Raw genomic sequence first — 56,741 nt, forward strand, 5'->3', positions numbered from 1 at the left:
CAGACCAGCGACTCCACGCTGCCCACGACCTAGGCGCACGAAAAAAGTCAACCCCAAGAACCTCAACAGGGTCGATCCATGGATCGAGGCTAAGACAGCGACCGGGTCGAAGCGCTCAGAAGCCTCGGACCGAGGCCTCGTTGATGAAGAAGCCGTGGCCGCTGGCGTCGTTGGAGATACGCGTGCGGAAACCCTGGGGCTCAACGGTCCAACCGTTGACCCGGTACGTGGCCCCCTCGACGGATACGGGCGCGGTGGCCGGTTCAGCGATGAGGCCTCGATCCCAGAAGAACTCACCGGTCCCCCGCACCACCGCGAGGTTCAGCCGCTGGTTCCATTTGGACGTCTCGAACGGCGCCCCGCCCCACGGCTGTCCGTTGGTCAACTCGCACACGGTCATCGGCCCGCCGCCGAACGTCGCGTCGTCCGCGCTGATCAGGCACCTCACCGCGCCGGACTGCAGAAGCACCTGCTGCCCTGTGTCGGCAGCAGCCGGCGGCGACAACACCACCGCACCCAGGATGGAGGCACCCAGAGCCGTCATTGCCCGCCGAATCATGCCCGTCTCCAACGTCGCGCTACGCCATCACCTTCAGCCGGGAATCGTCTCACGGGGCTGATCATGACAGGCCGGTTTCGTGCGAAGTCGGCCGGTCGGTGCCAGTTTGACGGTCCCAGTTCTCGTCTTCGGCCAACCGTCCTGCTCGACCACGCAGCTCGACCAGAGAAAAAGTCGAGCTCCGTGAGCCGTCCCCTCCGCGGCTCACGGAGCAAGGTCGACGCTATGTGCTGGCGGTTGCAGGGAATATAGGGATTTCCCTGGCCTTGACGGCGACGGGCCCGGGCGCGACGCCGTTGGTTCTACAGTTCGCGTCCCGCGGCGAGGCGGGCGTCGACGGCGCTGATCCGGTCGGCCGGCAGACCGGCTTGCTGGCAGGTGTGCGCGACGGTTTCGGCGGTATCGGATGTGAAGAGTCCGTAGAGAATCTCATCGCCGGCCGCGGCCACCGTGATGATCAGTTCTACTGGCTCGCCATCGGCGGACATCCCTCGCGCGGTGCGCTCGAGCGCGCTGGTGAGATCCTCGAGGTCCGAGGTTTTCAGCCGCGGTTGGTACCACTCGGTGAGGAAGCAATGTTGCCGGTCGAGACAAGTGGTCACCACCGGAGGATATTGATCGCCCGACGATTTAGGTACCGGGGTTTTCCCTGGCATCGGGACCCGGAAGGTGAGAGTGCAGTTGAGAGCGGGAGCGAATACCGAGTTTGCGGTAGACGTTGCTCAAATTCATCTCGACTGTCTTGGGCGATATGAAGAGCTCTGCGGCGATTTCGCGGTTGGACAGCCCGTCGGCCGCACGGCGCGCGACGCGTTCTTCGGCCGGGGTGAGGCCCAGCCCAGGAGTTGCACTGCGGTTCAGGTGGTTCAGCTCCGCGCGGGCGCGACGCACCCACAACGGTGCGCCGAGCTGTTCGAAGGCGTGATGGGCGGCCACGAGATTTTCCTCGGCCGGCTTTCGGTGGCGTCGTCGCCGCTGCACCTGACCCAGCACCAGTTGGGTGCGGGCGGTCTCGAAGGGCATCGGTAGTTCGCGGTGGTGTTCGAGCGCGGTGAGGGCGGCAGCCTCGGCGGCCGCCAGATCGCCGTGCGCGGCAAGCCATAGGCAGCGTCCACGCGCGCCGGTGGCCAGCATCCACGGCCGCTGTAGCCGGTTCCCGTTCGTTTCGAGGGCATCGATCAGTGGCTGAGCCTCGTCGAGTCTGCCGAGGGAGGTCAGGGCTTCGATCGCGTCGGGCAGGTATCCGCCGCTGATGATTTCTGTGTCGTGGGCGGGGTCGAACGTCGACAGCAGGGGCTCGTAGGCATCGATCGCCGCGGTGTAGTTCCCGATCGAGATCTCGAGCAACCCGAGGCTGGTGATGGGCGATCGGGTCAAATAGCTTCCGCCGGTTGCGTGCGCAATGTCGATCGCCAGGTGGGCCGCATCGCGGGCCTCTTGTTCACGTCCGGTGTAGGCCGCGACCGCGGCGCGGCAACTCGCCGCGAACAACCGGGGGTGGTGGCCGTCGATCTCTTCGGCTCGCCGGGTCGCCTCTTCGGCGATCGTGGCGGCGGAGTCGTACCGGCCTGACCAGATGTTGATCATCGTCGCGTGAGTGTCGACCCAGATCGCGTCGATTTCGTTGCCTCGGTCGACGGCGTGGCCCCTCAGGGCCTGCATCACCTGCCGGGCCTGCTGCAGGTCGCCGGTACCGGCATCGATCACGGCTTTGACCGCATCGGCTCGATGGTGGACGTGTCCAAACGGTGTGCTGCCTTGAAGGCGGATGGCCTCGGTGAGGGTGTGTTCCTCGATGCCACGTCCGTACTGGAAGTGCAGCATCGCCGCCAATGCGCGCGCTTGGCTCTGGAAAGCCGTGTCGGGGATCTGGTCGGCGACGTCGACGGCCTGCCGTGCATAGGCGAGCGCCTGATCGAAGTCACCCGTGATACCGGTGGCCGGCGCGAGGGTCATCAGCGCCTGCAGCCGAAGGTGCGGGCTCTCGGCGGCATCCTCCAATCCCCGGGTCAGGCCCTTCACAGCGGCGGTGAACGAGCCGTCGTAGCCGTCGATCGCGCCCTGCAGAATCACCACCGCACCGCGGATCGCGCCCGGCGGGAGTTCGTCTGCGAGTCCTTTGAGGTGTTGGCGCGCAGCGGCAATGGCACCTGCATCGAAGTGGTATCGCGCGGCGAGGATCCGCCGTACGGGCTCGTCACCACCGAGCGCGATCGCGAGTTCGACGAGTTCGGCTGCGGCGGTCGGTGCTCCTTGTTCGCGGGTCGCGAATGCGGCGGCGTCGAGGGCCGCCAGGGTTGCGGGGTCGGCGCTGGTGGCCGCGAGCGCGAGATGGCGGGCCTTGAGTTCCGGCGCTTCGACGAGATCGGCCAGCCGGCGGTGCATCGCTCGGCGGTCGGCAGGTTGGGCCGCGTCGTAAACGCCGGCCGACAGCAGGGCATGGGAGAACTCGATGGCCGTTCCGACGACAGAGACGACGCGTGCGGCCTCCCCGCGTTCCAACAGTTCCACGACGCGTTGTTCGTCGACTCCCGTCGCTTGGGAGACAATCGCAACGGTCGGTTTCGTCGCACAGGCCGCGGCGAGCAGGAGCGGGGCTGCCTCCTGTTCCACTCCCTCCAGTCGGGCCGCCACGATCGCGGCCAACGTCTCCGGAAGCGTCCCGTCGATGCCGCGGCCGTCCTCCACGGCCCGGACCAGTTCCAGCGCGTAGAACGGGTTGCCGCCCGAGATCTCGTGGATCCGCCGCATCTGTGGGCGAGGCAGGACTCGCCCGTGACGCTTGGCGATCAGCGCGTGAAGACCGCCCATGGTCAGTGGCGTCATATGGACGCGGCGGAGCGCATCCGGGTGAGCCATTTGCAGACGTAGCTGCGCTTCGAGGGATCCGGGGTCTCCGGTGCGGGTGGTGACGAGGATGCCGACCGGCCCCTGCACTCGTCGCGCCACGTAGCGGATGGCCGTGGCGCTCGGTGTGTCGAGCCATTGGCCGTCGTCAATCGCGATCAGCACCGGTGCGCGCGCCGACAACCACTGCACCACCGACTGAAACGCCGCCGCCGCCCCGCGTTCGTCGGTGGTTGCGGGGGCGTGATCCTGAAGCAGAAGACTGTTCACCGCCGCTTGCTGTATCGGCGACAGACACTCGAATGCTTCGTGATCGACGCCGCCGAGAAGATCCGAGAGGGCGGCGAAGGAAAATGTCACCTCCCCCGGATCACCTTGGGCCGTGAGAACTTTGAACCCGCGGGCCGAAGCGGCTTTGACGGCGTCTCGGTACAGTGTGGTTTTGCCGATCCCCGGTTCGCCGTCGATGATCAGCCCCGTCGCCGTGGCGGCAGCACGGTCGAGAAACGCTGTCACAGCGGACTGCTCGGCCAGTCGTGTTACCGAATGCGACCCGCTGAACTCCACGTCAGACTGGCTCGGACCGCCCACCAACATCGGCGCCCTTCCCCCGTCCCCATGACCATCGGTTGTGCTCAAACCATAGGTCAGATTCTGGGCGAGGTTGGCCTATCTCGATAGATCGCGCTCAGCAACAATGAGCCTCAGAACATCCCGAGGTGTACCGACCGCGGGTGCTTAATCGGTTGCGGTGCCGCAGTCCTCGCAATATCGCGATGGCCACCGCACTCAAGCTTGCTGATTCAATGATTACGGCGCCGGCGGCGGTGGTGGTGGCATCCCCGGCACGGGTGGATTGAATGTGGGCTGCCCCACCATCTGGGGTGGAGCTGGATAGTCCCAGCACGTCCCCGGCCCCCTACCGTCCGTACCGATCGATGTGCACACGTGATAGCTGCCGTCGGGCTCGAAACACGTCGTGCGCACTCCAATGGGCACGTTGTACATGGTGTTCCAAGAGGTCGTGCAGTTTTGACCGGGTTCAGCCGCAGCGACCGGCGCGGCGACCACCCCTACTGCTGCAAAGGCGGCGAGCGAAATCGAACCGCACGCAGCCGTAAAGGTCCGTGTGGGAACCAGAGAATGAACGCGCATGAGACCCTCCCGAGGTAACGCTGAAAATATGAGGGCCATGGCCCGGATGTTGTCGCGGGACAGCCCCCACCTGAGCCCCGCCTTCTTAGCCGACGGTATGGCCACAACAGCCGGGAGCCAATAGGGGATTTCCCTATAGATTGTTTGCTGGCCTGCGCATCACATGTGTACTCAGCCGTGTCGCAGTCCGTGGCCGACGACAGGTCTCTTAACAGTCTCAGTCACGACTCGATGCCGTAGTTGGAGTCCTGACACGACGCGTGCCGCTGCAAGCCGGGACTCAATCAGCGTCGGTGCCACGGTAGAAGATGCGTCGTGCGATCGCGCAGCTGGCACTCCCGCCGACGCGCGATAATCGCACCGACCGCGCGCTAGCGTGACAGCTATGACCCCGACGGTGCCGGGCTTCGATGAGTGGCTGGATGCCGCTCTGACCGAGGAGGCAGACAGGGTCGGCGAGTCCATCGAGACATACGTCGGCCGCGCCGTCGCTGCCCGGATGATCATCGAACGCGCCCGCAGGGGTGAGGGCGATGTGCGCGAACTCATGGCGCACGTCAGATCGTTGAATCTCGACACGCACGACCCGGTCACAGCCCTCGCCGAGGGCGCCGTCATCTCGGACCCTGATCGACTGCGAGCGCTCTACGACAGTGGTTTGCTCACCGCCGAACGGGCCCGCAGTCTCGACCGGATCGTCGGCATGGTGGTGTCCGCGGTCGGCGTGCCGTCAGCCGCGGTGACACTGATCGATCGCGATACCCAATACATGTGCAGCGCGATCGGACTCACCGGCGAGATGGCGGTCAAACGTCAAGGGCCGCTGAAGGGCTCCCTCGGCCGCGAGGTTCTCGTCACCGGCAAGCCGCTGGTCGTCGCGGATGCCCGAAAGGAGCCGTTACTACGCGACCATTGGGCAGTGAAACAGGGCATCGTCGTGGCCTACGCGGGCTTCCCGCTCACAGACGCCCAGGGACACACCATCGGCACGCTCATCGCCTGGGACACCAAACCCCGCCGGTGGATGCCCGGCCATGTCCAGGTGATGGAGGATTTCGTGATGGTGCTCCGCGCGCGCCTGTTCGGCGTCAACCCAGCCTGACCGCCGCGACGAGCCCTCGCCGGCGGCTCTAGAAGTCCCAGTCCTCGTCTTCGGTGACGACGGCCTTGCCGATGACGTAACTGGACCCCGAGCCCGAGAAGAAGTCGTGATTCTCGTCGGCATTCGGCGACAGCGCCGACAGAATCGCCGGGTTGACGTCGGTCTCGTCACGCGGGAACAACGCCTCGTAGCCGAGATTCATCAGGGCCTTGTTGGCGTTGTAGCGCAGGAACTTCTTGACGTCCTCGGTCAGCCCCACACCGTCGTAGAGGTCCTGGGTGTACTCGACCTCATTGTCGTAGAGCTCGAAAAGCAGCTCGTAGGTGTAGTCCTTCAGTTCGGCCTGCTTGGCGGCGTCCTCAAGGGCCAGACCACGCTGGAACTTGTAGCCGATGTAATAGCCGTGCACGGCCTCGTCGCGGATGATCAACCGGATCATGTCGGCGGTGTTGGTCAGCTTGGCCCGGCTGCTCCAGTACATCGGCAGGTAGAACCCGGAGTAGAACAGGAAGCTCTCCAGCAGCGTCGAGGCCACCTTGCGCTTCAGCGGCTCGTCACCCTTGTAGTACTGCATGACGATCTCGGCCTTGCGCTGCAGGTTGGGGTTCTCCTCCGACCAGCGGAAGGCATCGTCGATCTCGGCGGTCGAGCACAGCGTGGAGAAGATGTTGCTGTAGCTACGCGCGTGCACCGATTCCATGAACGCGATGTTGGTGTAGACGGCTTCCTCATGCGGGGTCAGCGCGTCGGGGATCAGGCTGACCGCCCCCACCGTGCCCTGGATGGTGTCGAGCAGCGTCAGCCCGGTGAACACTCGCATCGTCAACTGCTTCTCATGGTCGTTGAGCGTGTTCCACGACGGAATGTCATTGGATACCGGCACCTTCTCTGGCAACCAGAAGTTGCCCGTCAGCCGATCCCAGACCTCGGCATCCTTCTCGTCTTGGAGACGGTTCCAGTTGATCGCCGAGACACGGTCAATCAGCTTCACTCCATCACTCACGAGAACCCCATTTCACCTGGTCTTTGGTCCGCCTGAAGCGGTTCTTTCGCCCGTCATCGACACTACCCCTGGGGGACGACATCCACGGGCAACACAACATCGTGTGTTTGGCGTGTCGCTCCCGCCGACGAGTCGCCGCTGCGGCCAGTGTGCATTCTGATCGAGTTTTCGCGCCGTTTCGGGCGGAATCGCGATCTCAGCGCACACTAGGCAGCGAGCTCGGCGCGCCGCCCGCCGAAGAACCGATACTCGGACTTGTCGAACTTGCGGGTCGCCAACCAGTACTGCCATGTCATCCCGCTCCACAGCGTCCGGTTGACGCCGTGCTCGTCGAGATACCAGCTCTGACAACCCCCGGTGCTCCACACGGTTCCGGCCAGTTCGTCCTGCAGCTGTTCGTTGTACCGGTCCTGAGCCTCGCGCGTCGGCGCCAACGCCTGCGCGCCGGCCCGGTCGACGGCCGCGATGGCCTGGGCGGCGTAGCGGATCTGCGACTCGATCATGAACACCACCGAGTTGTGCCCCAGCGCGGTGTTGGGCCCGAGCAGGAAGAACAGGTTGGGCATGTCGGCGACCGTGATGCCGCGCAGCGCCGCGATACCTTCCCGGTTCCACCGGTCCACCAGGTCCTCGCCGCGAGGACCCTTGATGTGCACGTAGGTGTACGAGTCCGTCACGTGAAACCCGGTGCCGAAAACAACGACGTCGGTTTCCCTTTCGGTCCCGTCGGCGGTGACGATGCCCCGCGGGGTGAACCGCGCGATACCGTCGGTGATCACCTCGGTCTTCGGGTTGGCGATGCCGCGGTAGTAGGTGTCGGAGTTCAGGATCCGCTTGCAGCCGGCCCGGTAGCTCGGTGTCAGCTTACGGCGCAACTCGGGGTCCTTGATCGATCGATTGATATTCCACTTACCCAGCAGCTCACCGATTTTCAGCAACCGCGGCTCGCGCGTCATCGCGAAGCCGACGGCTTCGTGGCCCCAGTAGATGGCAGCACGCAGCAGCCGTCGGGTGCCCGGAACCGTGGTGAACACCCGCTGCATCCATTCCGGAATGGGGTTGTTCGGGCGCGGCATCACCCATGCCGGGGTGCGCTGGTACAGATGCAGCGCGCCGACGTCCTTGACGATCTCGGGCACGATCTGGATCGCGCTGGCACCGGTGCCGATCACCGCGACCCGTTTGCCGGTGAGGTCCACGCTGTGGTCCCACTCGGCGGAATGGAAAGTGGCACCGGTGAATTCGTCAAGCCCGGGAAACTCCGGAACGAACGGGATGTGCAGACCGCCCGCACCGGACACCACGAACTGCGCGACGAACTCGCGGCCGTCCTTGGTGAACACATGCCAGCGCATCTCGTCGTCGTCCCAGTGCGCGCGGTCGACGTGCGAGTTGAACCGGATATATCGACGCAGCCCGTACTTGTCGGCCACCCCTTTGAGGTAGTCGAAGATCTCCGGCTGGAACGACCACATGTGCTTCCAGTCGGGCTTGGGTTCAAACGAGAACGAGTACATGTGCGACGGGATGTCACACGCGCATCCCGGGTAGGTGTTGTCGCGCCAGGTGCCCCCGATTTCGTCCGCCTTCTCCAGGATCAGGAATTCGACACCGCGCTTCTGCAGCTCGATGCCCATCCCGAGACCGGAGAAGCCGGTACCGATGATCAGCGTGCGGGTGTGCACGGGCTGGGCAGCCGTGTGGGCCGCCTGTTCGGCCACCGTCATCATCGGGCCTCTTTCCTGGGAACGCCGGTACCGGGTACTTACCTCAAGTTTCCGGGCGACGGGCGTGGGTGTCAATGACGACGTCCGCTCCCCACCGTGCTCTCGAGTGTGGCCTCATGACACGGCCCCACGCCTGCAAGCGTGTCAAACCCCCACACTCGGCGGGTGATCAGCCCGGGCGTCAGGCGACCGGCTGCTGCTTGCGAACCGCGGTATGAACTGGCTGATCAGGATCGATCTGGATGCCGAGCAGATCGGCGGTGCCGTTGATCGCGCCGACCATGATCGTGGTCATGTGTGCGACGAACTGATCGGCCGGCATGCGGCGGGTGCCGTCGTCATCGTCGCCCAGCCACCAGTCGGTCGCCGACGCGGCGGTACCGAAGATCGCGTACGCCGCCAGCTCGAAGGCGGCCGGATCCGGTGCCAGATCCTTGAGTTCCTCGCTGATCATGTCGGCGACGGCCAGGGTGATCTCGCTGCCCCGGTTGACGGTCGTCATCGCGGCCGCCGACTTGTCGGCGAACCGGCCCTGCAGCAGGAACCGCACCACGTTGGGATGCTGCTCGACCAGGTCGACGTAGTGGGCAACGCCACGCCCGACGATCTGGCGCGCCGAGTCGTGCTCCACATCGATCGACGGGATGATGGCCGCCCACAACATGTCTCGCATACGCTGGCCGATCTCGCTGAACATGTCGGACTTGTCGGTGAAGTGGCGGTAGATCTTGGGTTTGGCGGTGCCGGCCTCTTCGGCGATCTCGCGCACACTGACATTGGGGCCCAGCCGGTCGATGGCGCGAAAGGCGGCGTCGACGATCTCGGCGCGCACCTTCTTGCGGTGCTCACGCCAGCGCTCGCTGCGGGCGTCCACCTTGACACCCGGCTCGCCACTCGACCGTGGCCTGCCCGCTCGTCGCACCCGGTCACTCTACCGCTCAAGCACCGCTGACCAGCTCAGACCAGGTCACTTACGTTTCCGGACGCCATCTCTGGGCAACTCCGTCCGACAAGAGAGGCCGACGCAGCACGGGTAATATCGCTGCGACAGCCGATCGACGGAACGAGTTTCATGACGCAGCAATACGACCTGGTCATCGCAGGTGGCGGGCCCTCCGGCTCGGCGGCCGCGTGGCAGGCCGCTCAGACCGGCGCGAAGGTCGTGGTCCTGGACAAGGCCGAATTCCCGCGGGCCAAGCCGTGCGGTGACGGGCTCACCGCCCGCGCGGTGAGTTATCTGCAGAAGATGGGACTGGCCGACGAGGTGGCCACGTATCACCGCGTCAACCGCGTGACGGTCTTCAGCCCGAGTGAGTGGGAACTGTCGTTTCCGAAGCGACCCGGCATGCCCGACCACGGTCATACCGTCAGCCGCGAGCGTCTCGACACCACACTTCTCAAGCACGCCGAGTCCGCGGGCGCCGAAGTGCGCCAGGGCGCGGAGGTTTCCGGGCCGATTCTCGAGAACGGACGCGTTGTCGGAGTGACGCTCAAGAGCGGCGAAAAGGTGTACGGCGACGCGGTGATCGCCGCCGACGGCGCCTACTCCCCCATCAAACGGGCCCTGAAGATCGACTCCGAATACAACGGCTACTCGGCGATCGCGATCCGCTCGGAGATGCACGCCAACCGGCCGGACTCCGACAGCCTCGACATCTATCTCAAGCTCGTCTTCGAAGGCGACCAGTTGCCCGGCTACGGCTGGGTGTTCCCGATGGGCAACGGCATCTTCAACATCGGGCTGGGTTACGTCAACAGCTACAAGAACTGGCAGTCGATCAACGCCACGCAATTCCTCGGCGAGTTCCTTCGCACCTTGCCTGCGGAGTGGGACCTCCCCCCGATCGAGGAACTCAAGAAGAACAAGAGCGTGCGGGCCTGGCGACTGCCGATGGGATTTACCGCATGGCCACCGTGGCGCCCTGGCGTCCTGTTCACCGGCGATTCGCTGGGCGCAGGCAAGCCGGCCTCAGGCGCGGGGATCTCCAAGGCGCTCGAATCCGGTTTGGCCGCAGGCGAATGCGCGATCGCGGCGCTGCAGAACGGCGGACCCGACGACTTCACCAACTATGCACAGCGCATGGAGGCCGCTTGGGGTCGCGAATACCGCCGCGGCCGCTACTTCCACAAGCTGCTCGGGTATCCGAAGGTCGCCAACGCCGGAATCAAGCTGATCGACAACGCGATGTTCCGCGACCGGATGCTCAAGGCGCTCTACAAGAAGGCCCAAGGCCCCCAGCACACCGTCAAGTGAGACCGCAGGCTTAGCTCACTTCTTGGCGACGACCGTCAACAGCACCGCCGAATCCTCAAGGGCGGCAAGGCTGTGGCGTTCGTCCGGTATGGCGAGGTAGTCTCCTGCACCGCCCTCCACCGAGGCGCTCACCGCGCGGAGTTGCACGCGCCCGCGCAGCACCAACAGCGTTGCCTCGCCGGGACTTTCGTGATCGTCGAGGCCATGGCCGGCGGTCAGCGCCAGTAGGGTCTGACGGAGCGTACGGCCGCTCCCGCCGTACACGGTCTGCGCGGAACGTCCGGACGAAGCGGCCTTCGCGGCGGCGAGCTGTTCGTCGGCGAGCTGTTGTAACGACAGCGCGGTTGTCGCGGTCATGAGTCTTCCCTTCTAGCCCCGGCTTTCACCGTTCGGGGCGCAATACCAAACTGACTTCACACGAACCGCCGTGCGGGTCCGGCGTCACCGACGCCTGGTACCGGGCGCCGACGGCATCAGCGTTCAGGTTGATCACCTCTTGGATGAGGCCCTGCTGGATGCCGCGCACGACTTCCGGCGCCGACGCGGCCACCTCGGCCAGCGGGCACGTGCAGATCTGCACCGTCACTTCGCCGAACGACGTCAGCAATGAACGAACCTGGAAACCGAGCTCGTTGAGGGTGGCGACCACCATATCGGCGATCGTGGCCTCGGGCCGTCGGCGGGCCAAGCGGACCCGATGGGCCAGGTCCGCCCCGATCTGCAGAGCACGTTGTTCGCGCTCCTGCACGGTTCCGCCCAGGTGCGCGGCGAACAGCGAAACGATGTCGGCGTAGTCGAATCGGGGCGCCAATTCGTAGGTGAGTCGCGGTCGCCCCGCTCGACCGGCCTTGGCCGCGTTGCCCCGCCGGATGAAGCCTTGCTCCTCCAGCGTGGTCAGGTGGAAGCGGGCCGTGGTGACGTGAATCTGCAGCGCGTCGGCCACTTGTTGGGCGTCGACGGGGTCCGCGGCGTTCTTCAGCAGGCTCAACACCTTCTGGCGCTGCTGCCCTGCAGCCCGTTCCGGCTGCGCATCGAGATCGTGGCGCGACACTGGCATGGTCCGAGTCTGTCACGACGTCGGCACAACACCGACCACCGCGACCGCGGTCAGCGCGCGCCGATAGCGGTGGAACGTCTTGCGCATACCGATGACCCGCTTGCGCGCCGCCGGCCTGACGAGCAGGTTGCCGACGATCCGCAACGCACCGGTGAACCCCTCGTCGGCCAGGACCCGGGCGGGATTGAGCAGCGCCATCTTCGCGTGGTCGACGGTCACGACCTCGAACCCGGCCTCGGTCAGCAGCGCCACCCATTCCGACGTCGTCAGCGGCCGCGCGTTGACCTTGATCGCGCGCGCCATGTCCCGACGGATCACGTCCTTGGTGTCCTGCGGAAGGTCGTCGGGCTGCAGCCCCAGTTCGTGGATCGCGTAGCGGCCGCCCGGTCGCAGCACCCGGAATGCCTCGGCGACGATCGCGCGCTTGTCGCGGTCACCCTGCATCGTCAGCATCGCCTCGCCGATGACCACATCGGCGCTGCCGGAGGGCAATCCGGTATCGGCGGCGTTTGCCACCACCACCTTGCCGTCGACGGGTGCGACGACCGCGCGCACCGTCTCACTGGTGGCCTCCGTGTCGTCGACACCGACGTAGGACCGCGGCCGTTGGGCGACGATATCGGTGGCGGTGCGCCCCAGACCCGGGCCGAGCTCGACGACGTCAGCGCCGCCGATCTTGGCGGCCGCGAGCAGCCGGCTGGTCAACTCGAGCCCGCCCGGGCGCAGTACCCGTTTGCCGAGCCGGACCAGCAGCCAGTGGCCCGGCAAGTCTGCGTCGGACCGCTGCGCGAGCGGAAGTGATTCTCTACCAGTCATTTTCGAATTGTCCTTCCCACGACGGCGATCACGAAGATCGCCGTGAATACTGAGCATGCGTAGAGCAGTGCGCCGTCCTGGCCCCACGGCGGCGTCAGGACGGTGTCCTGGCCGGTCGCGTACACCGCGTTCAGCAGCGGCATGAAGCGCTGCAGCGTCGCCCCATTCGGCAGATACCCCGCCGCTGTTTCGACGACGAACGCCCACAGCAGGATTCCGCCTACCGCGGCGAGCGGCGAGCGGGTGAGGGCCCCGACTCCCACACCCGCCCCCGCCGCGAACAGTGCCAGCACCGGCACCGTCCACAAGAGTCGCTGACCGATGTCGTCGGTCAGCGACACCGGTCCATAAACCAGGGGCGCGACGGCCGGCAGCCCCACGAGCACCACGACAAGAGTCGCGACGGCCACCAGCGCGCCCAGAGCACCGTAGAACATCCACCGGCCCAGCAGCACCGGCCAAGCCTGCGGTATGGCCAGGCGCACGTGTTCGCCCGCGTCATAACGGCTTTCGGCGGCCTGGCCGTTGGCTCCGGCAACGGCGACCAGCGCGACGGTGATCGTGATGACCCAATAGGCGGCGTTCGACGTCGTCACCTGCAGTACCGAGATCTGGCCGGGGATACGCGCGAACGACTCCGCGACCAGCGCGATGCCGAACGTGATCACCACCGGGACAATCACCGCCGCGGGCGCCACCACCGTCCACAGCCGACTGCGCCCGCCGGTGCGGATGATCTCGGCGCGCGCGCTGCGCACCACCGCGGCGGTACTCACGCGCACTCCAACAGCGTCGCCTCGAGCCACTCCCGGGTGTCGGCGCCGGTGGGTGTCAACTGCGCCAGCGCGCCGGCGGCCTGCATCCGTCCGTGGCTGAGCACCGCGACGTGATCGGAGGTCAGCGCCACTTCGCCGAGCAGATGGGTGGCGACGACGACTGTGCGGCCCTGATCGGCGAGCCGACGAAGCAGAGACCGGAACCAGACGATGCCGGGAACGTCGAGTCCGTTGAGGGGTTCGTCGAACAGCAGCGTCTGCGGGTCGGCCAGCAGTGTGGCTGCGATCGCCACGCGCTGGCGCAGGCCGAGGGACAGCCGGTCGATGCGCGTCGACCGGTAGGCTCGCAGGTCGGCCTCGCCGAGAACCTCGTCAAGGCGGGCGCCGTCGATTCCCGAAAGCGCTGCGAGCCAGGACAAATGGCGTTGCACGGTGTGACGGGGGTCCATGGCGGTCGGACCCAGATGAAATCCCAGCACGCGTGGGTCGTGGCCGGGGCGCCGCCCGCAGACCGAGATCGTTCCGCTGTCGGGACGGGTCAGCCCGGTCAGCACGCGCAGCAGAGTGGTCTTGCCCGCGCCGTTGAGCCCGAGGAGCGCGGTGACCGAGCCGGCGGGAAAGGTGACGGTGACGTCGTCGATGGCGCGGTGAGGGCCGAACGACTTGGTCAATCCAACGACTTCGATCACGCGGACATCATTCGAAATTGCACGGGATGGGCAGACCGAGGGTCTTGATGCCGTTGCACAGCGACTTGCTGGCCAGCTTCCAGCGACCGTCGATTCGGCGCCATTCGGCTTCCACGCGCACGGTCGGCGCCCCCTGCCTGCTGGCGTTGATGATCGCGGTGTGACGGTCACCGTCGTGGGTTTCAGGACCGGTCACCTGGCTCGATCCGCGAGGCGGGCGGAAGAAGCCGATCCGGTAGACCATCTTCGGCACCACTACCGCCCGGCTGCCGCCCTCGAGTTGAGCGGCTTTCACCGCGTCCGGCGCCGGAGTGCCGACCAGCAGCCGGATCTGGGCATCGAGTTCCTCGAGCGTCGGCACCTCCGAGGTGATGGCGAACTCGTGGTCGGGCGCGGGCAGTTCTTGGTCCGGGGCAGGCTGCGCGTGGGCCGCCGGAGCGAACAAAGCGGCGGCGGCCAACGTCGCCGCGAGAACGCACAGGCACCTGAGCATCAACCGGACTCCTATTTAGAGGAACTCTTTGCGGTTAATGTAAACGCCAGATTGAGCTGAGGCAAGCCTTACCTCGCCCCCACATCCCCTACCGCCTCGTGGCGCCATCCCCCGATCGGGACCTGGCGGGTTGCGGCACGCACCCCGTTCCCCGACGGACCCCGGCGCAGCAGGCTCATCCGCATGACCATCACACGACTTCTGAGCACGCTCGCGGCGACAGTCGCCGTAGCCGTCGGACTGGCCGCGACGGCCGGCGCGGCTCCCGTCAGCGACGACTTCTGGGAATGCGCGGCCGAGCACCAGGACACCGACGGACTCGGCGTGTGCTGCGTGTTCTACGGCGGCGACTACGACGAGAGCACCGGCGAATGCTGGATAGACCACGAAGCGAAGCCAGAGGAGGCCCAGACCGGCCCCGGCGTTCCGCCGAAGCACCCGGTGCTGACGCGGGTGGACCGCCTGCCCATTTACGCCATGGGTCAGTGACGTTCGCCGAGTGTCGGATCAGTGCACGGTCGATCCGCACACAGCGTGTCTCAACCCGACACTCGGCGGGGCGGTCCTACAACATGCAGCTGACGCAGCCCTCGACTTCGGTTCCCTCCAAAGCCATCTGGCGCAGCCGGATGTAGTACAGCGTCTTGATGCCCTTGCGCCAGGCGTAGATCTGCGCCTTGTTCACATCGCGCGTGGTGGCGGTGTCCTTGAAGAACAGCGTCAGGCTCAAGCCCTGGTCCACATGCTGGGTGGCCGCGGCGTAGGTGTCGATGACCTTCTCGTACCCGATCTCGTATGCGTCCTGGAAGTACTCCAGGTTCTCGTTGGTCATGTAGGGCGCCGGGTAGTAGACGCGGCCGATCTTGCCTTCCTTACGGATCTCGACCTTGGACGCGATCGGGTGGATCGAGGAAGTCGAGTGGTTGATGTAGCTGATCGACCCCGTCGGCGGCACCGCCTGCAGGTTCTGGTTGTAGATGCCGTGCTGTTGCACCGACTCCTTGAGCCGCTTCCAGTCCTCCTGATCGGGGATTCGGATGCCGGCATCGACGAACAGCTGACGGACCTTGTCGGTCTTGGGCTCCCACACCTGCTCGGTGTACTTGTCGAAGAACTCCCCCGACGCGTACTTGGACTTCTCGAAGCCCTTGAACGCCGTACCGCGTTCGATCGCAATGCGATTCGACGCCCGCAGCGCGTGATAGAGCACGGTGTAGAAGTAGATGTTGGTGAAGTCCACACCCTCTTCGGAGCCGTAGAAGATCCGCTCCCGCGCCAGGTACCCGTGCAGGTTCATCTGCCCGAGACCGATCGCGTGAGAGTCGTTGTTGCCCTGCTCGATCGAGGGCACCGAGGTGATGTGCGTCTGATCGCTCACCGCGGTCAGCGCGCGGATGGCCACCTCGATCGTCTGCGCGAAGTCCGGCGAGTCCATCGCCTTGGCGATGTTCAACGAGCCCAGGTTGCACGAGATGTCCTTGCCGATCTTCTTGTAGGACAAGTCCTCGTTGAACTCCGACGGCGTCGACACCTGCAGGATCTCCGAGCACAGGTTCGAGTGGGTGATCTTGCCGTCGATCGGGTTCGACCGGTTCACCGTGTCCTCGAACATGATGTACGGGTAGCCCGACTCGAACTGCAGCTCGGCCAGTGTCTGGAAGAACTCGCGCGCCTTGATCTTCGTCTTGCGGATTCGGCTGTCGTCGACCATCTCGTAGTACTTCTCGGTGACCGAGATGTCGGCGAACGGCAGACCGTAGACCCGTTCGACGTCGTAGGGCGAGAACAGGTACATGTCCTCGTTCTTCTTGGCCAGCTCGAACGTGATGTCGGGGATCACCACGCCCAGGCTCAGCGTCTTGATCCGGATCTTCTCGTCGGCGTTCTCGCGCTTGGTGTCGAGGAACCGGTAGATGTCGGGATGGTGGGCGTGCAGGTACACCGCGCCGGCACCCTGGCGGGCGCCGAGCTGATTGGCATAGGAGAACGAGTCCTCGAGCAGTTTCATGATCGGGATGACGCCCGAGCTCTGGTTCTCGATGTTCTTGATCGGGGCGCCGTGCTCACGAATGTTTGTCAGCAGCAACGCGACTCCGCCACCGCGCTTGGACAGCTGTAGCGCCGAGTTGATCGAGCGGCCGATCGACTCCATGTTGTCTTCGATGCGAAGGAGGAAGCACGAAACCGGTTCTCCACGTTGCTTTTTCCCTGAATTCAGGAATGTCGGCGTGGCAGGCTGGAAGCGGCCGTCGATGATTTCGTCGACCAGCTTCTCGGCCAGCGTGGTGTCGCCGGCCGCCAGGGTGAGCGCCACCATCACCACGCGGTCCTCGAAGCGCTCCAGGTAGCGCTTTCCGTCGAAGGTCTTCAGCGTGTAGGAGGTGTAGTACTTGAACGCGCCGAGGAACGTCGGGAACCGGAACTTTTTGGCGTACGCGCGATCCAGCAGCGTCTTGACGAAGTTACGCGAGTACTGGTCGAGTACCTCACGCTCGTAGTACTCCTTCTGGATTAGGTAGTCGAGCTTCTCGTCCTGATTGTGGAAGAAGACCGTGTTCTGGTTGACGTGCTGCAGGAAGTACTCGCGCGCGGCAAGCACATCCTTGTCGAACTGAATCTTGCCGTCGGCGTCGTACAGATTCAGCATCGCGTTGAGCGCGTGATAATCCGTCTCGCCGGGCAGCGTTGCCGGCGCGGAGGTTACAGGCTCTGCAGCTGTGACGGTTGGTGACACGTCTGGTCCTTCCAAAAGTCTTCCAAACCCGAACGGACGGCGTCGACGTCGTCCGGGGTTCCCATCAGTTCGAAGCGGTACAGGTACGGGACGCCGCACTTGCGGGACACGACATTGCCCGCGTAGGCGAACTCGGCGCCGAAGTTGTTGTTGCCCGCCGCGATCACGCCACGGATCAACGACCGGTTGTGTTCGTTGTTGAGGAAAGCGATGACCTGCTTGGGCACATAGCCACCGTCGTTGATGTCCGGTGTGGCCCGCCCACCGCCGTAGGTGGGCAGGACCAACACGTAGGGCTGGTCGACTTCGATGCGCCCGTGCAGCGGAATCCGGATGGCGGGCAGGCCCAGCTTCTGGACGAAGCGATGGGTGTTCTCCGAGACGCTGGAGAAGTACACGAGGTTGCTCACGCGTCCCCCTTTCTGCCCGTCGAGTACCCCTGAGTCGTCTAAGCCGTCGCGGCGACCGCTCCGAGCGCCTTGATGCGGTCGGGGCGGAAGCCCGACCAGTGCTCGTTGCCGGCCACGACGACCGGGGCCTGCAGGTAACCCAGCGCCATCACGTAGTCGCGGGCTTCGCTGTCGAGGCTGATGTCGACGGTCTCGTAGGCGATGCCCTGCTTGTCCAACGCCTTGTAGGTGGCGTTGCACTGCACGCATGCGGGCTTGGTGTACACGGTGATCGAGTGCTGAGTCATCTGCGGTACGGCTCCTCTACAACTGGCCCTGCACGCTGGCTGGCAACTGGTCGGACACTTCTTGTTGCCGAGATTCATTGAATTTCAGCAGCCCGGAGGCCCGGAAAATTCCTGCCGTCCGAGGCCACCGCCGGTGTCTCTGGGAAGACCCATACAACCGGGTTCGGGGGCTCCGGCCGGCCCTCGGAAGGCTTGGGAATCGTGGGGCCTGTCGGTGCTCGAAACACTACACCTAGTGTCCGACATTGCGAAGGAATACCAGATGTTCTGAATAACAATTCTGGAATTCCCAGGTCGTAAGCTCTTCTGGCCACCGCGCCCCGGCGTGTCGCACGTCACACTGCGGGCGTGTCGCGCGCGCCTCGCTCGACGCGGTGCGCCGTGCGGTAGATATAGCAGCCGGGACCGACAACCAAGCCGAGCGCCGAACCGACCCAGCAAAGCCGTCGGCCGGTCGATTCGACCCCCGCCGACGGCTCTGTGCGCTTCCGACGGTCAGCCCGTTTCGGCGACCAATTTGCCGATGACATCGCGCAGGTTCGCGGCCACCTCGGCATTCTCGCGCGGATGCCTCCCGTCGAACGCCTTGCTCGGCACCGACAGCTTGAGATCCTCGACGACCCGCGGTCCGGCGATGGCGAAGCTCTTACGCGTCTCGTCATGCGCCCACTGGCCGCCATACCGCCCGAGTGCCGCGCCGACGACCGCGAGCGGCTTGTCTTTGAGCGCGCTGTTGCCGTACGGCCGCGACAACCAGTCGATCGCGTTCTTGAGCACGCCCGGGATGCTGCCGTTGTATTCAGGGGTCACGACCAGCGCGGCATCCGCATCGGCGGCCGCTTGACGCAGCGCCACCACGGGTTCGGCGACGTCATCGTTGTCGATGTCCTCGTTGTAGAACGGCAGCTCACCCAGCCTGTCGAAGAACTGTAGACGGACACCGTCGGGAGCGGTTTCCAGCGCGAGGTCGACCAACTGCCGGTTGATCGACGCCGCTCGCAGGCTGCCCAGCAGAACCAGCACGTTCACGTTTTCGGTATCCGACATCTTTGCCATCCCTTCGGTCGCCGGTGGAAATCCTCGCACAGGATAACCGGACTGCGGTCCGATTGATTCCGCCTGAACTAAACTGCTGACATGGCCGCTCCTCGTCCGCTCAACGAGCTGCCGGTCACCGACCAAACTCCCCATGAACGTGGGGACGCCGCCCGCAACCGCACCCTACTTCTGGACGCCGCACGCCGGCTCATCGCCGAGCGGGGTGCCGACTCGGTCACCACCGACGACATCGCCACGGCGGCCGGCGTCGGCAAGGGCACCTTGTTCCGCCGGTTCGGCAGCCGCGCGGGGTTGATGATCGTGTTGCTCGACGAGGACGAGAAAGCACATCAGGAAGCGTTCCTGTTCGGACCGCCGCCTCTTGGCCCGGGCGCGCCGCCGCTCGAACGGCTGCTGGCCTACGGGCGAGATCGGCTGGCATTCGTGCACAGACATCACGCACTGCTGTCCGACGCCAACCGGGACCCCCAAACGCGGTTCAACGCCCCCGCGACACTGCATCACCGGCATGTGCGGGTTTTGTTGGAGTCCGCGGGCACGACCGGTGACCTCGATGCGCAGGCCGCCGCGCTGCTGGCATTGCTCGACGCGGACTACGTGCAGCATCAACTCCAGGCGCGCGGCGCGACGATCGAGTCGCTCGGTGATGCGTGGGAGTCGTTGGCGCGCAAGCTGTGCGGCCAATGAGCGTCCGATGAGACGCTGGGTCCTGCATGTCGATCTCGACCAGTTCCAGGCCGCCGTCGAGATCCGGCGCAACCCGCAACTGGCCGGGCAACCGATCATCGTCGGCGGCAACGGCGACCCGAACGAGCCCCGCAAAGTCGTCACGTGCGCGTCCTATCCGGCCCGGACGTACGGCGTGCGGGCGGGCATGCCGCTGCGCACCGCCTCCCGCAAGTGCCCGGATGCGACGTTCCTTCCGTTGGACACCGATGCTTACGACGAGGCCTCCGAGGAGGTCATGGGCGTGCTGCGCGACTTCGGACATCCCGTGGAGGTATGGGGTTGGGACGAGGCCTATGTCGGCGCCGACCTGGACGACACGCACAGCCCGCACGAACTCGCCGAGCGGATCCGCGAGGTGATCGCCGCCGAGACCGGTCTGTCGTGCTCGGTGGGCATCAGCGACAACAAACAACGCGCCAAGGTCGCGACCGGCTTCGGCAAGCCGGGACCCGAACCCGGCGAGTCGGCGGGCGTGTACCAACTCACCGACGAGAACTGGATGGCCGTCATGGGCGACCGGGAGGTCGAGGCCCTCTGGGGGATCGGCCCGAAGACGGCCAAAAGGCTTGCCGCGATGGGTATCGGCACCGTCGCCGATCTGGCCGGCACCGACGCGACGGTGCTCACCGAGGCGTTCGGCCCGACCACCGGGCTGTGGATTCTGCTGCTCGCCAAGGGCGGTGGCGACAAAGACGTCAGCGCCGCGCCGTGGGTGCCGCGTTCCCGCAGCCACGTCATCACCTTCCCTCGCGATCTCACCGAGCGCGACGAGATGGATTCCGCCATCATCGATTTGGCGCGGCAGACGCTGACCGACGTCGTCGAGCAGAATCGGGTCGTCACCCGGGTGGCGGTGACGGTCCGAACCAAGACCTTCTACACGAGGACCAAGATCCGCAAACTGCCCGAACCCACGGTGGACGAGAACCTCATCACGCGAACGGCACTGGAGATACTCGGCCAGTTCGAACTCGATCGCCCCGTCCGGCTGTTGGGTGTGCGACTCGAACTGGCGCCACCGGAAGGCGGGTACTGAGGTGCTCACCACGGTCGCGATCCGCGGATACCGCTCACTGCGCGAGATCGTGCTACCGCTAGCGGGGCTGACCGTCATCACCGGCGCCAACGGAACGGGTAAGTCGTCGCTGTATCGGGCGTTGCGCCTGCTCGCCGACTGCGGCCGCGGTGAGGTGATCGGATCGCTGGCCCGCGAGGGCGGGCTGCAGTCGGTCCTGTGGGCGGGCCCCGAACAACTGGGCGGGGCGCGCCGCACCGGACAGGTTCAAGGCACGACCCGCACAGGTCCCGTGTCTCTCGAAATGGGGTTCGCAGCAGACGATTTCGGCTATCTCGTCGACCTCGGCCTTCCCCAGATGGCGGGACATCAGTCGCTGTTCTCGCTCGACCCGGAGATCAAACGTGAGGCGGTGTTCGCCGGGCCCGTCATGCGCAACAGCTCGACGCTGGTGCGCCGCACCCGCGACTACGTCGAGGCGCGCGCCGAATCCGGCCGCGGATTCGACAAGGTGACGCAAGCCCTTCCGGCCCACCGCAGCGTGCTGGCCGAGTATGCCCATCCCGGTGCGCACCCCGAGCTTGCGGCGGTGCGGGACCGGTTGCGTAACTGGCGGTTCTACGACGGCTTTCGCGTCGACGCCGCAGCACCCTCGCGGCGGCGCACCGTCGGGACCCGCACGCCCGTGCTCTCCGACGACGGCAGTGACCTGGCCGCCGCGATCCAGACCATCATCGAGATCGGCCACGACGAGCTGCACCGGGCGATCGCCGAGGCCTTCGACGGGGCGACGGTGTCGATTGCCGTGCACGACGGCCTGTTCGACCTGCAGCTGCATCAGCGGGGTATGCTGCGCCCACTGCGGGCCGCCGAATTATCCGACGGCACACTGCGATTCCTTCTGTGGGCCGCCGCGCTGCTGAGCCCGCGGCCGCCGTCGCTGATGGTGCTCAACGAACCGGAGACGTCTCTGCACCCGGACCTCGTGGGCCCGCTGGCGTCATTGATCCGCGCCGCGGCGGACACCACCCAGGTCGTCGTCGTCACTCATTCCAAGGCGCTGCTCGAACATCTCGACACCGTCACCGTGGGCGATGCCGCCGAGACCGAAGCGTCCGCGGTGGAGATCCCGTTGTACAAGGACCTCGGCGAGACACGCGTCGATGGCCTCGGCATGCTCACCATGCCGCCGTGGGACTGGGGTAAGCGCTAGCCGCGGTGCGCCGAGGGCCGCAGCGCCTTGGTGAACAACACGTTCGCCTGGCGCATCGCGACACTGTAGGGCCACCACATGGTGCGCTTGAACAGATACAACGCCCGGATGTCGGGCGAGGTGTAGATCAGGAACCGGTTGCGCCGCACCCCTTTGAGGATGCACTCGGCGGCGTGCTCGGGTGAGACCGCGTGCCCGCCGAATCGGTCGGTCCACTTCTTGACCCGCGGGTCTTCGCGGTCGACGCCGGCGATCTGAACCGTTTGCACCAGAGGCGTTTTCACCGCGCCCGGTACCACCACCGACACCCCGATCCGGTGTCGCGCCAGATCGAAACGCAGCACCTCCGACATACCGCGCAACCCGTACTTGCTCGCGCTGTAGGCCGCATGCCAGGGCAGCGCGACCAGCCCGGCCGCCGAGGACACGTTGACGATGTGACCGCCCGTGCCGGCCGCCACCATCGACGGCACGAACGCCTCGATGACGTGGATCGGTCCCATCAGGTTGATGTCGACCATCGACTTCCAGTGCTGGTGCGTCAGCGTCGAGACAGTGCCCCACGCCGACACCCCGGCGATGTTCATCACGATGTCCATCGCGGGATGACGTGAGTGGATGTCGTCGGCGAACGCGACCACCGCGTCGTAGTCGGAGATATCAAGAGCGCGGTACTCGGCCACCTCGGCGCCCAGGGCGCGCGCGTCGGCGACGGTCGTCTCCAGACCTTCGGCGTCGCGGTCGGTCAGATAGAGTTCGGCGCCCTCGGCGGCCAGCTTCAACGCGGTCGCGCGGCCGATGCCGCTGGCGGCCCCGGTCAGAAAGCAACGCTTGTTCGCATACCCGGTGTGCGCCATGGCGGTGAGGATACTTATGCCCGCCCTAGCGAGGGTCGGATGGCTGCATGTGTCCCCAGAACGCCGCCACCCACAGCCGCTCGAGGGTCTCGACGGCCCGGCGCGGGTCGATGCCGCGGCCGACGAACGTGCTGTCGTGCGTCAGCGTCATCGTCGTCGTCGCGGCCAGGGTCCGCACGAGCGCGGGCAGGTCCTCGGAGATCGGGCGCGCGTCGGCGTCGTTCTCGAGCAGCGCGACGAGCTTGTCGATGATGCCGTCGTAGAAGTCGTCCATCATCTCGCGGATCTTGGCGTCGGTATTGCGGGCCACCGCACACGCCGTCAGCACCGGGTCGTCGTTGGCGTACACCGCCGCCGCGCTGCCCACCATCCGCTTCGCGAACGCCTCCGGCGTCTCCCCCGGCTCCCGGGGTGCGAAGTGGTGAGTCAGGCTGTCGAGCATCTCGCCGGCGCCTGCCAGGATCTCGGCGAGCACCGCGTACTTGGAGTCGAAGTAGAAGTAGAACCCGGAGCGCGCGACGCCGGCGTGTTCGCTGATGGCACTGACCGACAGGTCCGCGAACGGCTGTTCCTGCACCAGCTCGCGCACGGCGTTGAGAATCGCGTCGCGCTGCCGGTCACCGCGGCTCCGACGCGTTTGCGATGCTGGTTGGGCGCTCATCGCCCTAGACCTTCGCACCGCGGCGCGTCAGAACAAAACTTGACATGCGTCAAGTCTGCCATCCAGGATGGTGATGAGAGTGACAACGGCCACATTCATTTTCATCAGGAGCTTGTGAATGACCGCGACGATCAGCACGACGGACTATCTGCTCGACCAGGCCAAGCGCCGGCTCACCCCGTCGTTCAACAACTTCCCCGGCATGGGACTCGTGGAGCGCAAGCTGCTCAACACGGATTTCCCGCAGAAACCGATGGCCACCCCGCCCGCCGGCAGCGATCTCAAGCCGGTGATCGGCGACGCCGGCCTGCCGATCATCGGACACATGATCGAGATGTTCCGCGGCGGACCCGACTATCTGCTGCACGTCTACCGCAAGTACGGCCCCCTGTACTACGCCGACTCGCCCGCGCTGCCCGCCGTCGCGGCCCTCGGGCCCGACGCGGCGCAGGCCGTCTACTCCAACCGCAACAAGGACTTCTCCCAGCAGGGCTGGGTTCCGGTGATCGGGCCGTTCTTCCATCGCGGATTGATGCTGCTCGACTTCGAAGAGCACATGTTCCACCGGCGCATCATGCAGGAGGCGTTCGTGCGCACCCGCCTGGTCGGTTACCAGGAGCAGGTGGACAAAGTGGTCTCCCAGGTGATCGCCAACGACTGGGTCGTCAACGACGGGCGTTTCCTGATGTACCCGGCGATGAAGGAGCTGACCCTCGACATCGCCTCGATGGTGTTCATGGGCCATGAGCCCGGCTCCGACAAGGAACTGGTGACCAAGGTCAATCAGGCGTTTACCACCACGACCCGCGCCGGCAACGCCATCATCCGCAAACCCGTGCGCCCGTTCACCTGGTGGCGCGGCATGCAGGCCCGCAAGCTGCTCGAGGACTACTTCGAGGAGCGGGTCAAGGAACGCCGCGGCAAGGACGGCTCGGATCTGTTGACGGTGCTGTGCCACACCGAGGACGAGGACGGCAACAAGTTCTCCGACGAGGACATCGTCAACCACATGATCTTCCTGATGATGGCCGCGCATGACACCTCGACCTCCACGGCGACGACGATGATCTACCACCTGGCCAAGCACCCCGAGTGGCAGGAACGCTGCCGCGAGGAGTCCGATCGCCTCGGCGACGGGCCGGCCGATATCGAGTCCCTCGAAAAGCTCGAGTCGTTGGATCTGGTGATGAACGAGTCGATCCGTCTGGTCACCCCGGTGCAGTGGGCGATGCGGCAAACCGTGCGCGACACCGAATTGCTCGGCTACTACCTGCCCAAGGGCACCAACGTCATCGCGTACCCGGGGATGAACCACCGTCTCGAGGAGTTTTACCCCGACCCGATGAAGTTCGACCCGTTGCGGTTCACCGAGCCGCGCAACGAGCACAAGCAGCACCGCTACGCGTTCAGCCCCTTCGGCGGCGGGGCGCACAAGTGCATCGGCATGACGTTCGGCCAGCTGGAGGTCAAGACGATCCTGCACCGGCTGCTGCGTAAGTACCGGCTCGAACTGCCCCGCCCGGACTACACGACCGAATGGGATTACGGCGGCATGCCGGTGCCCAAGGACGGCATGCACATCGTGCTGCGCCCGCTGCACTGAGCCTCGTTGCCGCGAGCGATCAGTCAGCGATCAGGACGCCGCCAGGAGGCGGTTCGCACACGCGATGACGGCGCTCAACGCCGATTGCGTCGCGTCCTCGGACAGCCCCATCGCCCATTCCGACTTCAGTCCGTCGGAGCCGCGGATGAAGGTGGCGGTGCGATCACCGGCGTTCACCTGGTGAAACGCGGTCATCTCCACCGAGATGCCGCGGTCGTAGAGCATCGAGGTCAGCGCGGCGACGGGACCCTGCGCCGCCGCGGACGTCGTGCAGATCCGGTCTCCGATGGCCAGCGTCGCCTGATAGTTGCGGGCCTGGGGCCCCAGCCGGGTGGCGGGACGATCGCCGTCGGCGCAGCTCCAGTTGCCCAGCCTCAGGGGCCCCGAAGTGGGTGCGTACTCGGCGAGAAACGTCTCGAAGGACATCGCGTCGGCCTCCTTGCGCAGACCACGGGGCGGCGGGGCGTCCAGATATTCCGCAAACGTCGGCGGTGCGCTGGTAGCGGATTCTGTTGCAGAGATCATGTGCCGGTCTTTTCTTCGAAGAGATGACCGACTACGTAGCGACGACCCACAGCGAGGGGTCGGTCAGGATCAGACCCCGCTGCGGGTTGCTACTACGAGTCGCCTCGGCACGCGTCCGATCGTAGACAACCACCGGACTGCGCCGCAAAGGAAAAACCGTTCGCAAACTGACTGTGCGTTCTTCGCGTTCCGACTGTCTTTCTGCTGGGCGCTTTGAAAAGGTGTGTTCCTACTTCTGGTGTCCCGATGACCTGGGGGGATGAGTTGCGAAACGAGGGCGAAGGCAACCGCGTGACGCCGATGCGGGGCGACATATCGACATCCGCCGGCGAACGCGTGGGCTCGTTCCGCTACTTCCGCGCGGAGGATCGCTGGGAGTGGTCCGACACGGTCGCCCAGATGCACGGCTACCCGCCCGGGGAGGCGGAGCCCAGCACCTCGCTGGTGCTGTCGCACAAGCACCCCGACGATGCGGCCAGCGTCGCGTCGCTGATCGAGACGGTGACCGGCCAGGGCCGGCCGTTCAGCAGCCGCAACCGCATCATCGACACCCACGGCAACGTCCACCCCGTTCTCGTCATCGGGGAACGCCTGCGTGATGACGACGGCGAGGTCATCGGCACCCAGGGCCTGTACGTGGATCTGAGCAACGTCGACGACACCGCGACGGTCGACGCCGCCATCGCCGACTTCACCGAGCACCGGGCGATCATCGAACAGGCCAAAGGCGTGCTGATGATGACGTATGCCATCACCGCCGAGCGGGCCTTCGACATTCTCGTGTGGCGCTCCCAGGAGACCAACACCAAACTGCGCGTGCTGGCCTCGCAGCTCGTCGACGATTTCACCGCCGAGCTGGAAGTGCCCCATGAGGTTCGCCAGCGGGCCGACCATCTGCTGCTCACGTCGCATCGGCGGATCAGGCGCGCGGACGACGGCCGCAGCAACGCCTGCTGACGGCCCGGGCTGAGCGAGGCACATCACAGCGCCTCGAATCTTCGATTGGCGCGCCCTGGCCGTAGCGTGACCTTCGATGACGTGGGCCCTGCTGTTCGCCGCCGGCGTTCTCGGCGGGCTCACCGGCAGCATCGCCGGGCTGGCCTCGGTGGCCACCTATCCCGCGCTGCTGCTCTTCGGACTGCCCCCGGTGACCGCCAACGTGACGAACACCGTGGCGCTGGTGTTCAACGGCATCGGCTCGGTGTTGGGTTCGCGCCCCGAACTCAAGGGGCAAGGCCGGTGGATTCTGCGCACCGCGCCGATCGCCGTGTTCGGCGGCGTGGCCGGCGCCGCGCTGTTGCTCACCACACCCGCCGAGGGTTTCGAGCGATCCGTACCGATTCTGCTCGGTATCGCCTCGGTCGCGATCCTGTTGCCCCGCCGGGCTCCCCGTGACGAACCGAGCGCGGGGCGTCGCCGTGCGGTGGTGTTCATCGAGGCCACCGCCGTGTTCCTGATCTGTATCTACGGCGGTTATTTCGGCGCGGCCGCGGGTGTGTTGCTGTTGGCGCTGCTCCTGCGCACCGGCCACGCCTCGCTCGCGGAGGCCAACGCGGGCAAGAACGTGATCCTCGGTGTGGCCAACCTCGTGGCGGCCGTGGTCTTCGCGGTGCTGGCGCCGGTGCAGTGGGGGGCGATGTTGGTGCTGGGCCTGGGCTGTCTGATCGGGTCCCGGCTCGGCCCGGTGGTCGTGCGGCACGCACCCGCGGGGCCGCTGCGCGTGATGATCGGCGCGGCCGGCGTGGCGTTGGCTGTCCAGCTGGCCCTCGACACCTACGCCTAGAGCTGGAAGGGGCTGTCGCCCTTGATCACCCGTTTGCCGAGGTCGATGAGGTTCTGGGCGTTGGCGTGCAGCCGCTCCCCCGCGTCCCGGCTGGCCTGACCGGCCAGGTACCGCGACCATGTGCCCTCGATGACGATCCCGAGCTTGAAACAGGCCATCGCGACATACCAATCCAGACTTGATGTTTCGCGTCCCCCCGCTTCGAGATAGGCCTCGAGGAGCTCGCGACGGGTGGCGAGCCCGCCGAGCGCGGCCAGCTCCGCGCCCGCGGTGATCGTGTTGGTCTCCAGCGGCCAGCAGATCAACATCCAGCCCAGGTCGAGCAGCGGGTCGCCGATCGTGCACATCTCCCAGTCGACGAACGCCGCCACCTCGGGCTTGTCGCGACGCAGCAACACATTGCTCAGATGCGGATCGCCGTGCAGGACACCCGGCCGGCCCTCCGGCGGCAGGTTCGACGCCAACCACTCGGCGAGTTCGGTGACGGCCAGCGACTCGGGGTCGTATCGGTCGTGTCGATAGCTCTCGAGCAGCCACAGGAACTGCGGAACCTGGCGCTCCAGAAAGGATCCGGGCCGTTTGAGTTCGCCGAGAGGGCTGCCTTCCCATTCGACCTGCCCGAGCGCGGCCAGGCTCGCCGCGTACGACAGCCCCACCTGATGGCACATCGACGGATCGCGCACGTACGCCTCGGACATGTCGTCGCCGGGGTTGAAGCCGTCGACCACTTCCATCAGATAGAAGACGACGCCGAGGACGCTGAGATCCTCACAGCCGGCGATGAATCCTGGGTGCGGCACGGGCGTGCCCGCCAACGTTCGCAACGCCGCGATCTCCCGCAGCATCGTCTTGTCGCTTGTCGGCCGCGGGTGGGCCGGCGGCCGACGGAGCACCATGGGCCGGTCGTCGATCCGCAACCGCACCACGATGTTCTGCGTACCGCCGGTCAGCGGTTCGACGTCGCCGACCGTCGTCCCCAGACCCTGCGCGCGCACCCACTGCTGCAGCGCGGACTGGTCATCGTGGCTCAGTGTCGGGAGTTGATGCGCGTCGTCGGGCATGTAGCCATCGTGTCAGGTCGACCGCGCGAGCGGCACGGGAGTCAGCCTTCGTAGGCCAGGCAGGCTTGCGGGCTCAGTCCAGGATCCGGCGGGCCACGTTCGTCGTCACCAGATCCAACAACTCGTCGGCCCGGCCCGCCAGGATCGTCCTGATCGCGTACAGCGAGAAGCCTTTGGCCTGCTCGGCGGTGATCGCCGGCGGTATCGACAGTTCCTGACGCGCGGTCACGACGTCCACGACCGCCGGGCCGTCGTGGGCGAACGCGTCGGCCAAGGCCGATTCGAGATCCGACGGCTGTTCCACACGCCGGCCGAGGATGCCCATTGCCGTTGCGACAGCGGCGAAGTCGGGATTGACGAGATCGGTGCCGAAGTTGACGATGCCGGCCGCCTTCATCTCCAACTCGACGAAGTTCAGCGACGAATTGTTGAAGACAACCACCTTGACGGGAAGCCGGTTCTGGATCAGCGTGACGAGTTCACCGAACAGCATCGTCAGCCCGCCGTCGCCGGCCAGGGCCACGACCTGGCGGCCACGGTCGACGGTCTGCGCCCCGATGCCCAGCGGCAACGCGCACGCCATTGTGCCGTGGTTGAACGACCCGATCAGCCTGCGGCGGCCGTTCATGCTCAGATAGCGCGCCGCCCACACCACCGGTGAGCCGACGTCGACGGTGACCACCGCATCGTCGGCAGCCAGCCGATTGACAAGCCCCGCAACGTATTCCGGCCGGATGGGCTGGCGGTCGCGGTCGTTGACGGCCAGGTCGTCCAGCCTCTGACGAGTCTTTCGGTAGTGCTTCAGCGAACGGTCGAGATGTTCGCGTTCGGCCTTCTGCCGCAGCAGCGGTTGCAGCGCTTCGAGGGTGTCGGCGACGGTGCCCACGAGCCCGAGATCGATCGGAACGCGTCGGCCTAGGTGACGGCCGCGGACGTCGACCTGGATGACCCTCGCGTCATCGGGATAGAACTGCTGATAGGGGAAGTCGGTGCCCAGCATCAGCAGGACGTCCGCCTCCTTGATGGCCTTGTAGCCGGACGCGAAACCGAGCAGCCCCGTCATGCCGACGTCGAACGGGTTGTCGTATTCGATGAACTCCTTGCCGCGCAGCGCGTGCACCACCGGCGCGTTGAGTGTGTCCGCGATGCGGATGAGCGCGTCGTGGGCCCCCGCGACGCCGGCCCCGCCGAGGATGGTCACGGCGCGCCCGTCGTTGAGGATCGCCGCCGCCTGACGCAGAGACTCGTCGTCGGGACGCACGATGGACCGGGCCGGCCGCACGGCACGCGTGTTCCAGCTCGACGCGTCGGCGCGGTGGCCGAAGATCTCGCCAGGTATCACGACCACCGCGACACCGTTCTCCTCGACCGCGGCGCGCATCGCCATCTCGACGATGCGCGGCGCCATCTCCGGCGTGCTGACGAGCTCGCAGTAGACGCTGCACTCGCGGAACAGGTCTTGCGGGTGCGTCTCCTGGAAGTAGTCCGATCCGATCTCGGTACGCGGGATGTGCGCGGCGATCGCGAGGACGGGCACGCGGCTGCGGTGGGCGTCGAACAGGCCGTTGATCAGGTGCAGGTTGCCCGGCCCGCAGCTACCCGCGCAGACCGAGAGCGCGCCGGTGATCGCCGCGTCGGCGGCCGCGGCGAATGCGGCGGTCTCCTCGTGGCGGACGTGCTCCCAACTGATCTCACCCGAGCGGCGGATCGCATCGGTGAAACCGTTGAGGCTGTCGCCCGGCAGGCCGTAGACGCGGCGCACACCGCTGAGCCTCAAGGTGTCGATGAGGTGATCGGCGAAGGTCGCCACCCCGACAGGCTAGCGATTTGTGCACGTCTAGGAGCGGTGAGCGCTCCTAAACGTGCACAAGTCGCGTCGTTTTACTTGGGGGCGAAGCGCTGGCCGGCGTCCAGACGCAGGCACTGGCCGTTGAGCATCGGGTTCTCGACGATCGCGGCCACCAGCTTGGCGTACTCCTCGGGCTTGCCGAGCCGCTTCGGAAACGCCGCGTCCTTGGTCAGCGCCTTGGCGAACTCGTCGGGGATGCCCTCGGTCAGGCCCGTGGCGAACAGGCTCGGCGCGATCGCCAGCGCCCGGATGCCCAGGCTGCCCATGTCGCGGGCCATCGTCAGGCACATCCCGGCGATCGCGGCCTTCGACGCGGTGTAGGCGACCTGACCGATCTGGCCCTCGAACGCCGCGATCGAGGCGGTGTTGATGATGACGCCGCGCTCTTCCTGCTCGTCGTCGACGAGGTCCTGCTGGCTCATCTGCCAACCGGCCAACCTGCTGATGTTGAACGTGCCGATGAGGTTGAGGTCGACGCACTTGCGGAAGGTGTCGAGGCTGTGCGGTCCGTCCTTCTTGACCGTGCGCTCGGCGGCGCCGCCGCCGGCCGTCGTCACGATGATGTGCAGCCCGCCGAGCTTGTCGATCGCCTGCTGCAGCACCTTCTCGGTGCCCTCGAAGTCGGTGACGTCCACCTCGAAGAAGGAGCCGCCGATCGCGTCGGCCACTTCCTTGCCCTTCGACTGCGGACGGTCCAGAACCGCCACGTCCGCGCCTCGCTGAGCCAGCAACTCGGCCGTCGCCTTGCCGAAGCCCGACGCTCCGCCGACGACGATGGCCTTCTTGCCAGAAATCTCCACCTGGGTCTCCCCTTTCCAAAAAGAGCTCGATTCGTAAAGCAACCTAGCTGACGTCATCGTTCGGTAAGCCCGTCGGGTCGCCAACGTGAGTACTTTGAGCGGCATGACGTCGCGCAGCACCAAGGCGATGGGCGGCATCGCGGCGGCCGCCGTCGCGCTGGGCGTGACCCAACTGCTCGCTGTCTTCGTGGGCCCGCGGGCCGACTCTCGTACCGCGGTCGGGTCGGCGGTCATCGACCTGACGCCCGGGCCGGTCAAGGAGTGGGCGATCCAGACCTTCGGCATGGCCGACAAACTCGTCCTGTCAATGCTCGTGCTCGCGGTGATCGCCGTCGTGGCCGCCGCCACCGCGGCGCTGGAGACGCGGCGCTTCCCGATCGGCAGTGTCGCGATCGTCGCGGCCGGCGTCGTCGGGTGCGCAGCGGTGCTCTCGCGCGCGGGGGCGACCCTGTTGGACACCCTGCCGACGGTGGTCGGCGCCGCGTGCGGCGTCGCCGTGCTGCGACTGCTGACATCGGGGCGGTTCACCGACGCCGCGCAGGCCGCCGCCGACGACGGACCCGATCCCGGCCGACGGCTGTCGTTGATCACGCTGGGCTTCCTGGGGGCAGGCGCGCTGACCGGAGTGGCCGGCGTAGTGCTGTCCCGCCTGACGACCTCGGTCTCCGGTGAGCGCACGGCTTTCGCGCTGCCACCGGTCGACGTCGCCGCTCCCCCGGTCCCAGCGGCGGTGCAGCCCAAAGGCGTTGGCCTGCCGTCGTTCGTCACCAGCAACGCAGACTTCTACCGGATCGACACCGCGTTGAGCGTGCCGCAGTTGAGCCGCGAGAGCTGGCAGCTGCGGATCCACGGCATGGTGGATCGCGAAATCACCTTGCGCTTCGACGATCTCGACCGATTCGACGTGATCGAGAAACTGGTGACGCTCACGTGTGTGTCCAATCCCGTCGGCGGTGATCTGATCGGCAACGCCACGTGGACGGGATATCGGGTGTCAGACCTGTTGGCCGAAGCCGGGGTTCACCGTGACGCGGACATGGTGCTGTCGATGTCGATCGACGGGTTCACCGCGGGCACTCCGGTCGAGGCGCTCACCGACGACCGCGGCTCGCTGCTGGCGGTCGGCATGAACGGTGAACCGCTGCCGACCGATCACGGCTATCCCGCCCGGTTGGTCGTTCCCGGGTTGTACGGGTATGTCTCGGCGACGAAGTGGGTGGTCGACCTCGAGGTGACACGATTCGACCGCGCCCAGGCGTACTGGACGCGGCTGGGGTGGTCGCCGCGGGGGCCGATCAAGACCGAGTCGCGGATCGACGTGCCGCGCAGCGGTCAAGACGTGCCCCGCGAGGCGGTGACATTCGGTGGGGTGGCGTGGGCGCAGAACCGCGGGGTGCGCAACGTCGAGGTGCGCATCGACGGGCCCGATGGCCAGGGCGATTGGCAACAGGCCGATCTCGGCGCCGCCTACTCGAACGAGACCTGGCGGCTGTGGAGTTTCCCGTGGCAGCCCGCCCGGCCGGGTCCGCACACCATCACGGTGCGAGCCACCGACAACACCGGCGCGACGCAGACCTCCGATATCGCCCAACCGATCCCCGACGGGGCCACCGGCTGGCACAGCGTCGACTTCGCGGTCACGTAACCCTTCCCCCGCCGCGAGCGACCGTGTTTGCGCCCTGACACGCCGCTGAAATGTGTGCAAACGCGGTCGTCCCCTACTGGCGTGTGGGCCCACGCGCCAATCACCTGACCCGAGATGTCCGACCGCCGTGACAGGCTGAACCCGTGCAGTTACTCGACGTGGCCACGGCGTCGGCCGAGGTCGGCGCGTCCTCGTCACGGCTGGCCAAGACGGCCCGAATCGCCGACCTGCTGGCCCGCGCCGGCGCCGACGGTGACGCCGACCAGGTCGCCGTCGTGGTGTCATGGCTCTCCGGTGAGCTGCCCCAACGCCAGATCGGTGTCGGGTGGGCCGCTCTGCGCTCGCTGCCGCCCCCGGCGCAGTTCGCGTCGCTGACGGTGCCCGACGTCCACGCGCGGTTCACGGAGATCGGGCAGGTCGCCGGCAAGGGTTCCCAGGCGCGGCGCGCTGAGCTACTCGCCGGGCTGTTCGGCGCCGCCACCGCCGAAGAGCAGACGTTCCTGCGCCGGCTGCTCGGCGGTGAGCTGCGCCAGGGCGCATTGGTCGGCGTGATGGCCGACGCGGTGGCCAAGGCCGCCGACCTTCCGGCCGCCGCGGTGCGCCGCGCCGCGATGCTCGGCGGCGACCTGCCCGCGGTCGCGGCCGCCGCCCTGACCATCGGCGAGGCCGCGCTGGAGCGGTTCACGCTGACGGTGGGCCGTCCCGTCGGCCCGATGCTGGCGCAGACCGCCGCCGGCGTGGCCGAGGCGCTTGAACGTCTCGGTGGCACAGCCGTTTTCGAGGCGAAGCTGGACGGCGCCCGCGTGCAGGTGCACCGGCGAGACGATGAGGTGTCGATCTACACCCGAAGCCTCGACGACGTCACCGCACGCCTGCCGGAGGTCGTTGACGCCGCACTGGCGCTGCCGGTCACGACCCTGATCGCCGACGCCGAGGCGATCGCTCTCAGACCCGACGGCCGGCCGCACCGCTTCCAGGTCACGGCGTCGCGGTTCGGTCGCTCCGTCGACATCGCCGCCGCCGCGGCGGCACAAGCGCTGTCGGTCTTCGTGTTCGATCTGCTGCACGTCGACGGCGTCGACCTACTCGACAAGCCGGCGAACGAGCGCATCGAGGTGCTCGACGCGCTCGTTCCGAAGCTGCACCGCGTCGACCGCCTCGTCACCGGCGACGTCGAGCAGGCGCGCGAGTTCCTGGAGGTGACACTGGCCGCGGGCCACGAGGGCGTGATGGCCAAGTCGTTGAGCGCGCCGTACGAGGCGGGGCGGCGGGGGGCCGGCTGGCTCAAGGTCAAACCCGTGCACACCCTCGACCTGGTGGTGCTCGCGGTCGAGTGGGGTTCGGGCCGTCGCACCGGCAAATTGTCCAACATCCACCTCGGCGCAAGGGATCCGCAGACGGGTGAATTCGTCATGCTCGGAAAGACTTTCAAGGGTATGACCGACGCCATGCTCGAATGGCAGACCACCCGGTTCCTCGAGCTGGCCGACGGGCCGACCGACGGTTATGTGGTTCGGCTGCGGCCCGAGCAGGTCGTCGAGATCGCGTTCGACGGCGTGCAGACGTCGTCGCGCTACCCCGGGGGCATGGCCCTGCGGTTCGCCAGGGTGTTGCGGTACCGCGACGACAAGGGCCCCGCAGAAGCCGACACCATCGACACGGTGCGGGCGTTCTACCAGCGCGGAACCTGAAGCCCGCGGTTTTCACACAGCGCCGGCGCCGCCGATGAAAGGATCGCCACATGGCATCTCCGACCGCTCCCGCAGAGCGCACAGAGGAAACCGAAGGCGACATCACCTATATCCGCACCGACAAGGATCTGCCCCCGGTCGCGATCATCGACCGGTCGCCGATCACCCTGCGGCACCGGATCATCTTCGGCGTCATCGCGGTGCTCGGCGCGGTCGCCTGGGCGGTGATCGCGTTCTTCCGCGGAGAGACCGTCAACGCCGTGTGGTTCGTCATCGCCGCGATCTGCACCTACGTGATCGGCTTCCGGTTCTACGCCCGGCTGATCGAGATGAAGATCGTGCGTCCGCGCGACGACAACGCCACTCCCGCCGAACTATTCGAGAACGGCACGGACTACATGCCGACCGACCGGCGGGTGTTGTTCGGGCACCACTTCGCCGCGATCGCCGGCGCCGGCCCGCTCGTCGGACCCGTTCTCGCCATGCAGATGGGCTACCTGCCGGGAACCATCTGGATCATCATCGGCGCGGTCGTCGCGGGCTGCGTGCAGGACTATCTCGTGTTGGCGATCTCGACGCGTCGGCGGGGCCGCTCGCTCGGACAGATGGCCCGTGACGAACTCGGGACGATCGGCGGTGCCGCGGCCATCCTCGGCGTGCTCGTCATCATGGTGATCCTGCTGGCGGTGCTGGCCCTGGTGGTCGTCGGTGCGCTCGCCGAGAGCCCGTGGGGTGTCTTTTCGATCGCGATGACCATCCCGATCGCGATCTTCATGGGCCTGTACCTGAGGTTCCTGCGGCCGGGCCGGGTGTCGGAGGTGTCGCTGATCGGCGTCGCGCTCCTGCTGCTCGCGGTCGTCGCCGGCGGGTGGGTCGCCGAAACCGACTGGGGCACGGAATGGTTCACGCTGTCGAAGGTGAGCCTGTCGTGGGCCATCATCATCTACGGATTCGCCGCGTCGGTCCTGCCGGTGTGGTTCCTGCTCGCGCCGCGCGACTATCTGTCGACGTTCATGAAGGTCGGCACCATCGCGCTGCTGGCGGTCGGCATCGTGCTCGCCCGCCCGATCATGGAGGCACCGGCGATCTCGGCGTTCGCCACCGAGGGCACCGGTCCGGTGTTCGCGGGATCGCTGTTCCCCTTCCTGTTCATCACGATCGCGTGCGGTGCGCTGTCGGGTTTTCATGCGCTGATCTCGTCGGGCACCACGCCCAAGCTGCTGGAGAAGGAAGGCCAGATGCGCCTGATCGGCTACGGCGGCATGATCACCGAGTCGTTCGTCGCGATCATGGCGTTGATCACCGCGGCCATCCTCAATCAGCATCTGTACTTCGCGATCAACGCGCCAGCGGCCGCCACAGGTGCCACCGCGGAGACCGCAGCGGCCTACGTCAACAGTCTGCCGATCGACGGTCCGCCGGTCACCGCCGAGCAGATCACTGCGGCCGCCGAGAGCGTCGGCGAAGAGTCGATCGTGTCCAGGACCGGCGGTGCGCCCACGCTGGCGTTCGGTATGTCCGAGGTGCTGAGCAAGGTGTTCGGCGGTGACGCGCTCAAGGCGTTCTGGTACCACTTCGCGATCATGTTCGAGGCGCTGTTCATCCTCACCACCGTGGACGCGGGCACCCGGGTCGCACGGTTCATGCTCTCTGATGGCCTGAGCAACCTCGGAGGGCCGCTACGCAAGCTGAAGGACCCGAGTTGGCGTGTGGGAGCGTGGATCTGCAGCCTGGTCGTGGTGGCGGGGTGGGGCAGCATCCTGCTGATGGGCGTCACCGACCCGCTCGGCGGCATCAACACGCTCTTCCCGTTGTTCGGCATCGCCAACCAGTTGCTGGCCGCGATCGCGTTGACGGTCGTGACCGTGGTGGTGGTCAAGAAGGGCCTACTGAAATGGGCCTGGATACCGGCGATTCCGTTGCTGTGGGACCTGACCGTGACGATGACGGCGTCGTGGCAGAAGATCTTCTCCGGCGACCCGAAGGTCGGCTACTGGACTCAACACTTCCAGTACCGCAACGCCAAGGACGCCGGTGAGACGGCGTTCGGCGCGGCCAAAAACGCCGGCGAACTCGACGCGGTCATCCGCAACACGTTCATCCAGGGCACACTGTCGATCGTGTTCGCACTGCTGGTGCTGATCGTGTTCACCACCGGGGTGATCATGGTGATCCGGACGCTCCGCGGCGGCGCCCCGCCGACCACCGAGGACGAGCCGGTCCCCTCGCGGATCTTCGCGCCGTCGGGCCTGTTGATGACCAAACCGGAGAAGGAGGTGCAGAAACAATGGGACGCATTACCGAAAGCGCACGCCAAATCGGTTCGTACTGGCGCACATTCGTAGGCGACCTGATGGGCGACACCCACTACCGGCGCTACGTCGAGCACCAGTTGCGGACCCATCCGGGTGAGCCGGTGCTCTCCGAACGGGACTACTGGCGGATGCGGCACGCTGCGGCGGAGGCCAATCCGGGCGCGCGCTGCTGTTAGGTCGGGATTCGGCTGCACACGCTAGCCCGACGCGATGACCCCTTCGGAAATCCAGGGTGCCGCAGTCGTTTCGGCGCTACGGAAGGCGCCGGGGACATCGTCGGTGACGGCCCATGTCGCGGCCAGCCGGCCCATACCTACCGCGTACGCACAATGCACGCCGAGCTCGACGAGTTCATCCTCGGCGAAATGGCGCCGAAGGTCGTCGTAGACGGCGTCGTCGATCGCGAGGTGATCGGTGGCGAACAGATCAGCGAACCGCAGCGCGCTTCGCTCGGCGTCCGACAGGTCGTCGGCTTCCTCCGGGCGTTCCAGGGAGCAGACCGCGTCCTCGGTGAGCCCTGCATCGACCGCGCTCTGGTAGCGCACCGACATGCAACTGCGGCACTGGTTGTGGAACGCGATGCGCAGCCGCACGAGCTCCACGAGCCTCGGCGACAGGGTGCCGCTGGATTGCAGTGCCGCCCGAAGTGAGCCGAGCGCTCCCGCGACGTCGGGACGATGGCCGAGTATCGAGGCCACGCCCAGGTTGATCCGATCGCCTTGGCCCAGATCGTCGGTCGGGATCGAAGCAAAGGCCGACGACGGCGCAACTCGGGACATGGCCACCTCACATCGCAGCGGTTCTGGCGTGGGTACACGTTAACTCGCGCGGTCGGAACCGTTGGGCCATAAGCTCGGGCGGCAACCGGCCGGTGAGGCCAAGCCGAGCCCGGCTAGACCGTCAGTGAGTAGCGGATCGGCAGGTGTTTGAGCCCGCCGACGAATGTCGTCGCCACATACTCGGGACGGCCCGCGGGCTCCACACCCTTCAGGCGGGGCAGCAGCTCGCTGAAGAAGCTGTTGACCTCCATGCGGGCCAACGCCGCCCCCAGGCAGAAGTGCACGCCGTACCCGAACGCGATGTGCTTGTTGGGGTCACGGGCGATGTCGAAGCGGAAGGGATCGTCGAACACGTCCTCGTCACGATTGCCCGAGACATACGACAGCAGAACCGATTCGCCCGCAGCGATCGGAACATCCCGCACCGTGGTGTCCTCGGCGGCAGTACGCATGAAGGCCTTCACCGGTGTGACCCAGCGGATCATCTCCTCGACCGCCAGCGGCATCAGGGCCAGATCGCTACACAGCTTGTGGCGTTGGTCGGGGTTCTCGATCAGGGCCAGCATCCCGCCGGAGATCGTCGCGCTGGTGGTGTCGTGCCCCGCCGCGGCGATGATCGCGTAATAGGAGATCGTGTCGATGTCCGACAGCGGTTCGCCGTCGATGGTCGCGTTGGCGATCGCCGAGGCCAGGTCGTCCGTCGGATTCTCGCGGCGCGAAGCCGTCAATGCCGTGAAGTACTGGAACATCTCGACCAGCGCCGACATCTGGTCGGCCTGATCCGTGCCACGCTTGAACTCGTCGTCGTCACTGCCGAACAACTCCTGGGTGAGCTTGAGCATCAGCGGGAAGTCCGACTCCGGGATGCCCAGCAGCGACATGATGACGTAGAGCGGGAAGTTGACCGCGACCTGCTGGACGAAGTCGCACTCGTTGCCGATGTCCATCATCTTGTCGACGTACACCTTCGCGAGTTCGTCGACGCGGATCTTCAACGCGCGCATCGCCTTCGGCCGAAACCAGTCGGCTCCGATGGCGCGCACCACACGATGCTGCGGATCGTCCATGTGGATGAGGGTGCGCACCCCGATGGCTGCCTGCTGCTCGTCGCCCTCCTTGGTGACCAGCACCGGCCGCGGATGATTGGTGAACAGGTTGTTGGCCCGCTCGATGTCCATGATGTCGGCGTGCTTGGTGATCGCCCAGAACGGTTGGTAATTGGGCACATCTACCCACGAGACGGGTGCGTTGGCACGCAGATGCGTCAACGACGCATGCAGTTTGGCTTCATCGGTGTAGGCCTGCGGGGTGGCAAAGACCTTGGCCGCCTCGTCCATGATCCGTGTGCTCACAACAACTCCTCTGCCGAACCGTCATGTGCGCGTACTTCCTCCAGCACGGCAACTATCGTCGCTTCGTCTATCGAGCGCGGGAATCCGATCATCACCCGGTCGATCACGCCGTCGCACCGGTCTCTGATCTTGGCCCCCAGCTTGTCGATCGGGGCGACGACGGCGAACGTCTCGAGAATCTCGTCGTCGATCAGCGTGCCCATCGCGTCCCACTCGCCTGCGAGGCTGAGCCGGTGAAGCTCGTCGTGCAGATCGCCCCAACCGTGCAGCGCCAGCACTTTGCGGTAGGCCGGGGTGGACCCGTAGAAGGCGATCTGCTTGCGGGTGGCGACGGCGGCGCCAGTGACCTCGCGCTCGTCGGCACCGGTCACCACGAAGATGGGACACGACACCTGAAAGTCGCTGCGCGCTCTGCCCGATCGGGCCATGCCGCGCTCGAGCGCCGGGATGGTGACCTCTTCGAAGTAGCGTTTGGTCGTGAAGGCGTGGGCGAGAACGCCGTCGGCAACCTCACCGGCCATCTCGGTCATCGCCTCGCCCACCGCCGCGATGAAGACCTTCGGGAACCCGTAGTCGTGCGGTTCGGGAGTGAACATCGGCGTCATCAGCTTGTGCGTGTAGAAGTCGCCTTCGAACTGCAGCCGCGTACCGTCGCGCCAACAGGTCCAGATCTCGCGCATCGCGTGGACGAATTCGCCCATGCGACGCACGGGTTGGCTCCACGGCATGCTGAACCGCTTCTCGATGTGCGGGCGGATCTGCGACCCCAGCCCAACGATGAGCCGGCCGCGCGAGTAGTCCTGCAGGTCCCAGCCGATGTTGGCCACGGTCATGGGGTTTCGGGCAAACGCCACCGCGATGCTGGTTCCGAGATCGAGGGTTTCGGTGTGCTCGGCGGCCAGCGTCAACGGGAGGAACGGGTCGTGGGCAACCTCGGCGGTCCAGCATCCGTCGTAACCGCGCCGCTGCAGCGTGCCCGCCGTTTCGGCCACGTTGGCGAGCTGGCTGGAAATCGCCCCGTCGACCTTCAGGCCGGCGCCGCTAAGCATGGTCGTAGACGCTACAGTAAGCAATTCAGTATGGTCAACGAGGTCATGCCGGTGCGACGATCGCCTATCCATGGACAGGAGTTGTGATGACCAAGGCCGAGGATTGGCATGCCACGCTCGACGAGCTGTCGCGGCGGCGTCAGACCGCGTACGACATGGGGGGCGCCGAGCGGGTCGCCAAGCACCGCGACAAGGGCAAGCTCGACGCCCGCGCGCGCATCGAGTATCTGCTCGACAAGGGCACGTTCCGCGAGTTCGGCACGCTGGTCGGCGGTGACATCGCCGCCGACGGCATCGTCGCCGGCTCCGGCTATCTCGACGGCAAGCCGGTGATGATCGGCGCCGAGGATTTCACGACCCTGGCGGGCAGCATCGGCCCGGGCGGAAACGCCAAACGGTACCGATTGGCGGAGTTGGCCGTGCGCGACAAGGTGCCGCTGGTGATGCTGCTGGAGGGTGCGGGATTCCGTCCCAGCGGCGAACACTACGGCCGCACCCCGACCGATCTTCTCGCCCAGGCTCAGTGTTCGGGCAAGGTGCCGATGGTCGCCGGCCTGCTCGGGCCGTCCGCCGGACATGGCGCGCTGGTCGCTCCGGTCTGCGACTGGACGATCATGAGCCGCCAGGGCGCCATCTTCACCGCGGGTCCGCCCGTGGTGAAAGAATCGACGGGCGAGGACATCTCGAAAGAGGATCTCGGCGGTCCCACGGTGGCCCTCGCGAGCGGTGTGATCCACAACCTGGCCGAGGACGACGAAGCGGTGCTCGACGACATCCGCCGCTACCTGTCGTACTTCCCGGCCAGCGCGTGGTCCTACCCGGAGTCGCTTCCCGCCGACGAAGCGACCGCCCCGCGGACCACCCCGGAGTTGCTCGAACTGGTCCCCCGCGGCAACCGGCGCGTCTACGACATGCGGCGCGTCCTCGACGTCGTCTTCGACCGCCCCGACTGGTTCGAGATCCAGCCGAAGTTCGGGCCCGCGATCATCTGCGCGCTGGCCCATCTCGGCGGCCACCCGGTTGCGGTGGTTGCCAACCAACCGCAGGTGATCGCCGGTTCCATCGACGCAGACGCCGCGGACAAGGCGGCGCATTTCATCACGGTCGCCGACTCGTTTCACCTGCCGATCGTCTTCCTCGCCGACAACCCGGGCATGCTGCCGGGCAGCCGATCGGAGAAGTCGGGCGTGCTGCGCAGCGGTGCGCGGATGTTCGCCGCGCAGACCGCCGCGACGACCATCAAGCTGCACGTCACGCTGCGCAAGGCATACGGTTTCGGCTCGATGGTGATGTCGCTGTTGGGATTTGACAACCAGAGCGCAACGTTCGCATACCCGGGCGCGACGATGGGCGCGATGAGCGCGGCCGCCCTCAGCAAGGCGTCACACGCCGCCGAGGATGTCGAGGCGCGGCTTCGGCAGATGGAAGTCGAAGCGTCGTTCCGGTCGGCCGGCCACCTCGGCTTCGACGACCTGATCCATCCCGAGGAGACCCGCAACGCTCTGCTGTGGGGGCTGCAGCGGGCGGTCTACAGCCGCCAGGCCGCAGCCGAACCGGTGGCCCGCACGGTCATCACGCCCTGACCTCGCGGGTTTGCGCGAGCGTGCGTGTTTGCACACGACACGCGGCAAATATTCAGCACTACACGCACTTTCGGGCGCGACGACCGTGCGCGTACTGCGCACTTTCCGCGGCGCGTCGTGTGCAAACACGCACGCTCGCCGAGATGGGGCTAGCTGACGCCGCTCGCCGAGATGGGGCCAGCTCACGCCGATGCGCGGTAGGCGGCGACGATCGGCTCGAGTTCGTCGGGCGTCGCGCCGTGCATGATGAGCGCGTCGGCGCCGTAGTCGAACTCCTTGCGGATGCGCTCGACGCACTGCTGGGCCGACCCGGTGGCCGACGGCTCCAGCCATTCGTCGGGTATCAGCGTCGCGATGTGCTCGATCTGTTCGGCTGACGCCTTGTGGTCGATTCCGCCGGGAATCGACTGTACGACCTTGTCGTCGCGGAAGCGCTGCAGCACAGCGGGATCCCAGCCGTTCGTCTTGACCAGTAGATCACCATAGCCCTGCAGATAGGTGGCCAGCCGGGCGACTGTCTTCTTCAGTCGCAGCTCCTCGGGCAGATGGTCGCCGACCGTGGCGAAACACGACCACACCCGGACCGCCGACGGATCGCGGCCCGCTTTTTCTGCGGCGTCCTTGACGGTCTTGACCGCGCGCTGCAGCGTCTCCGGAGTGAAGTAGGTGTGCAGGATTACGTCGTCGAACGCCCGACCCCCGAGCGCCAGCGTCTGCGGGCCGAACGCCACGACCGCCAGCCGGATGTCTTCGCGGAAGTCCGGATCCAGGAACAGAACCTGGTACTTGCCGATCGGTCCGTCGTGGTTGAAGATCACCTCGCCCTGCCACAGCCGACGCATGACGTTGGCGAAATCCTCCATCTGCGCGGTCGTGACCGACGGGATCCCGAACGCCGCGTACATCGCCGCGACCCCGCGCCCGATGCCCAGCGTGAAGCGCCCGCCCGAGAGCCGGTGCATCGTCGTCGCCCACGATCCGGTGATCAGCGGGTGCCTGGTGTTGTGATTCGTTGCCGCCGTGGCGATCTGCATGCGCGACGTGACCGCGCACGCCGCGCCGACGAGCGATGACGCCTCCTTGACGTTCCATCGCTCGGAGATGAACGCGGTGCCGAACCCGAGCTCCTCGCCCCGACGGGCCTCGTCCATCAGCGTTGCCGGGCCGTCGCCCCCGGCGCCGGCCAACAAGTAGTAGCCCAGTTCGTCGAGCACAGATTCGGTCACGTCCAGACTCCTTGCTTGTAGCCGCAGTTCCACACCTCGACGATCCTGCCGTCGACCACCCGGAAGACTTCCATACTGCCGATCGTGGTCTGCGTCCCGTCCTTCATCTTGATCGGGGACTGGTAGACGATCGCGACGTGCTCCCCGTCATCACCGGCCACCACCAGGTTGAGGTCGAACCGGATGCTCTCCGACACATTCCACATGTCCACCACCCGAGCCACCGCCTGTTCATGGGTCAAGACATGCGCCGGCTCACCGACCTCGTGACGAATCACCGTCTCGCCCAACAGCTCGTCGGCCAGTCCAAAGTCCGCCTTGTTCCACGCCACCAGGTTGTACAGCTCCACCACCTCACGCGCGGACCGGCTCATCAGAACACCTCCAGAGCGCCGATGGCGTCGATCGCGGCCACCGCACGGTCGGTCAGCGTCAGGCACAGGCGGCGGGACCGTTCCGGCAGCGCATCCCACCCGTTGAGCGTGATGACCGGCAACACCATCAGATAGACGGCCGCAAAACGATAGTGCCGCCACGCCTCGTCGAATCCGTACGAGGCGCCGTGCGCGGCGACGTGCTCGAGATACTCACGCAGCAGCACCTCGTCGTGACCTTCGCGCACCGCAGTCGGCAGGCCCTGGGTGACGAGGTAGGCCACGTCGGCCGCACCGGCGCCGCGGGCAGCGAACTGGAAGTCCACCACCTTCATCGCGTCACCCGAGAAGAAGAGGTTGTCGGCCCGGATATCCCCGTGCAGCAACATGTCCCGTTCGGCGAGCGCGGGCAGTGCCGCGACCGCGCGTTCGGCGAAATGTTCGGCGAACGCGGCCACCGCCGGCGACACGTTCACCGAGGTGTGCGCGCGGTAGACCTCCCACCCCGGCCCGAACGCCGGCAGCAGCAGGTCCCGCGCGATCGGGGTGTCGATGCTCGGAAACTGCTCCAGCACGGCGGGTTCGCCCGACCACGCGTGCAGACCTGCCAGTTGTCGGATGCAGGTGCGGGCGCGATCCATGGACAGCCCGGCCAGATGGTCGGCGTTGTCCCACTCCGAGAGGTCCTCGAGCAGCAGCACGAAATCGACGCCGCCATCGGCGATGCGGGCGGTATACACCCGCGGTGTGTCCATCGGCGCGCGCCCGGCGACGTCGCGGTAAAAGGACAACTCGCGCCGGTATCCGCCCAGCAACTCCATCGCACCGCGAGCTTCCGACACCGCGGGAAGCTTCGCGATCAGGGTCGGAGGCACCGCGGTTCCGCTCAGGTGCAACCGGTACAGCAGCGACGAGAAGCCGCTGTCCATCGCAATCTGCTCGGCCCGGACATCGTCGACCGTCGCGCCGTCCAGCCCTGCGTCGGCGCGCAGCACCCCGGTCAACCAGGCGGCATCGAGCTCATCGATGCCGCCCGGTACCGCTGCCATACTCGTCGTCATCAACCGACTCCTTCCCTGACTGCCCCGAGAAAGCGTTCCGACGCTCGCTGCACACCGCCCGCGAACAGGTGGCCGACGTGGCTACCCCGATGCCAGTACAGGTCGCCGCCCCACCGCTCGTGCAGTCGCTCTGCCGGTTCCCGTCGCGCCATCTGGTCGTGCCACGCACCGACGATGAGCCGGCGCTCGGGCGGGGCCGTCGGTTCGACCGCCTGATAATCCACGACCGACATCACGCGCTCGACGGGCTCTGACCGCATCAGTTTCACCGTGTCGCGCACCGACGGACCCCACCGCCCCAAGTGTCCGGCGATCATCGCGTTGAGCCCGAAGATCGGCGTGTAGACCGCGACGGCGTCGACATCCTCGAGGTGTGACACCAGACCCGCCACCGGGCTGCCCATCGAAACCCCTGACAACGCAACGGCGCTCGCTTGCGGTCGAAGCCAACGGAGCACCGCCCGCACCTCCGACACCACGCGGATCATGCCCGCCAGGTTGTTCAGCGGGTCCATGTTCGGATAGGTCGGCCACCGCTCACGCCGAACCCCACAGCCCGGCTGCACCGGCAGCGCGATGTTGTATCCGAGCTGCTCCTGCAGCCGACGAGCCCTCGAGAACACCAAATCGATCGGCAGCCCCTGGCCGGCCCCGTGCACCCAAACCAGCCACGGCCGCGGCTCCTCGCCACTGCGACACAGATGCACCACCGCGGTGGCCGGCCCGCCGAATCCCTCGGCGGCCAACGACTCTGGCAGGTGGGGATCGTGTTCGAAGGTCAGTTGCTCGTACCGGGATCTGCCGAACCGGCGCCGGCGGATCGTCTGCGGCTGCAGCTCATCCGGTGCGACGTGGACGCCGGCCATGCCCAATTCGGCCAGCTCGTCGGCCGCGCCGGTACACGACTCGAGCGTGCGCTCCAGTCTGGGCGGGGACGCGGTCAGCGTCATCCCCGTCAGGGCAAGTTCGTCGAGCACTACCTCGCCGAATTGCCGGGCACCCCTGCGGGACAACGGCTTCCAATCGTCGTGTCCGGCGACGGCGGCGTGCGCCCGCGGCATTACGCCTGCGAAGTCCCGACCGATACGGTACGCGCGCTCGGCCGTTCTCATGCCAGCTTGAACCCGGTGTAGCCGGCATCGGCGACCTCGTCACAGCGACGCCGATACTCCGGAATGCCCGCGGTGTAACCCATGTACATCCGCTTCTTGCCGGGCACGTTACCGCCGTTGTACCAGGAGTTGCACGACGGATGGTCGAGCACCGTCGGCGCCACGAGCGATGTCGCGTGGTCGATCCACTCGCGTTGGGCCTCGGGTAGCGCCTCGATGCTCCGATACCCGTGAGCGCTCAGGTAGCCGATGCACTCGCCGATCCAGTCGACGTGCTGTTCGAGGGCTGTCACGTAATTGCTTGCCGGAGCGGGGCTTCCGGGCGCCTGGATGATGAACAGGTTCGGGAAGCCCGCCACCGCGATACCGAGGTAGGCGTATGGCCCCTCGTTCGTCCAGAAGTCTCCGAGTGACATCCCGTCGCGCCCGGTCACCGCGATTCGCGTCATCGCCCCGGTCATCGCGTCGAAGCCGGTGGCGTAGATGATGACGTCGAGATCGTGATCGCCCTGTTCGGTGCGGATTCCGGTCGCGGTGACCTCCACGATCGGTTCCTTGCGCAGGTCCACGAGTGTGACGTTGTCGCGGTTGAACGTCTCGTAATAGCCCTGGTCGATGATGGGGCGTTTACACCCGAACGGGTGTGTCGGGGTCAGCGCCGCTGCGGTCTCCGGATTCTTGACGATGCGCGCCACCGCCTCGCCGTAGAGTTTGGCCGCCATCTGGTTGGCCTCGATGTCGAAGAAGACGTCGCCCCAGCTGAGCGCACCGATGATGCCGCCCTCCTCGACGGCGCGCAGTTGTTCCTCGCGCGATGCGGACTTCAGCGGCGGTTTGGTCATCATTTCGAACATCACCGAGAATGCGCTCAGCCGGGCCGCACCCACCGCGTGTTCTCGTTGCGCCGCGCGGATCTCGGCGTAATTGGCCTTGAGCTCGTCGAGTTCGCCGTCGTCGAACGGGCGGACCTCCCACGGCAGCGTGTAGGCCGGCGATCGCTGGAACACGGTGAGGTGGCCGGCCTGTTGGGCCACGACCGGGATCAGTTGCACACCGGTGGAACCGGTTCCGATCACGCCCACCCGCTTGCCGGTCAGGTCGACATCCTGCTTCGGCCAGCGACTGGTGAACAGCGAGAGCCCCTCGAAGGCGCCCATACCGGGTATCTCCGGTTCCTTCGGGACCGACAGGATCCCCGTCGCCGCGACGACGAACGGTGCCACGAACACCTCCCCGTCTGCCGTCTGCACCTCCCACTCAGAGGCGGCCTCGTCGAACGTCATCGCGGTGACCTCGGTATGGAACCGGATGTCGCGACGGAGATCGAGTCGGTCGGCGACGAAATTCAGGTACGCCTCGATCTCGGGCTGGCGAGGCATCGTCTCGGTCCATACCCACTCCTGCTGGATCTCCTCGGAGAAGCTGTAGGAGTACTCGATGCTCTCGATGTCACAGCGCGCGCCGGGATACCGGTTGAACAGCCATGTGCCCCCGACGTTCTCGGCCTTCTCGAGCACGACGGTGCGCAGCCCCTGCTCCCGCAGTCGATGCAGCGCGTACAGACCGGCGAACCCGGCCCCGACGACGATCGCGTCGAAGCGGGCGGAGTCGGATGTCGTCACAAGTAGGCCCTCACGTCCGGGAAGTGGAGATACTGTAACTATTACAGTATTGCGCCGGACGGCTGGTGGGGTTTCGGAAACACCGCTCCGGTATGGCCCTTCCTGAAACCACTACTGTAAGCTCTTCCATTAGTTCGCCGACTCGGGAGGCTGCCCGGCATGAAAGTACCGTTCACCTGGAAGGTCACCGGCTGGTTCATGATCGGCTGGTCCGCGGAATTCCCCGCGGGCGAGACCCGGCCGCTGCGGTATTTCGGCGAGGATCTGGTGGCCTACCGCGACGAGGCAGGCGACCTGCATGTGCTGTCGGCGCACTGCCGGCACCTCGGTGCGCACATCGGCCACGGCGGCAAGGTCGTCGGCGACTGCGTCGAATGCCCCTTCCACGGTTGGCGGTGGGGGCCCGACGGCACCAACCGCTACATTCCCTACCAGCCCGACCGGCCCAACAAGGCGTTGCGGCTGCGCGTCTTTCCGGTGCGCGAACAATACGGCTGCGTGTTCGCCTGGCATCACCCCGAGGGCGAGCCACCGCGGTGGGAGCTGCCCGATCTGTTCCACAAATTCCCGCAATTCCCGACCGACGAGGACGCGTACTACCGCCCGTACCCGGAGTTTTCGAGTCGCGCGGAACGCGAACCGGTGCATCCGCAGATCGTCGCCGAGAACGGGCCGGACAGCGCGCACTTCCACTACGTGCATCATGCGACGGTCACCCCGAAGTGCCTCAACTGGGAGGTCGTCGACGAGGAGTGGCGGTTCCTGACGGGCTGGCCCGACGCCTCCAGCGACGACCCGGACAAGATGGCGCTCTACATCCACAGCCACCTGTCCGGCCTCGGGTTCGCGATCAGCGCCTTCGAGGGCTCGTCGAACCACCGGCTGATCTTCGCGTGCACGCCGGTCGAGGACGGCTACTCGGACATGTTCTATTCGATCTGGTGGCCACGGCTACCCGGCGACACCTCCGACGTCCCGCCCGAGGAGGTCCGCCAGAAGGTCGAGCGCCAGTTCATGGGGACCGTCTGGGACGACCTGAACATCTGGCGCTACCAGGAGTACATCGAGAACCCGGCGCTGTCTCGCACAGACGCGAAACCGTATATGGCGCTTCGGAAGTGGGCGACGCAGTTCTACGATGTTCCGGCGTCGGTGTGAGACCCGACCTCGCCGAGCTCGCCGCCCCGGGCCACACCGCGATCGTCACGCAGGAATGCCAGGGTGCGGTCGTCGGACCCGACGCAGGACTCAAGGTGCTGGCCGAGGAGGCCCGGCGCGAAGCGGTCCCCAACATCGGGAGGCTGCTGCCGGCGGCCCGCACCGCCGGTGTGACGGTGGTGCACTGCCTGGTCCAGCGGCGGCCCGACGGGCGCGGCGCCAACCACAACGCCAAGATCTTCCGGATGAGCGGTACCGCCGGCGATGCCATCGCGCCCGGCACCCCGGGCGCCGAACTGCTGCCCGAGCTGGGGCCGGAGCCCTCCGACGTCGTGCTGCGGCGCTGGCACGGCATCGGCCCGATGGGCGGCACCGACCTCGACGCCGTGCTGCGCAATCTCGGGGTCTCGACGATCGTCGCCGTCGGAGTGTCGGTCAACGTCGCCATCACCAACCTGGTGATGGACGCCGTCAACGCCGCGTACCGGGTCGTGGTCCCGCGGGATGCGGTGGCCGGAATCCCCACCGACTACTCGAATGCGATCATCGACAACACGTTGTCGCTGCTGGCAACGATCACCACCACCGACGAGTTGATCGACACATGGAAGTAGCCGCGCAGTGACCGACACCGAGAACGACATCCGCGAATTCGCCAGGGTCAAACCGGCTCTGGGATCGCCGGAGATGGGTCGTTTCATCGCGGCGCTGCGCCGGCTGCAGAACATCACGGTGTCCAGCGATCCCGATGCCGCGCTGTGGAACGATTCGGCCGCACTGCTCGAGGAGATGTGCGAACGCCTGGAGGAACACAACGCTCCCGCCGGTGTGGCCCCTGCCGGCCGGGCGCCCAACCTGCCCGGCAACGGCCACCCGCTGATGCCACCGTGGCAGGTCGTGGCGTCGGGACCCGACGAGGTCACGATGCGCGGGCACTTCAGCCGCTTCCACGTCGGGGGCAATGACGCGGTGCACGGTGGCGTGATCCCGCTGTTCTACGACTGGCATTTCGGCATGGTGGTGTCGGCCGCGGGCCGACCCGACAGCCGCACCGCCTACCTGCATGTGGACTACCGGCGGGTGACGCCGATCGAGGCGCCGCTGGAGTCGCGGGCGTGGATCGACGCGGTGGACGGACGCAAACTGTTCGTGAGGGCGGCGATGACGGACGCGGACGGCAACGTACTATCCGAGGCCAACGGTCTGATGATCAAACTGCTTGCCCACCAGCCTTGAAAGGCACGATGTCTGTGACCACACAGTTCACCGTCCCGGCCGCCGCCGACACCGTCGCCGCCGTGATCGGCGACCGCGAGTTCATCGTCCAAGGCGATCGCCGATACACCTATGCCCAGGTCGTCGAACGCGCCAACCGCCTGGCCGCGTTCCTGCACAGCCGCGGGCTCGGTTGTCACGTCGAGCGTTCCGAACTCGCCGGCCATGAGGTGGGCCAGGACCTGCTGGGGATCTACGCCTACAACGGCCCCGAATACGTCGAAGGCATGCTCGGCTCGTGGCGGGCTAGGGTCGCACCGTTCAACGTCAACTACCGGTACGTCAAGAACGAATTGCAGTATCTGCTCAACGATTCGGGCGCCAGCGCACTGCTGTACCACGCGGCGTTCGCGCCGCGCGTCGCCGAGGTGCTGGCGGATCTGCCCAATCTGCGGGTGCTCATCCAGATCGCCGACGACTCGGGTAACGATCTGCTGGACGGCGCCGTCGACTACGAGTCGATCGTCGGCTCGGGCACCCCGGTGCTGCCGCCCATCGAGCCCTCGCCCGACGACCTCTACGTGCTCTACACCGGCGGTACGACGGGCATGCCGAAGGGCGTGCTGTGGCGTCAGCACGACATCTTCATGACCTCGTTCGGGGGCCGCAACATGGCCACGGGCGAGCTGATCACCTCGCTCGACGACATCGCCAAGCGGGTGACGGAGGGTCCGGGCACCAAGATCCTCACCCTGCCGCCGCTCATGCACGGCGCCGCGCAGTGGGCTGCGATGACGGCTCTGACCACAGGGCAGACCATCGTGTTCACGGCGAATCCCGCCAGCCTCGACGTCGACGAGGTCGTGGAGACCATCGAGCGGGAGAAAGTCCTTGTGGTGCAGGTGGTCGGCGATGCGGTCGCACGTCCGCTCGCCGATGCGATCGAGCGCAGTTCGGCCGATCTGTCGTCGCTCGCCGTGATCGCCAACGGCGGGGCGCTGCTCACCCCCACCGCCAAACAACGGCTCATCGACGTCAAACCCGGCCTGATCGTCATGGACGGCGTCGGGTCCTCGGAGACCGGTATCCAGATGAACCACATGTCGGCTCCCGGTGCGGTGTCGACGGGCCAGTTCAACGCCGGTCCCGACACCTTCGTCGCCGCCGAGGATTTCAGCGCGATCCTGCAACCCGGCCACGACGGCATCGGCTGGTTGGCGCAGCGGGGCTATGTGCCGCTTGGCTACAAGGGCGATGCGGACAAGACCGCCAAGACCTTCCCGGTGATCGACGGTGTGCGCTACTCGATTCCGGGTGACCGCGCCCGCCATCAGGCCGACGGGTCGATCGAACTGTTGGGACGCGATTCGGTCACCATCAACTCCGGCGGCGAGAAGATCTTCGCCGAGGAGGTCGAGACCGCGCTGTTGTCGCACCCGGCGGTGGCAGATGTCGTGGTGGCGGGCAGGCCCAGTGACCGGTGGGGCCAGGAGGTGGTCGCGGTCGTCGCGCTCACCGAGGGGGCCAGCGCCGACGCTCAGGAACTCATCGACCACGCCGCGAATTCGATTGCGCGCTACAAACTTCCGAAGGCTGTGGTGTTCCGCCCGGCGATCGAGCGCAGCCCCGCGGGCAAGGCGGACTATCGCTGGGCCCGCGAGCAGGCGATCAGCGCGAACGCCTGATCCGACGCCAGGTCCGGTTGCGGGCCATCCGCAGCCCGAGCGCCGTCGTCGCGCGCAGCGAGGGCGTGAACGGTGGGGCCGCGCGTCCGGTGATGGTGACCGGGAGGTCGGAGCCGACGATCGTGCGGTGGTGGCTGAACGCGTCGAACCCCGCCTTACCGTGGTAGGCGCCCATCCCGCTGCGCCCGACTCCCCCGAACGGCGCTGCCGACGGAATCATCTGCGCGGCGAAGTCATTTCGCGCGACGCCGCCGCTTCGGGTGCTCCGCACGAAGCGCCGAAACTCCGTGTCGTCCGGTCCGTACCAGTATGCGACCAGCGGTGAGGGCCGCTGGTTGATGTAGTCGATCGCCTCGTCGAGATCGCGGTAGGGCCGCACCGAAAGTACGGGGCCGAAGACCTCTTCCGCGGCGATGGCCATCCGGTCGTCGACATCACGCACGAGGGTCGGGGCCATCTTGCGGGTCGCGCGGTCGGGCAGGACCTCGCCGGCCGGTGCGACAGACTCGACGCGCGCGCCCTTCGCCCGCGCATCGTCGACCAGGCCGACCACTCGATCGAAGTTCGCCTCGTTCACCGACGAGCAGTAGTCGTCGTTGTCGACGATTGCCGGAAACATCTGCCGCCACGTCTCTTTGACGATCTCAACAAAGGCGGCCTCACGGTCTCCAGGCACGAAGACGTAGTCGGGACAGACACAGACCTGACCTCCGTTGATCATCCGCGATCGTGCGATGCGGACTGCCGACCGACGCAGGTCCGCGTCGCGCGCAACGACGACCGGGTTCTTACCCCCGAGTTCCAGGGTCACGGGCACCAGGTTCTCGGCGGCCGCCCGCTGCACCAGCGCTCCGACCGACGGCGAGCCGGTGAAGAACAGGTGGTCGAAAGGCAGCGACGAGAACTCGGCCGCGACATCGGGCCCGCCGGTCACCACGTCGAGCTCGGTGACATCGAAGTACCTCGGCGCCAACGACTTCATCAGCTCCGCGGTGCGCGGCGTGATCTCCGACATCTTGATCATCACCCGGTTGCCCGCGGCGAAGGCCGCCGCAGCGGGCAGCACCACCAGGTTCACCGGGAAATTCCACGGCCCGATGATCCCCACCACTCCGAGCGGTGACGGTTCGACCTCGGCCCGAAGACCGAACAACCGGCCGGCCCGCACCAACCGTGCCGCGCGCATCCACTGGGCCACATGCGATCTGGTGTGCTCGATGACCGAGATCATGCCGAGTATCTCGGTGAACAGTGAGCCGGTCCTGGGCCTGGTTCCGTAATCGGCGGCCATGGCGTCGACGAACTCGTCGGCGTTGTCGAGCACGAGCGACAGCAACCGGTCGATGCGATGGCGCCGCTCGGCAGCGCTGGGCGGGCCGTCGGCCAGGAACGCGCTGCGCTGGCGCTCGAGGACGGCTGACATCGCCTCCCGAGGGGTGCTCCGGGCGGCACCGACCTGAATTGTGCTCTCGCTCATCGCACCACCATCTCCGAAAATGATTGTCTGCCGGAACCGAATTGTTTACTGTCGTGCTTACAGTCGGCCATTCGAATGTTACGCCGACGCCACCCGTCCGCGAAGGGAATGCATGAGATGACCGAAAAGCGCAAAGTCGTCGTGGTCGGTGCGGGCTCGGGCATCGGGGCAGCTCTCGCGACGCATTTCCACGACCGCGGCGATCACGTCCTCGCGGTCGACGTCCGCGACCACCGGACCCCCGCCTCCGAATCCGCCCGCTGCGATCTGCGCGATCCGGCAGACATTGGCCGCCTGCTCGACTCGATCGGGGCCGGCTGGGACACCCTGGCGCACGTCGCGGGCGTCCCCGGCACAGCTCCGGCGGCCGACGTGCTCAAGGTCAATTACCTCGGCATGCGACTGGTCGTCGAAGGCATGCTCCCCCGCATGCGCCGTGGCGGGTCGATCGTCGCGGTCGCCTCCACCGCCGCGCTCGGGTGGGACCAGCGCATAGACACCCTGAACGGACTGCTCGAACTCACCGACGCCGACGCCGTCGAGCGCTGGCAGGCCGAGCAGGATCCGGACTACCCGGTGTACAGCACGTCCAAGCAGGCGGCGATCCTGTACGCCAAACGGCTTGCGGGGCCGGCGTGGACGACGTACGGCGTGCGGGTCAACACCGTGAGCCCCGGACCGGTCGAGACACCTATCCTCACCGACTTCGAGCAGACCATGGGCAAAGAGGTCTTGGACATGTGCAAGGCGACTGTCGGGCGTCATGCCTCGGTCGACGACATCGTGCCGGTCATTTCGTTCCTCGGGTCCCCGGAGGCGCGGTGGATCACCGGCCAGGACCTCCAGGTCGACGCCGGCTTCGTCAATTCGATGCTCGCAGGCGCACCCGTGCAGCTGCCACAGCCTGCACCTATCGTCACGTAGACCGATACTGTAAGCTTTACAGTACCCATGCGGGTTACATGTCCGGACCAGACGAGGGAGATCAGCCCGTGGATAGCCCCGTACAGGATGTCACGGTCGACGAGACCTTCGACCTGCTGCGAGACCCCTACCCCTTGTTCGCGCAGAAGCGGCGGGAAACCAGCGGCGTGTTTCGCGGCAGCGTCATGGACTGGTCCCAGGCGCCGGAGGCAATGCCGGAAAACCTCTATTCGGCCGTGTCTTTCGACGCCGTCAACCGGGTCTTCCGCGACGGCAAGGTCTTCAACTCACACATCTACGACAACACCATCGGCCTGTTCATCGGACCGACCATCCTGGCGATGGAGGGCAAGAAGCACTGGGACCACCGCAACCTGGTGTCCTCGGCGTTCAAGTCGAAGTCGTTGGCGCGCTGGGAACCCGAGGTCGTCCGCCCGGTGGTCACCGCGCTGATCGACGAGTTCATCGACGATGGACGTGCCGACCTCGTCCGGGATTTCACGTTCGAGTTCCCGACCCGCGTCATCTCCAAGCTGCTGGGCCTGCCCGAGGAAGACCTGCCGTGGTTCCGCAAACGTGCCGTCGAATTGATCAGCTATCACGTCCGGTACAAGCGCGCATTCGAGGCGTCCGCAGCGCTGAAGGACTACTTTCTGGCGCAGATCGACAAGCGCAGGTCCAAGCCGACCGAGGACATCATCGGCGATCTCGTCACCGCCGAGATCGACGGTGAGAAACTCAGCGACGAGTCCATCTACTCGTTCCTGCGACTGCTGCTGCCCGCCGGCCTGGAGACCACCTACCGATCGTCGGGAAACCTGCTGTATCTCTTGCTCACCCACCCCGAGCAGTTCGCCGCGGTGCAGGCCGACCGCGAACTCATCTCCCCGGCCATCGAAGAAGGCCTGCGGTTCGAGACGCCGTTGACCACCGTGCAGCGCTACGCGACCGAGGAGACCGAACTCGAAGGTGTCACACTCCCCCAGGGTTCGGTGATCGACGTATGCATCGGATCGGCCAACCGCGACGAAAAGCGTTGGGAACGCTCCGAGGAGTTCGACATCTTCCGCAAGCGGATCCCGCACATCTCCTTCGCCGCGGGTGAGCACACCTGCATGGGTCTGCACCTGGCACGCATGGAGACCCGGGTGGCGGTGGAATGCCTGCTGGACCGGCTGACCAACATCGAACTCGTCACCGATGACAACCCCCACATCGCCGGCCAGCCCTTCCGCTCACCCACCGCGCTCCCTGTGACGTTCGGTCCGGTCGGCTGATCCGTGGCCAAAGCCGCGAGCGGCCGTGCCCGCCAGCGCCGTGACCGCGGCTCGATCAGTGCCGAGGAGATTCTCGAGGGCGCACTGCAGGTCGCGCAGGAGGTCTCGATCGAGAACCTGAGCATGCCGCAGCTCGCCAAACACCTCGGCGTCGGCGTCACCAGCATCTACTGGTACTTCCGCCGCAAGGACGATCTTCTCGACGCGATGACCGACCGGGCGTTGGAGCGGTTCGAGTTCACGGTGCCCACCATCTCCGCCTCGAATTGGCGAGAATCGTTGCGCGATCACGCCTTGACCATGCGGAAGCGGTTCCGCGCTGACCCGATCCTCTGCGACCTGGTGCTGATCCGCGGGCAGTTCGGACACCGCGCGATGCACGGTGCGCTGCAGAAACTGGGGCAGCCGATCGGCGCGCTGGTCGAAGCGGGGCTGACGGTCGACCAGGCCGCCGAGACGTACGGCGCGATCTCGGTGCACATCCGGGGTTCGGTGGTTCTCGAGCGACTCCAGGAGCGCACCGAGGGCTTCCCCGCCCAGCGCGACGACGGCGGCCGCTACATCGGGTTCGCCGACGACATCGACTTCGGCTACATCCTCGACAGCATTCTCGATCACGCCGAATCGATCATCGCGGCGGCGTAGCGCCGTTCTTCGGCGCGCGGTAGGCCACGGTCTTCGTCTCGAGGTATTGCTCGAAACCCTCCACGCCGCACTGCCTTCCGACACCGCTGCTCTTGAAGCCGCCGAACGGGGCATCCGCCCCGTAGAACATGCCGCCGTTGACGCCGAACGAACCGGTGCGGATGCGACGGGCGATCGCCATCCCCCGCTCCAGTGAGCGCGACGAAACGGCGCCCGCCAATCCGTATGCGCTGTCGTTGGCGATCCGCACCGCCTCGTCGTCGTCATCGAACGGCAGCACCACCAGCACCGGGCCGAACACCTCCTGCTGGGCGATCGCCGTTTCGTTGCCGACGCCGACGATCACCGTCGGCGCGACGTAGTGGCCGCCGGCGAGATGGTCGGGGAGATTCGCGACGGGCCCACCGCCCGCGGCGATTTCGGCGCCGTCGGCGCGGGCCTGTTCGATCGCGTCGAGGACCCGCGCCTTCTGCGCCGCGCTGATCACCGGCCCCACCAGGGTGTCCGGGCTGACCGGATCGCCCACCGGCACAGCCTGATAGGCGGCGGTGACGGTGGCGACGGCCTCGTCGTAGCGCGACCGGTGCACCAGCATGCGCGTGGTGGCCGCGCACGCCTGTCCCGCGTGTACGCACACCCCCACCGCAGAGCCGACGATCGCCGCGGGCGGGGCGTCGTCGAGCACGATCGACACCGATTTACCGCCGAGTTCCAGGAACATCCGCTTCATCGTGTCGGCGCCCTGACGCATGAGCAGCTTGCCGACGCCGGTCGAGCCGGTGAACGAGATCATGTCGACGCGCGGGTCTGTGCCGAGCAGCCCGGCCACGTCGTTGGACGGGGTGGGCACCACGTTGACGACGCCGGGCGGGATGTCGGTGTGTTCGGCGATGAGCCGGCCGAGCCGGGTGGCGTTCCACGGCGTGTTCGGGTCGGGCTTGAGCACGACGGTGTTTCCCGTCGCGAGCGCGGGGCCGAGCTTGTTGAGGATCACCTCGATCGGGAAGTTGGACGGGGTGATCGCGGCGACGACGCCGACCGGTTCCTTGACCACGTTGCGCACATTGCGCTCACCGAACAGCCCACCGCCGTCGAGCGCGCGCTCCCATCCGAAGTCGAGCATCAGCCGCGCCGGATAACGCAGGCCGTCCGCCAACGGCCAATCAAGTTGTGCGGACTGCGTCGTCATCACCGGACAGCCGACCTCGGCGATCAGCTCCTCGCGCAGATCTTCCTGCTCGGCTTCGATCGCGGCTTGCAGCTGATCGAGGCAGCGCGCGCGCAGGTGTCGGTTGGTGGCCCAGTCGGTGTCGTCGAAGGCGCGGCGGGCGGCCGCGATCGCGCGATCCATGTCCTCGGCCTCGGCGGCGGCCGTGCTTCCCAGCAGACGGCCGGTGGCCGGGCTCAGGTTGTCGAACTGTGCACCGGAGGCCGATGACACGAGTTGCCCGTCGATGAGCATCCGCGATTCGGCGCGTCTCGCGGCG

At 66.5% G+C, this 56,741-nt stretch carries 53 protein-coding genes (1 of these 53 running past the window's edge); 21 read left to right on the plus strand and 32 right to left on the minus strand.

The window, feature by feature from the left end; translation table 11 throughout:
- Positions 1–115: 115 nt before the first annotated feature.
- The 3 genes from RMCN_RS24935 to RMCN_RS24945 all read right to left on the minus strand — a co-directional run bounded on the left by RMCN_RS24935 (position 116) and on the right by RMCN_RS24945 (position 4,003).
- Positions 116–544, minus strand: coding sequence for a hypothetical protein (locus RMCN_RS24935; protein ID WP_234787779.1), 429 nt, complete (start codon positions 542–544; stop codon positions 116–118).
- A gap of 317 nt (positions 545–861) precedes the next feature.
- Positions 862–1,161, minus strand: a complete 300-nt coding sequence (locus tag RMCN_RS24940; protein ID WP_067395172.1) for a hypothetical protein — start codon at positions 1,159–1,161, stop codon at positions 862–864.
- A 28-nt stretch (positions 1,162–1,189) separates the two neighbouring features.
- Entirely contained in the window at positions 1,190–4,003 is a 2,814-nt protein-coding gene (locus tag RMCN_RS24945) for a helix-turn-helix transcriptional regulator (protein WP_084377739.1), read from the minus strand.
- Positions 4,004–4,946: 943 nt separating this feature from the next.
- Here RMCN_RS24945 and RMCN_RS24950 point away from each other — a divergent pair.
- Positions 4,947–5,663: a GAF domain-containing protein gene (locus RMCN_RS24950; protein WP_067394950.1), complete on the plus strand. Its 717-nt coding sequence runs from the start codon at positions 4,947–4,949 to the stop codon at positions 5,661–5,663.
- Positions 5,664–5,691: 28 nt separating this feature from the next.
- Here RMCN_RS24950 and nrdF read toward each other — a convergent pair whose 3' ends face one another.
- The 3 genes from nrdF to RMCN_RS24965 form a co-directional block, all read right to left on the minus strand.
- Positions 5,692–6,654 (minus strand): class 1b ribonucleoside-diphosphate reductase subunit beta, encoded by a 963-nt coding sequence (gene nrdF, locus RMCN_RS24955; protein WP_064415334.1) that lies wholly within the window; start codon positions 6,652–6,654, stop codon positions 5,692–5,694.
- Positions 6,655–6,872: 218 nt separating this feature from the next.
- Positions 6,873–8,393: a flavin-containing monooxygenase gene (locus RMCN_RS24960; RefSeq protein WP_067395180.1), complete on the minus strand. Its 1,521-nt coding sequence runs from the start codon at positions 8,391–8,393 to the stop codon at positions 6,873–6,875.
- 181 nt (positions 8,394–8,574) lie between these two features.
- A complete protein-coding gene (locus tag RMCN_RS24965; RefSeq protein ID WP_064401586.1) occupies positions 8,575–9,315 on the minus strand; it encodes a TetR/AcrR family transcriptional regulator in 741 nt (246 codons plus the stop codon).
- 150 nt (positions 9,316–9,465) lie between these two features.
- Between RMCN_RS24965 and RMCN_RS24970 the strand changes: the two genes are divergently transcribed.
- Positions 9,466–10,647, plus strand: a complete 1,182-nt coding sequence (locus tag RMCN_RS24970) for an NAD(P)/FAD-dependent oxidoreductase (RefSeq protein ID WP_067394953.1) — start codon at positions 9,466–9,468, stop codon at positions 10,645–10,647.
- 15 nt (positions 10,648–10,662) lie between these two features.
- On the opposite strand, the gene RMCN_RS24975 is transcribed toward RMCN_RS24970, so the two are convergent.
- From RMCN_RS24975 to RMCN_RS25000, 6 genes are read right to left on the minus strand one after another with little or no spacing between them, the layout of a single operon-like run.
- Positions 10,663–11,004: a cupin domain-containing protein gene (locus RMCN_RS24975; RefSeq protein ID WP_067394957.1), complete on the minus strand. Its 342-nt coding sequence runs from the start codon at positions 11,002–11,004 to the stop codon at positions 10,663–10,665.
- 25 nt (positions 11,005–11,029) lie between these two features.
- Positions 11,030–11,704, minus strand: coding sequence for a helix-turn-helix transcriptional regulator (locus tag RMCN_RS24980; RefSeq protein ID WP_064349630.1), 675 nt, complete (start codon positions 11,702–11,704; stop codon positions 11,030–11,032).
- A 12-nt stretch (positions 11,705–11,716) separates the two neighbouring features.
- Complete coding sequence (locus RMCN_RS24985) at positions 11,717–12,520, minus strand: class I SAM-dependent methyltransferase (protein ID WP_067394960.1); 804 nt, start codon at positions 12,518–12,520, stop codon at positions 11,717–11,719.
- Positions 12,517–13,296: an ABC transporter gene (locus RMCN_RS24990; protein WP_067395184.1), complete on the minus strand. Its 780-nt coding sequence runs from the start codon at positions 13,294–13,296 to the stop codon at positions 12,517–12,519. Before RMCN_RS24990 ends, RMCN_RS24985 begins: the two co-directional genes overlap by 4 nt.
- Positions 13,293–13,985, minus strand: a complete 693-nt coding sequence (locus RMCN_RS24995; RefSeq protein ID WP_067394963.1) for an ABC transporter ATP-binding protein — start codon at positions 13,983–13,985, stop codon at positions 13,293–13,295. The genes RMCN_RS24990 and RMCN_RS24995 overlap by 4 nt, the downstream gene beginning before the upstream one ends.
- A 7-nt stretch (positions 13,986–13,992) precedes the next feature.
- The gene (locus RMCN_RS25000; protein WP_084377741.1) at positions 13,993–14,478 is read right to left on the minus strand and encodes an MTB12 C-terminal domain-containing protein; all 486 of its coding nucleotides are present in this window, start codon (positions 14,476–14,478) and stop codon (positions 13,993–13,995) included.
- A 183-nt stretch (positions 14,479–14,661) separates the two neighbouring features.
- Here RMCN_RS25000 and RMCN_RS25005 point away from each other — a divergent pair, with 183 nt between their 5' ends.
- On the plus strand, positions 14,662–14,967 hold the full coding sequence (locus RMCN_RS25005; RefSeq protein ID WP_067394966.1) for a hypothetical protein: 306 nt from the start codon (positions 14,662–14,664) through the stop codon (positions 14,965–14,967).
- Positions 14,968–15,043: 76 nt separating this feature from the next.
- Here RMCN_RS25005 and nrdE read toward each other — a convergent pair whose 3' ends face one another.
- The 4 genes from nrdE to RMCN_RS25025 all read right to left on the minus strand — a co-directional run bounded on the left by nrdE (position 15,044) and on the right by RMCN_RS25025 (position 18,956).
- A complete protein-coding gene (nrdE, locus tag RMCN_RS25010) occupies positions 15,044–17,161 on the minus strand; it encodes a class 1b ribonucleoside-diphosphate reductase subunit alpha (protein WP_201028949.1) in 2,118 nt (705 codons plus the stop codon).
- 17 nt (positions 17,162–17,178) lie between these two features.
- A complete protein-coding gene (gene nrdI, locus RMCN_RS25015; RefSeq protein WP_064348902.1) occupies positions 17,179–17,622 on the minus strand; it encodes a class Ib ribonucleoside-diphosphate reductase assembly flavoprotein NrdI in 444 nt (147 codons plus the stop codon).
- Between the two features lie 38 nt (positions 17,623–17,660).
- On the minus strand, positions 17,661–17,909 hold the full coding sequence (locus RMCN_RS25020; RefSeq protein ID WP_064348903.1) for a redoxin NrdH: 249 nt from the start codon (positions 17,907–17,909) through the stop codon (positions 17,661–17,663).
- Positions 17,910–18,404: 495 nt separating this feature from the next.
- Positions 18,405–18,956 (minus strand): NAD(P)H-dependent oxidoreductase, encoded by a 552-nt coding sequence (locus tag RMCN_RS25025; RefSeq protein ID WP_067395190.1) that lies wholly within the window; start codon positions 18,954–18,956, stop codon positions 18,405–18,407.
- Between the two features lie 90 nt (positions 18,957–19,046).
- On the opposite strand from RMCN_RS25025, the gene RMCN_RS25030 reads away from it, so the two are divergent.
- Genes RMCN_RS25030 through RMCN_RS25040 form a run of 3 tightly spaced genes read left to right on the plus strand, consistent with a single transcriptional unit; the run spans position 19,047 to position 21,925 of the window.
- A complete protein-coding gene (locus tag RMCN_RS25030; protein WP_067394972.1) occupies positions 19,047–19,655 on the plus strand; it encodes a TetR/AcrR family transcriptional regulator in 609 nt (202 codons plus the stop codon).
- A 7-nt stretch (positions 19,656–19,662) separates the two neighbouring features.
- The gene (locus RMCN_RS25035; RefSeq protein ID WP_067394975.1) at positions 19,663–20,733 is read left to right on the plus strand and encodes a DNA polymerase IV; all 1,071 of its coding nucleotides are present in this window, start codon (positions 19,663–19,665) and stop codon (positions 20,731–20,733) included.
- A 1-nt stretch (position 20,734) separates the two neighbouring features.
- Positions 20,735–21,925 (plus strand): AAA family ATPase, encoded by a 1,191-nt coding sequence (locus RMCN_RS25040; RefSeq protein ID WP_067395193.1) that lies wholly within the window; start codon positions 20,735–20,737, stop codon positions 21,923–21,925.
- Here RMCN_RS25040 and RMCN_RS25045 read toward each other — a convergent pair.
- Together RMCN_RS25045 and RMCN_RS25050 are read right to left on the minus strand one after the other, a co-directional pair.
- Entirely contained in the window at positions 21,922–22,782 is an 861-nt protein-coding gene (locus RMCN_RS25045; protein WP_067394978.1) for an SDR family oxidoreductase, read from the minus strand. The two genes, RMCN_RS25040 and RMCN_RS25045, sit on opposite strands and share 4 nt — an antisense overlap.
- 25 nt (positions 22,783–22,807) lie before the next feature.
- Positions 22,808–23,443: a TetR/AcrR family transcriptional regulator gene (locus RMCN_RS25050; RefSeq protein ID WP_064415360.1), complete on the minus strand. Its 636-nt coding sequence runs from the start codon at positions 23,441–23,443 to the stop codon at positions 22,808–22,810.
- Between the two features lie 118 nt (positions 23,444–23,561).
- Here RMCN_RS25050 and RMCN_RS25055 point away from each other — a divergent pair, with 118 nt between their 5' ends.
- Positions 23,562–25,046 carry a cytochrome P450 gene (locus tag RMCN_RS25055; protein WP_064348908.1) on the plus strand — a complete coding sequence of 495 codons (1,485 nt, stop codon included), beginning with the start codon at positions 23,562–23,564 and terminating at the stop codon, positions 25,044–25,046.
- Positions 25,047–25,076: 30 nt separating this feature from the next.
- Here RMCN_RS25055 and RMCN_RS25060 read toward each other — a convergent pair whose 3' ends face one another.
- Entirely contained in the window at positions 25,077–25,571 is a 495-nt protein-coding gene (locus RMCN_RS25060) for a 2-isopropylmalate synthase (protein WP_201028945.1), read from the minus strand.
- 246 nt (positions 25,572–25,817) lie between these two features.
- On the opposite strand from RMCN_RS25060, the gene RMCN_RS25065 reads away from it, so the two are divergent.
- Together RMCN_RS25065 and RMCN_RS25070 are read left to right on the plus strand one after the other, a co-directional pair.
- A complete protein-coding gene (locus tag RMCN_RS25065; RefSeq protein WP_165604481.1) occupies positions 25,818–26,528 on the plus strand; it encodes a PAS and ANTAR domain-containing protein in 711 nt (236 codons plus the stop codon).
- 76 nt (positions 26,529–26,604) lie between these two features.
- Positions 26,605–27,354, plus strand: a complete 750-nt coding sequence (locus RMCN_RS25070; protein ID WP_067394982.1) for a sulfite exporter TauE/SafE family protein — start codon at positions 26,605–26,607, stop codon at positions 27,352–27,354.
- Here the strand turns inward: RMCN_RS25070 and RMCN_RS25075 are convergent.
- The 3 genes from RMCN_RS25075 to RMCN_RS25085 all read right to left on the minus strand — a co-directional run bounded on the left by RMCN_RS25075 (position 27,351) and on the right by RMCN_RS25085 (position 31,064).
- Positions 27,351–28,415 carry a phosphotransferase family protein gene (locus tag RMCN_RS25075; RefSeq protein WP_067394984.1) on the minus strand — a complete coding sequence of 355 codons (1,065 nt, stop codon included), beginning with the start codon at positions 28,413–28,415 and terminating at the stop codon, positions 27,351–27,353. The genes RMCN_RS25070 and RMCN_RS25075 overlap by 4 nt on opposite strands.
- A 73-nt stretch (positions 28,416–28,488) precedes the next feature.
- On the minus strand, positions 28,489–30,225 hold the full coding sequence (poxB, locus tag RMCN_RS25080; protein WP_067394987.1) for a ubiquinone-dependent pyruvate dehydrogenase: 1,737 nt from the start codon (positions 30,223–30,225) through the stop codon (positions 28,489–28,491).
- Positions 30,226–30,296: 71 nt separating this feature from the next.
- The gene (locus RMCN_RS25085) at positions 30,297–31,064 is read right to left on the minus strand and encodes an SDR family NAD(P)-dependent oxidoreductase (RefSeq protein ID WP_064401607.1); all 768 of its coding nucleotides are present in this window, start codon (positions 31,062–31,064) and stop codon (positions 30,297–30,299) included.
- Between the two features lie 103 nt (positions 31,065–31,167).
- Between RMCN_RS25085 and RMCN_RS25090 the strand changes: the two genes are divergently transcribed.
- The 4 genes from RMCN_RS25090 to RMCN_RS25105 all read left to right on the plus strand — a co-directional run bounded on the left by RMCN_RS25090 (position 31,168) and on the right by RMCN_RS25105 (position 36,891).
- Positions 31,168–32,709: a molybdopterin-dependent oxidoreductase gene (locus RMCN_RS25090; RefSeq protein ID WP_067394990.1), complete on the plus strand. Its 1,542-nt coding sequence runs from the start codon at positions 31,168–31,170 to the stop codon at positions 32,707–32,709.
- A 143-nt stretch (positions 32,710–32,852) separates the two neighbouring features.
- Positions 32,853–34,400 carry an ATP-dependent DNA ligase gene (locus RMCN_RS25095; RefSeq protein ID WP_067394993.1) on the plus strand — a complete coding sequence of 516 codons (1,548 nt, stop codon included), beginning with the start codon at positions 32,853–32,855 and terminating at the stop codon, positions 34,398–34,400.
- A gap of 50 nt (positions 34,401–34,450) precedes the next feature.
- A complete protein-coding gene (locus RMCN_RS25100; protein ID WP_067394996.1) occupies positions 34,451–36,745 on the plus strand; it encodes a carbon starvation CstA family protein in 2,295 nt (764 codons plus the stop codon).
- Entirely contained in the window at positions 36,688–36,891 is a 204-nt protein-coding gene (locus RMCN_RS25105) for a YbdD/YjiX family protein (protein WP_084377743.1), read from the plus strand. Before RMCN_RS25100 ends, RMCN_RS25105 begins: the two co-directional genes overlap by 58 nt.
- Before the next feature lie 21 nt (positions 36,892–36,912).
- On the opposite strand, the gene RMCN_RS25110 is transcribed toward RMCN_RS25105, so the two are convergent.
- The 3 genes from RMCN_RS25110 to RMCN_RS25120 form a co-directional block, all read right to left on the minus strand.
- Positions 36,913–37,494 (minus strand): carboxymuconolactone decarboxylase family protein, encoded by a 582-nt coding sequence (locus tag RMCN_RS25110; RefSeq protein WP_067395000.1) that lies wholly within the window; start codon positions 37,492–37,494, stop codon positions 36,913–36,915.
- A 113-nt stretch (positions 37,495–37,607) separates the two neighbouring features.
- The gene (locus RMCN_RS25115; protein WP_067395207.1) at positions 37,608–38,831 is read right to left on the minus strand and encodes a cytochrome P450; all 1,224 of its coding nucleotides are present in this window, start codon (positions 38,829–38,831) and stop codon (positions 37,608–37,610) included.
- Between the two features lie 11 nt (positions 38,832–38,842).
- Positions 38,843–39,895: an LLM class F420-dependent oxidoreductase gene (locus RMCN_RS25120; RefSeq protein WP_067395003.1), complete on the minus strand. Its 1,053-nt coding sequence runs from the start codon at positions 39,893–39,895 to the stop codon at positions 38,843–38,845.
- An 86-nt stretch (positions 39,896–39,981) separates the two neighbouring features.
- On the opposite strand from RMCN_RS25120, the gene RMCN_RS25125 reads away from it, so the two are divergent.
- Positions 39,982–41,478 carry an acyl-CoA carboxylase subunit beta gene (locus RMCN_RS25125; protein WP_067395006.1) on the plus strand — a complete coding sequence of 499 codons (1,497 nt, stop codon included), beginning with the start codon at positions 39,982–39,984 and terminating at the stop codon, positions 41,476–41,478.
- Positions 41,479–41,660: 182 nt separating this feature from the next.
- Here the strand turns inward: RMCN_RS25125 and RMCN_RS25130 are convergent, their stop codons facing one another.
- The 5 genes from RMCN_RS25130 to RMCN_RS25150 are packed head-to-tail and all read right to left on the minus strand — an operon-like array spanning position 41,661 to position 46,873.
- Complete coding sequence (locus RMCN_RS25130; protein WP_067395009.1) at positions 41,661–42,704, minus strand: TIGR03857 family LLM class F420-dependent oxidoreductase; 1,044 nt, start codon at positions 42,702–42,704, stop codon at positions 41,661–41,663.
- On the minus strand, positions 42,701–43,078 hold the full coding sequence (locus tag RMCN_RS25135; protein ID WP_064414429.1) for a nuclear transport factor 2 family protein: 378 nt from the start codon (positions 43,076–43,078) through the stop codon (positions 42,701–42,703). The genes RMCN_RS25130 and RMCN_RS25135 overlap by 4 nt, the downstream gene beginning before the upstream one ends.
- Entirely contained in the window at positions 43,078–44,139 is a 1,062-nt protein-coding gene (locus RMCN_RS25140) for a phosphotransferase (RefSeq protein ID WP_067395012.1), read from the minus strand. The genes RMCN_RS25135 and RMCN_RS25140 overlap by 1 nt, the downstream gene beginning before the upstream one ends.
- Positions 44,139–45,251 (minus strand): esterase, encoded by a 1,113-nt coding sequence (locus RMCN_RS25145; RefSeq protein ID WP_067395015.1) that lies wholly within the window; start codon positions 45,249–45,251, stop codon positions 44,139–44,141. The genes RMCN_RS25140 and RMCN_RS25145 overlap by 1 nt, the downstream gene beginning before the upstream one ends.
- The gene (locus tag RMCN_RS25150; RefSeq protein WP_067395018.1) at positions 45,248–46,873 is read right to left on the minus strand and encodes a flavin-containing monooxygenase; all 1,626 of its coding nucleotides are present in this window, start codon (positions 46,871–46,873) and stop codon (positions 45,248–45,250) included. The genes RMCN_RS25145 and RMCN_RS25150 overlap by 4 nt, the downstream gene beginning before the upstream one ends.
- Before the next feature lie 159 nt (positions 46,874–47,032).
- Here RMCN_RS25150 and RMCN_RS25155 point away from each other — a divergent pair, with 159 nt between their 5' ends.
- From RMCN_RS25155 to RMCN_RS25170, 4 genes are read left to right on the plus strand one after another with little or no spacing between them, the layout of a single operon-like run.
- On the plus strand, positions 47,033–48,031 hold the full coding sequence (locus tag RMCN_RS25155) for an aromatic ring-hydroxylating oxygenase subunit alpha (protein ID WP_067395021.1): 999 nt from the start codon (positions 47,033–47,035) through the stop codon (positions 48,029–48,031).
- Complete coding sequence (locus RMCN_RS25160; RefSeq protein WP_067395024.1) at positions 48,028–48,645, plus strand: cysteine hydrolase family protein; 618 nt, start codon at positions 48,028–48,030, stop codon at positions 48,643–48,645. The genes RMCN_RS25155 and RMCN_RS25160 overlap by 4 nt, the downstream gene beginning before the upstream one ends.
- A gap of 7 nt (positions 48,646–48,652) precedes the next feature.
- Entirely contained in the window at positions 48,653–49,267 is a 615-nt protein-coding gene (locus RMCN_RS25165) for a PaaI family thioesterase (protein ID WP_067395027.1), read from the plus strand.
- An 8-nt stretch (positions 49,268–49,275) separates the two neighbouring features.
- On the plus strand, positions 49,276–50,931 hold the full coding sequence (locus RMCN_RS25170; RefSeq protein WP_067395030.1) for a medium-chain acyl-CoA ligase Mig: 1,656 nt from the start codon (positions 49,276–49,278) through the stop codon (positions 50,929–50,931).
- On the opposite strand, the gene RMCN_RS25175 is transcribed toward RMCN_RS25170, so the two are convergent.
- Complete coding sequence (locus RMCN_RS25175) at positions 50,915–52,354, minus strand: coniferyl aldehyde dehydrogenase (protein WP_234787782.1); 1,440 nt, start codon at positions 52,352–52,354, stop codon at positions 50,915–50,917. The two genes, RMCN_RS25170 and RMCN_RS25175, sit on opposite strands and share 17 nt — an antisense overlap.
- A 171-nt stretch (positions 52,355–52,525) precedes the next feature.
- On the opposite strand from RMCN_RS25175, the gene RMCN_RS25180 reads away from it, so the two are divergent.
- The 3 genes from RMCN_RS25180 to RMCN_RS25190 are packed head-to-tail and all read left to right on the plus strand — an operon-like array spanning position 52,526 to position 55,254.
- On the plus strand, positions 52,526–53,332 hold the full coding sequence (locus tag RMCN_RS25180) for an SDR family oxidoreductase (RefSeq protein ID WP_067395212.1): 807 nt from the start codon (positions 52,526–52,528) through the stop codon (positions 53,330–53,332).
- A 38-nt stretch (positions 53,333–53,370) separates the two neighbouring features.
- Positions 53,371–54,609 (plus strand): cytochrome P450, encoded by a 1,239-nt coding sequence (locus RMCN_RS25185; RefSeq protein WP_084377745.1) that lies wholly within the window; start codon positions 53,371–53,373, stop codon positions 54,607–54,609.
- 3 nt (positions 54,610–54,612) lie between these two features.
- On the plus strand, positions 54,613–55,254 hold the full coding sequence (locus RMCN_RS25190) for a TetR/AcrR family transcriptional regulator (RefSeq protein WP_064414421.1): 642 nt from the start codon (positions 54,613–54,615) through the stop codon (positions 55,252–55,254).
- On the opposite strand, the gene RMCN_RS25195 is transcribed toward RMCN_RS25190, so the two are convergent.
- Positions 55,238–56,741: the 3' portion of an aldehyde dehydrogenase family protein gene (locus RMCN_RS25195; protein ID WP_067395218.1), read on the minus strand. 50 nt of this gene lie beyond the right edge of the window; only the last 1,504 of its 1,554 coding nucleotides appear in the window; its start codon lies off the right edge, out of view; the stop codon is at positions 55,238–55,240. The genes RMCN_RS25190 and RMCN_RS25195 overlap by 17 nt on opposite strands.

It is taken from the genome of Mycolicibacterium novocastrense, assembly GCF_001570485.1.
GTDB classification, from domain to species: domain Bacteria; phylum Actinomycetota; class Actinomycetes; order Mycobacteriales; family Mycobacteriaceae; genus Mycobacterium; species Mycobacterium novocastrense.

What these genes read in the sequence shown, in the direction of transcription:
- RMCN_RS24935 (WP_234787779.1), bottom strand. Translation starts at nt 544, where the DNA reads ATGACGGCTCTGGGTGCCTCCATCCTGGGTGCGGTGGTGTTGTCGCCG.
- RMCN_RS24945 (WP_084377739.1), bottom strand. Translation starts at nt 4,003, where the DNA reads ATGTTGGTGGGCGGTCCGAGCCAGTCTGACGTGGAGTTCAGCGGGTCG.
- RMCN_RS24950 (WP_067394950.1), top strand. Translation starts at nt 4,947, where the DNA reads ATGACCCCGACGGTGCCGGGCTTCGATGAGTGGCTGGATGCCGCTCTG.
- RMCN_RS24960 (WP_067395180.1), bottom strand. Translation starts at nt 8,393, where the DNA reads ATGACGGTGGCCGAACAGGCGGCCCACACGGCTGCCCAGCCCGTGCAC.
- RMCN_RS24970 (WP_067394953.1), top strand. Translation starts at nt 9,466, where the DNA reads ATGACGCAGCAATACGACCTGGTCATCGCAGGTGGCGGGCCCTCCGGC.
- RMCN_RS24975 (WP_067394957.1), bottom strand. Translation starts at nt 11,004, where the DNA reads ATGACCGCGACAACCGCGCTGTCGTTACAACAGCTCGCCGACGAACAG.
- RMCN_RS24980 (WP_064349630.1), bottom strand. Translation starts at nt 11,704, where the DNA reads ATGCCAGTGTCGCGCCACGATCTCGATGCGCAGCCGGAACGGGCTGCA.
- RMCN_RS24985 (WP_067394960.1), bottom strand. Translation starts at nt 12,520, where the DNA reads ATGACTGGTAGAGAATCACTTCCGCTCGCGCAGCGGTCCGACGCAGAC.
- RMCN_RS25000 (WP_084377741.1), bottom strand. Translation starts at nt 14,478, where the DNA reads ATGCTCAGGTGCCTGTGCGTTCTCGCGGCGACGTTGGCCGCCGCCGCT.
- RMCN_RS25005 (WP_067394966.1), top strand. Translation starts at nt 14,662, where the DNA reads ATGACCATCACACGACTTCTGAGCACGCTCGCGGCGACAGTCGCCGTA.
- RMCN_RS25020 (WP_064348903.1), bottom strand. Translation starts at nt 17,909, where the DNA reads ATGACTCAGCACTCGATCACCGTGTACACCAAGCCCGCATGCGTGCAG.
- RMCN_RS25025 (WP_067395190.1), bottom strand. Translation starts at nt 18,956, where the DNA reads ATGTCGGATACCGAAAACGTGAACGTGCTGGTTCTGCTGGGCAGCCTG.
- RMCN_RS25030 (WP_067394972.1), top strand. Translation starts at nt 19,047, where the DNA reads ATGGCCGCTCCTCGTCCGCTCAACGAGCTGCCGGTCACCGACCAAACT.
- RMCN_RS25035 (WP_067394975.1), top strand. Translation starts at nt 19,663, where the DNA reads ATGAGACGCTGGGTCCTGCATGTCGATCTCGACCAGTTCCAGGCCGCC.
- RMCN_RS25045 (WP_067394978.1), bottom strand. Translation starts at nt 22,782, where the DNA reads ATGGCGCACACCGGGTATGCGAACAAGCGTTGCTTTCTGACCGGGGCC.
- RMCN_RS25050 (WP_064415360.1), bottom strand. Translation starts at nt 23,443, where the DNA reads ATGAGCGCCCAACCAGCATCGCAAACGCGTCGGAGCCGCGGTGACCGG.
- RMCN_RS25055 (WP_064348908.1), top strand. Translation starts at nt 23,562, where the DNA reads ATGACCGCGACGATCAGCACGACGGACTATCTGCTCGACCAGGCCAAG.
- RMCN_RS25060 (WP_201028945.1), bottom strand. Translation starts at nt 25,571, where the DNA reads ATGATCTCTGCAACAGAATCCGCTACCAGCGCACCGCCGACGTTTGCG.
- RMCN_RS25065 (WP_165604481.1), top strand. Translation starts at nt 25,818, where the DNA reads ATGACCTGGGGGGATGAGTTGCGAAACGAGGGCGAAGGCAACCGCGTG.
- RMCN_RS25070 (WP_067394982.1), top strand. Translation starts at nt 26,605, where the DNA reads ATGACGTGGGCCCTGCTGTTCGCCGCCGGCGTTCTCGGCGGGCTCACC.
- RMCN_RS25075 (WP_067394984.1), bottom strand. Translation starts at nt 28,415, where the DNA reads ATGCCCGACGACGCGCATCAACTCCCGACACTGAGCCACGATGACCAG.
- RMCN_RS25090 (WP_067394990.1), top strand. Translation starts at nt 31,168, where the DNA reads ATGACGTCGCGCAGCACCAAGGCGATGGGCGGCATCGCGGCGGCCGCC.
- RMCN_RS25100 (WP_067394996.1), top strand. Translation starts at nt 34,451, where the DNA reads ATGGCATCTCCGACCGCTCCCGCAGAGCGCACAGAGGAAACCGAAGGC.
- RMCN_RS25105 (WP_084377743.1), top strand. Translation starts at nt 36,688, where the DNA reads ATGGGACGCATTACCGAAAGCGCACGCCAAATCGGTTCGTACTGGCGC.
- RMCN_RS25110 (WP_067395000.1), bottom strand. Translation starts at nt 37,494, where the DNA reads ATGTCCCGAGTTGCGCCGTCGTCGGCCTTTGCTTCGATCCCGACCGAC.
- RMCN_RS25115 (WP_067395207.1), bottom strand. Translation starts at nt 38,831, where the DNA reads ATGGACGAGGCGGCCAAGGTCTTTGCCACCCCGCAGGCCTACACCGAT.
- RMCN_RS25120 (WP_067395003.1), bottom strand. Translation starts at nt 39,895, where the DNA reads ATGCTTAGCGGCGCCGGCCTGAAGGTCGACGGGGCGATTTCCAGCCAG.
- RMCN_RS25125 (WP_067395006.1), top strand. Translation starts at nt 39,982, where the DNA reads ATGACCAAGGCCGAGGATTGGCATGCCACGCTCGACGAGCTGTCGCGG.
- RMCN_RS25135 (WP_064414429.1), bottom strand. Translation starts at nt 43,078, where the DNA reads ATGAGCCGGTCCGCGCGTGAGGTGGTGGAGCTGTACAACCTGGTGGCG.
- RMCN_RS25140 (WP_067395012.1), bottom strand. Translation starts at nt 44,139, where the DNA reads ATGACGACGAGTATGGCAGCGGTACCGGGCGGCATCGATGAGCTCGAT.
- RMCN_RS25145 (WP_067395015.1), bottom strand. Translation starts at nt 45,251, where the DNA reads ATGAGAACGGCCGAGCGCGCGTACCGTATCGGTCGGGACTTCGCAGGC.
- RMCN_RS25155 (WP_067395021.1), top strand. Translation starts at nt 47,033, where the DNA reads ATGAAAGTACCGTTCACCTGGAAGGTCACCGGCTGGTTCATGATCGGC.
- RMCN_RS25170 (WP_067395030.1), top strand. Translation starts at nt 49,276, where the DNA reads ATGTCTGTGACCACACAGTTCACCGTCCCGGCCGCCGCCGACACCGTC.
- RMCN_RS25175 (WP_234787782.1), bottom strand. Translation starts at nt 52,354, where the DNA reads ATGTCAGCCGTCCTCGAGCGCCAGCGCAGCGCGTTCCTGGCCGACGGC.
- RMCN_RS25180 (WP_067395212.1), top strand. Translation starts at nt 52,526, where the DNA reads ATGACCGAAAAGCGCAAAGTCGTCGTGGTCGGTGCGGGCTCGGGCATC.
- RMCN_RS25185 (WP_084377745.1), top strand. Translation starts at nt 53,371, where the DNA reads ATGTCCGGACCAGACGAGGGAGATCAGCCCGTGGATAGCCCCGTACAG.